This is a genomic window from Paracoccus beibuensis (genome assembly GCF_026162625.1).
GTDB classification, from domain to species: domain Bacteria; phylum Pseudomonadota; class Alphaproteobacteria; order Rhodobacterales; family Rhodobacteraceae; genus Paracoccus; species Paracoccus beibuensis.
On the sequence record NZ_JAOTBD010000010.1, the window covers coordinates 1 to 56,422 of the forward strand.

53 protein-coding genes and 1 pseudogene (1 of these 54 cut by a window edge) are annotated in these 56,422 nt (G+C 67.4%); 28 read left to right on the forward strand and 26 right to left on the reverse strand.

Translation table 11 applies throughout. The features are described from left to right. Positions 1–394: pseudogene (locus OC159_RS08680) on the forward strand (IS66 family transposase); the annotation flags it as partial. Between the two features lie 86 nt (positions 395–480). On the opposite strand, the gene OC159_RS08685 reads toward OC159_RS08680, so the two are convergent. From OC159_RS08685 to OC159_RS08715, 7 genes are all read right to left on the reverse strand, one after another. Continuing rightward, a complete protein-coding gene (locus OC159_RS08685) occupies positions 481–1,482 on the reverse strand; it encodes a polysaccharide pyruvyl transferase family protein (RefSeq protein ID WP_265500754.1) in 1,002 nt (333 codons plus the stop codon). Between the two features lie 84 nt (positions 1,483–1,566). Continuing rightward, positions 1,567–2,496, reverse strand: coding sequence for a glycosyltransferase family 8 protein (locus tag OC159_RS08690; protein ID WP_265500755.1), 930 nt, complete (start codon positions 2,494–2,496; stop codon positions 1,567–1,569). Between the two features lie 287 nt (positions 2,497–2,783). Continuing rightward, entirely contained in the window at positions 2,784–3,095 is a 312-nt protein-coding gene (locus OC159_RS08695) for a hypothetical protein (protein WP_265500756.1), read from the reverse strand. Between the two features lie 517 nt (positions 3,096–3,612). Continuing rightward, the gene (locus OC159_RS08700) at positions 3,613–4,185 is read right to left on the reverse strand and encodes an SAM-dependent methyltransferase (protein WP_265500757.1); all 573 of its coding nucleotides are present in this window, start codon (positions 4,183–4,185) and stop codon (positions 3,613–3,615) included. Then, positions 4,175–4,858 (reverse strand): PIG-L deacetylase family protein, encoded by a 684-nt coding sequence (locus OC159_RS08705; RefSeq protein WP_265500758.1) that lies wholly within the window; start codon positions 4,856–4,858, stop codon positions 4,175–4,177. Before OC159_RS08705 ends, OC159_RS08700 begins: the two co-directional genes overlap by 11 nt. Beyond that, positions 4,858–5,898, reverse strand: a complete 1,041-nt coding sequence (locus OC159_RS08710; protein WP_265500759.1) for an acyl-CoA dehydrogenase family protein — start codon at positions 5,896–5,898, stop codon at positions 4,858–4,860. Before OC159_RS08710 ends, OC159_RS08705 begins: the two co-directional genes overlap by 1 nt. Beyond that, positions 5,888–6,889 (reverse strand): glycosyltransferase, encoded by a 1,002-nt coding sequence (locus tag OC159_RS08715; protein ID WP_322626721.1) that lies wholly within the window; start codon positions 6,887–6,889, stop codon positions 5,888–5,890. The genes OC159_RS08710 and OC159_RS08715 overlap by 11 nt, the downstream gene beginning before the upstream one ends. A 398-nt stretch (positions 6,890–7,287) precedes the next feature. Here OC159_RS08715 and OC159_RS08720 point away from each other — a divergent pair, with 398 nt between their 5' ends. After that, positions 7,288–9,234 (forward strand): TonB-dependent receptor domain-containing protein, encoded by a 1,947-nt coding sequence (locus OC159_RS08720; RefSeq protein ID WP_265500760.1) that lies wholly within the window; start codon positions 7,288–7,290, stop codon positions 9,232–9,234. A 41-nt stretch (positions 9,235–9,275) separates the two neighbouring features. Here the strand turns inward: OC159_RS08720 and OC159_RS08725 are convergent, their stop codons facing one another. From OC159_RS08725 to OC159_RS08760, 8 genes are all read right to left on the reverse strand, one after another. Next, the gene (locus OC159_RS08725) at positions 9,276–10,073 is read right to left on the reverse strand and encodes a sugar phosphate isomerase/epimerase family protein (RefSeq protein WP_265500761.1); all 798 of its coding nucleotides are present in this window, start codon (positions 10,071–10,073) and stop codon (positions 9,276–9,278) included. Continuing rightward, positions 10,070–11,302, reverse strand: a complete 1,233-nt coding sequence (locus OC159_RS08730) for a DUF6005 family protein (protein ID WP_265500762.1) — start codon at positions 11,300–11,302, stop codon at positions 10,070–10,072. Before OC159_RS08730 ends, OC159_RS08725 begins: the two co-directional genes overlap by 4 nt. Continuing rightward, entirely contained in the window at positions 11,299–13,110 is a 1,812-nt protein-coding gene (locus OC159_RS08735) for an IucA/IucC family C-terminal-domain containing protein (RefSeq protein WP_265500763.1), read from the reverse strand. The genes OC159_RS08730 and OC159_RS08735 overlap by 4 nt, the downstream gene beginning before the upstream one ends. Next, the gene (locus OC159_RS08740) at positions 13,092–14,270 is read right to left on the reverse strand and encodes an IucA/IucC family protein (RefSeq protein ID WP_265500764.1); all 1,179 of its coding nucleotides are present in this window, start codon (positions 14,268–14,270) and stop codon (positions 13,092–13,094) included. The genes OC159_RS08735 and OC159_RS08740 overlap by 19 nt, the downstream gene beginning before the upstream one ends. Before the next feature lie 207 nt (positions 14,271–14,477). After that, a complete protein-coding gene (locus OC159_RS08745; protein ID WP_265500765.1) occupies positions 14,478–15,152 on the reverse strand; it encodes a GNAT family N-acetyltransferase in 675 nt (224 codons plus the stop codon). Positions 15,153–16,087: 935 nt separating this feature from the next. Next, the gene (locus tag OC159_RS08750) at positions 16,088–17,110 is read right to left on the reverse strand and encodes an ABC transporter substrate-binding protein (RefSeq protein WP_265500766.1); all 1,023 of its coding nucleotides are present in this window, start codon (positions 17,108–17,110) and stop codon (positions 16,088–16,090) included. After that, positions 17,080–18,477 carry a sensor histidine kinase gene (locus tag OC159_RS08755; RefSeq protein WP_265500767.1) on the reverse strand — a complete coding sequence of 466 codons (1,398 nt, stop codon included), beginning with the start codon at positions 18,475–18,477 and terminating at the stop codon, positions 17,080–17,082. Before OC159_RS08755 ends, OC159_RS08750 begins: the two co-directional genes overlap by 31 nt. After that, positions 18,474–19,139 carry a response regulator transcription factor gene (locus OC159_RS08760; RefSeq protein WP_265500768.1) on the reverse strand — a complete coding sequence of 222 codons (666 nt, stop codon included), beginning with the start codon at positions 19,137–19,139 and terminating at the stop codon, positions 18,474–18,476. Before OC159_RS08760 ends, OC159_RS08755 begins: the two co-directional genes overlap by 4 nt. 106 nt (positions 19,140–19,245) lie before the next feature. Here OC159_RS08760 and OC159_RS08765 point away from each other — a divergent pair, with 106 nt between their 5' ends. Genes OC159_RS08765 through OC159_RS08790 form a run of 6 tightly spaced genes read left to right on the forward strand, consistent with a single transcriptional unit; the run spans position 19,246 to position 24,847 of the window. Further along, entirely contained in the window at positions 19,246–20,205 is a 960-nt protein-coding gene (locus OC159_RS08765; RefSeq protein WP_265500769.1) for a Bug family tripartite tricarboxylate transporter substrate binding protein, read from the forward strand. Next, the gene (locus tag OC159_RS08770) at positions 20,202–20,645 is read left to right on the forward strand and encodes a tripartite tricarboxylate transporter TctB family protein (RefSeq protein ID WP_265500770.1); all 444 of its coding nucleotides are present in this window, start codon (positions 20,202–20,204) and stop codon (positions 20,643–20,645) included. Before OC159_RS08765 ends, OC159_RS08770 begins: the two co-directional genes overlap by 4 nt. Before the next feature lie 4 nt (positions 20,646–20,649). Next, the gene (locus OC159_RS08775; protein WP_265500771.1) at positions 20,650–22,176 is read left to right on the forward strand and encodes a tripartite tricarboxylate transporter permease; all 1,527 of its coding nucleotides are present in this window, start codon (positions 20,650–20,652) and stop codon (positions 22,174–22,176) included. A 1-nt stretch (position 22,177) separates the two neighbouring features. Further along, entirely contained in the window at positions 22,178–23,539 is a 1,362-nt protein-coding gene (locus OC159_RS08780) for an acyclic terpene utilization AtuA family protein (RefSeq protein ID WP_265500772.1), read from the forward strand. Then, the gene (locus OC159_RS08785; protein WP_265500773.1) at positions 23,536–23,835 is read left to right on the forward strand and encodes a DUF4387 family protein; all 300 of its coding nucleotides are present in this window, start codon (positions 23,536–23,538) and stop codon (positions 23,833–23,835) included. Before OC159_RS08780 ends, OC159_RS08785 begins: the two co-directional genes overlap by 4 nt. Next, positions 23,828–24,847 carry an AbrB family transcriptional regulator gene (locus OC159_RS08790; RefSeq protein WP_265500774.1) on the forward strand — a complete coding sequence of 340 codons (1,020 nt, stop codon included), beginning with the start codon at positions 23,828–23,830 and terminating at the stop codon, positions 24,845–24,847. Before OC159_RS08785 ends, OC159_RS08790 begins: the two co-directional genes overlap by 8 nt. A 450-nt stretch (positions 24,848–25,297) precedes the next feature. Here OC159_RS08790 and OC159_RS08795 read toward each other — a convergent pair whose 3' ends face one another. The 5 genes from OC159_RS08795 to ectA all read right to left on the reverse strand — a co-directional run bounded on the left by OC159_RS08795 (position 25,298) and on the right by ectA (position 30,610). After that, the gene (locus OC159_RS08795) at positions 25,298–26,752 is read right to left on the reverse strand and encodes a globin-coupled sensor protein (RefSeq protein ID WP_265500775.1); all 1,455 of its coding nucleotides are present in this window, start codon (positions 26,750–26,752) and stop codon (positions 25,298–25,300) included. A 151-nt stretch (positions 26,753–26,903) separates the two neighbouring features. Beyond that, entirely contained in the window at positions 26,904–28,322 is a 1,419-nt protein-coding gene (locus tag OC159_RS08800) for an aspartate kinase (protein WP_265500776.1), read from the reverse strand. Positions 28,323–28,325: 3 nt separating this feature from the next. Further along, the gene (locus OC159_RS08805) at positions 28,326–28,718 is read right to left on the reverse strand and encodes an ectoine synthase (RefSeq protein WP_265500777.1); all 393 of its coding nucleotides are present in this window, start codon (positions 28,716–28,718) and stop codon (positions 28,326–28,328) included. A gap of 5 nt (positions 28,719–28,723) precedes the next feature. Then, complete coding sequence (ectB, locus tag OC159_RS08810) at positions 28,724–30,019, reverse strand: diaminobutyrate--2-oxoglutarate transaminase (RefSeq protein ID WP_265500778.1); 1,296 nt, start codon at positions 30,017–30,019, stop codon at positions 28,724–28,726. A 54-nt stretch (positions 30,020–30,073) separates the two neighbouring features. Then, positions 30,074–30,610: a diaminobutyrate acetyltransferase gene (ectA, locus tag OC159_RS08815; RefSeq protein ID WP_265500779.1), complete on the reverse strand. Its 537-nt coding sequence runs from the start codon at positions 30,608–30,610 to the stop codon at positions 30,074–30,076. Between the two features lie 226 nt (positions 30,611–30,836). On the opposite strand from ectA, the gene OC159_RS08820 reads away from it, so the two are divergent. Next, positions 30,837–31,340, forward strand: coding sequence for a MarR family winged helix-turn-helix transcriptional regulator (locus OC159_RS08820; protein WP_265500780.1), 504 nt, complete (start codon positions 30,837–30,839; stop codon positions 31,338–31,340). A gap of 1 nt (position 31,341) precedes the next feature. On the opposite strand, the gene gndA is transcribed toward OC159_RS08820, so the two are convergent. The 3 genes from gndA to OC159_RS08835 form a co-directional block, all read right to left on the reverse strand. Continuing rightward, positions 31,342–32,745, reverse strand: a complete 1,404-nt coding sequence (gene gndA / locus OC159_RS08825) for an NADP-dependent phosphogluconate dehydrogenase (RefSeq protein ID WP_265500781.1) — start codon at positions 32,743–32,745, stop codon at positions 31,342–31,344. A 63-nt stretch (positions 32,746–32,808) separates the two neighbouring features. After that, the gene (locus OC159_RS08830; RefSeq protein ID WP_265500782.1) at positions 32,809–33,258 is read right to left on the reverse strand and encodes a PaaI family thioesterase; all 450 of its coding nucleotides are present in this window, start codon (positions 33,256–33,258) and stop codon (positions 32,809–32,811) included. Positions 33,259–33,386: 128 nt separating this feature from the next. Then, a complete protein-coding gene (locus OC159_RS08835; protein ID WP_265500783.1) occupies positions 33,387–33,932 on the reverse strand; it encodes a biotin transporter BioY in 546 nt (181 codons plus the stop codon). 346 nt (positions 33,933–34,278) lie between these two features. Here OC159_RS08835 and OC159_RS08840 point away from each other — a divergent pair, with 346 nt between their 5' ends. The 8 genes from OC159_RS08840 (at position 34,279) to rnd (ending at position 41,310) form a co-directional block, all read left to right on the forward strand. Then, positions 34,279–36,558, forward strand: coding sequence for a putative monovalent cation/H+ antiporter subunit A (locus OC159_RS08840; protein WP_265500784.1), 2,280 nt, complete (start codon positions 34,279–34,281; stop codon positions 36,556–36,558). A 1-nt stretch (position 36,559) separates the two neighbouring features. Continuing rightward, positions 36,560–36,979: a Na+/H+ antiporter subunit B gene (locus tag OC159_RS08845; RefSeq protein ID WP_265500785.1), complete on the forward strand. Its 420-nt coding sequence runs from the start codon at positions 36,560–36,562 to the stop codon at positions 36,977–36,979. A 2-nt stretch (positions 36,980–36,981) separates the two neighbouring features. Next, the gene (locus tag OC159_RS08850; protein ID WP_265500786.1) at positions 36,982–37,416 is read left to right on the forward strand and encodes a Na+/H+ antiporter subunit C; all 435 of its coding nucleotides are present in this window, start codon (positions 36,982–36,984) and stop codon (positions 37,414–37,416) included. After that, positions 37,413–38,912: a Na+/H+ antiporter subunit D gene (locus tag OC159_RS08855; protein ID WP_265500787.1), complete on the forward strand. Its 1,500-nt coding sequence runs from the start codon at positions 37,413–37,415 to the stop codon at positions 38,910–38,912. Before OC159_RS08850 ends, OC159_RS08855 begins: the two co-directional genes overlap by 4 nt. Beyond that, positions 38,909–39,385 carry a Na+/H+ antiporter subunit E gene (locus OC159_RS08860; protein ID WP_265500788.1) on the forward strand — a complete coding sequence of 159 codons (477 nt, stop codon included), beginning with the start codon at positions 38,909–38,911 and terminating at the stop codon, positions 39,383–39,385. Before OC159_RS08855 ends, OC159_RS08860 begins: the two co-directional genes overlap by 4 nt. 4 nt (positions 39,386–39,389) lie before the next feature. Then, positions 39,390–39,680 carry a monovalent cation/H+ antiporter complex subunit F gene (locus OC159_RS08865; RefSeq protein WP_265500789.1) on the forward strand — a complete coding sequence of 97 codons (291 nt, stop codon included), beginning with the start codon at positions 39,390–39,392 and terminating at the stop codon, positions 39,678–39,680. Then, complete coding sequence (mnhG, locus tag OC159_RS08870; protein WP_265500790.1) at positions 39,677–40,036, forward strand: monovalent cation/H(+) antiporter subunit G; 360 nt, start codon at positions 39,677–39,679, stop codon at positions 40,034–40,036. Before OC159_RS08865 ends, mnhG begins: the two co-directional genes overlap by 4 nt. A gap of 104 nt (positions 40,037–40,140) precedes the next feature. Then, positions 40,141–41,310 (forward strand): ribonuclease D, encoded by a 1,170-nt coding sequence (gene rnd / locus OC159_RS08875; RefSeq protein WP_265500854.1) that lies wholly within the window; start codon positions 40,141–40,143, stop codon positions 41,308–41,310. 130 nt (positions 41,311–41,440) lie between these two features. Here the strand turns inward: rnd and OC159_RS08880 are convergent, their stop codons facing one another. Further along, positions 41,441–42,208 (reverse strand): PAS domain-containing protein, encoded by a 768-nt coding sequence (locus tag OC159_RS08880; RefSeq protein WP_265500791.1) that lies wholly within the window; start codon positions 42,206–42,208, stop codon positions 41,441–41,443. Positions 42,209–42,424: 216 nt separating this feature from the next. On the opposite strand from OC159_RS08880, the gene gmk reads away from it, so the two are divergent. The 11 genes from gmk to OC159_RS08935 all read left to right on the forward strand — a co-directional run bounded on the left by gmk (position 42,425) and on the right by OC159_RS08935 (position 52,604). Further along, positions 42,425–43,054 (forward strand): guanylate kinase, encoded by a 630-nt coding sequence (gene gmk / locus OC159_RS08885; RefSeq protein WP_265500855.1) that lies wholly within the window; start codon positions 42,425–42,427, stop codon positions 43,052–43,054. Next, positions 43,054–43,575 (forward strand): gamma carbonic anhydrase family protein, encoded by a 522-nt coding sequence (locus OC159_RS08890; RefSeq protein ID WP_265500856.1) that lies wholly within the window; start codon positions 43,054–43,056, stop codon positions 43,573–43,575. Before gmk ends, OC159_RS08890 begins: the two co-directional genes overlap by 1 nt. A gap of 4 nt (positions 43,576–43,579) precedes the next feature. Then, complete coding sequence (locus tag OC159_RS08895) at positions 43,580–44,686, forward strand: sensor histidine kinase (protein ID WP_265500792.1); 1,107 nt, start codon at positions 43,580–43,582, stop codon at positions 44,684–44,686. A gap of 97 nt (positions 44,687–44,783) precedes the next feature. Next, on the forward strand, positions 44,784–45,539 hold the full coding sequence (gene rpiA, locus OC159_RS08900; protein WP_265500793.1) for a ribose-5-phosphate isomerase RpiA: 756 nt from the start codon (positions 44,784–44,786) through the stop codon (positions 45,537–45,539). Between the two features lie 4 nt (positions 45,540–45,543). After that, positions 45,544–46,923: a glutathione-disulfide reductase gene (gorA, locus tag OC159_RS08905; protein WP_265500794.1), complete on the forward strand. Its 1,380-nt coding sequence runs from the start codon at positions 45,544–45,546 to the stop codon at positions 46,921–46,923. A 114-nt stretch (positions 46,924–47,037) separates the two neighbouring features. Beyond that, a complete protein-coding gene (hflK, locus tag OC159_RS08910; RefSeq protein ID WP_265500795.1) occupies positions 47,038–48,252 on the forward strand; it encodes an FtsH protease activity modulator HflK in 1,215 nt (404 codons plus the stop codon). Then, entirely contained in the window at positions 48,252–49,469 is a 1,218-nt protein-coding gene (gene hflC / locus OC159_RS08915; protein WP_265500796.1) for a protease modulator HflC, read from the forward strand. The genes hflK and hflC overlap by 1 nt, the downstream gene beginning before the upstream one ends. Before the next feature lie 388 nt (positions 49,470–49,857). Further along, a complete protein-coding gene (locus OC159_RS08920) occupies positions 49,858–51,246 on the forward strand; it encodes a DegQ family serine endoprotease (protein ID WP_265500857.1) in 1,389 nt (462 codons plus the stop codon). Positions 51,247–51,330: 84 nt separating this feature from the next. Continuing rightward, positions 51,331–51,654 (forward strand): 2Fe-2S iron-sulfur cluster-binding protein, encoded by a 324-nt coding sequence (locus tag OC159_RS08925; protein ID WP_265500797.1) that lies wholly within the window; start codon positions 51,331–51,333, stop codon positions 51,652–51,654. Between the two features lie 118 nt (positions 51,655–51,772). Then, positions 51,773–52,024 (forward strand): hypothetical protein, encoded by a 252-nt coding sequence (locus OC159_RS08930; protein ID WP_265500798.1) that lies wholly within the window; start codon positions 51,773–51,775, stop codon positions 52,022–52,024. A 25-nt stretch (positions 52,025–52,049) separates the two neighbouring features. After that, positions 52,050–52,604 (forward strand): glutathione S-transferase family protein, encoded by a 555-nt coding sequence (locus OC159_RS08935; protein ID WP_265500799.1) that lies wholly within the window; start codon positions 52,050–52,052, stop codon positions 52,602–52,604. Positions 52,605–52,811: 207 nt separating this feature from the next. Here OC159_RS08935 and OC159_RS08940 read toward each other — a convergent pair whose 3' ends face one another. Together OC159_RS08940 and modC are read right to left on the reverse strand one after the other, a co-directional pair. Further along, positions 52,812–55,994, reverse strand: a complete 3,183-nt coding sequence (locus OC159_RS08940) for a DEAD/DEAH box helicase (RefSeq protein WP_265500800.1) — start codon at positions 55,992–55,994, stop codon at positions 52,812–52,814. 105 nt (positions 55,995–56,099) lie between these two features. Then, positions 56,100–56,422: the 3' portion of a molybdenum ABC transporter ATP-binding protein gene (gene modC, locus OC159_RS08945; RefSeq protein ID WP_265500801.1), read on the reverse strand. It continues 685 nt past the right edge of the window; 323 of the gene's 1,008 nt are visible here — the last part of the coding sequence; its start codon lies beyond the right edge, outside the window; the stop codon is at positions 56,100–56,102.

A 56,422-nucleotide genomic window follows, 5' to 3' on the forward strand; every position in this document is an offset into this window, starting at 1 on the left:
CACCGAGGGGGCTCGCGCGCATGTGCTGGTCAGCAAATACGCGGACCACCTGCCATTGTATCGCCAGAGCCAGATCCTTGCCCGTGCCGGGGTCGAGCTGCATCGCAGCACGCTGGCCGATGGGGTTAGCACCGCCGCCTTCCACCTCGGCCCCGTGGTTGATCGGCTGGCCGAAGACCTGAAGGCGTCGACCAAGCTGTTCATGGAGTTCGCAGGGGACCGTGGCCCCAGTGGAGCCGCGTAAGCCCCGGAGAACACGACTGCTCCTGTGCTGGACCGGCAAGGGGCGCACAAGGACCGGTTACCTATGGCTCTGGCGCGCGATGACCGCTCATGGGGCGGGGCAGACCCGCCCGGCGTCGCCTTCATCTATGCGCCCGACCGCGCGGGCGAATGAATGGATCTGTCGGCGTAGCAGCGCTCGAATACACTTGTGGTGAGACATTCTTTTGCGAACAAGCGTCATAGGTTCAATCACCTTCATCGCGCACGTCTGCGCCGCTTCCAGGCCTTGAACCTCTTTCGCAACTGACGGACCTTACCGACCTTCGGAATCAGGTTCTCGCGCAATCCGGGATCGGGCGGCAACTGTAGTGCCGTGGCAAATTCTTCGTCGAAACCAGCCAGTGATGCGACGGCCCTGTCCCGCACGAGATGCGCATCGGCACGTCCGGCATTCGAAAGGCAGCGGTCCAGCGCCGCCCGCAGATCCTCGTCACTTGCTTCCTCCGGATCGAAGACCTCGTTCCAGCCCAGCTTGTGTGCCTGACGCATCACCTTGTCGCCACCGGCAACCGGATCGACGGCGATCGTCGGTATGCCGTTCTTCAACGCCAGCACCATGCCATGCAGCCGCGTGGTCAGCATCGCATCAAGCCGTCCGCAAATGGATTCGAACTGCGCTGCGTTCGACAGGCCGAAGCGGTTCATGGAGGCTGGCACGGAGGTGTCCATTTCGATGAACGCAACCCCCGAGCTTTCGATCAGGCGGCGCAGCTTTCGCTCAGCCAGGTCGCCCCTGTGGCGGTCCCCATACTCGCGCTGAAAGCCGGTCAGGCACAGACCGATGACGGGAACGCGGGACGGCGCTTCGCGGAAACTCAGGTCCGCGCGCACGGTCCTGTCACTGTCCCGCTCAAGCAGGATCTCGAACGGGTTGAAGGTCGCAAGCGGCTCGACCATCGTCAGGTTCACCCCGATATGCACGCAGTGCTGGAAGCGACCGAAGATGCTCTCGTGCTGGACGGCCATCGCGGGGGTAAACGGGCCGCAGATGACGAACAGGTGCGAATAGTGCGCAGGCTCCGGGGTAAACCTGTCCAGCCAGGTGCTGTCGATCGACAGGCGGGCATCAGTATAGGGGGCAACGTCATAGGCCATTCCCACTGCCTGCAGTTGGCGTTCCGTCTGCCGCAGCACCTCCACGTCGCCGACGGTCGAGAAATGTCCGACGAGAAGCGCGCGCCGTGTGGTGCTGGTCATCGGGCTTTGGTGCTTTGGCATGTCAGGCGAACTCCCGAGGTGATCTGATCGTGCAGGACGGTGACGGGGCATCCAAGAAAGGGATCAGAGAGGCTTCAGATGCGGATGCTGCCGCACGAACCGATGCAAGGCGCGCCGATAGATCAGCGTTGCCCGACCGCGCGACGACCAGACATCCCACCGTCGGTCTCGCCACGGCTTTTTCGGTCCGTGATAGTGCAGGATGACCGGGCTGTCGGGCTTCTCTCCTTCGGTGGGCAATCTGGATCGGGTCAGCAGCCCCCTGTGCCGACGGATGCGGGCCCAGGACGCGTTCCACGCCGGATCAAGCTGCATCACGTGAGTCCCGAACAGGGCATTCAGATGATCCTGGTCGCCGTGCGTGCAGGCCGAGGCCGCCGTGACGTCCTCCATTCGTGCCATGAGGGCGGGATCCGCCCGGAGCGCATCGCAATTGAGCAGGAGAATGCCCGCGTTGAAATAGTCCTCGACGCGCGCCGGGCCCATGAACTGCCGAATTTCGGCCAGCCGCGCATCTCGCTCTGCCGTCGTTTTTTCAGGTTCGGACAGCCATTGGGTGATGTGATAGTCGCGCACCACCCCTGCATAGGTGTCGCCCAGATCGACCTGGAACAGTTTGCCGACATCGCCGGTGACCAGCGTGTCGCCATCGATGTAGAGAACATATCCGTCGATCCGCCGGGGGATGAACAGACGCCCCATCGTGGCCGCAGAAATATAGGTCGTCGGTCCGTGCGCGCCTTCCAGATATCCGCTGCCGATATCCTTGCAGAACAAGGTAACCCCTGGATGTCCGGCCGCGACCGCCTCGACATCCGCCCAGTCTTCAGGCTTGAGGCCATCGCCCCAGATGTGCAGTTCGGCGGACCCCCGCAGGTGCTGCAGCAGGCTCCAGGCGGACAAAAGCGTCGGTTTCAGGAAGTCGCGGTCCGTGACGTAGGCGATCTTGACCGTGCATGGCATGGCGGGCAAACGGCGCTCCTTTCCGTTCATTCGAAAGATGACGTGTTGGCGGCAGCCACCACGGCGAGCGGCTTCACAGCGCGTTCCAGATTTATGTGCGAACGGCGGACAGACCCAAGCAGCCAACGCACTATCGGGATCTCGCTGCAGACCTGGAGGAGCCACCGGTCCCGGCATTTGAAAGTCGAAATCATACGCGGCCCGATGCCTTGCACCGCAGAGACGGTCCGATCATCAATCACAGTTAATCAGAGAATCATCCAGCGAATAAGCGGCCGGACGAGCCACCTCCGAATTGCACCTCGTGCTTGCATCAGTCATAGAAGAAAAAAGTCCCCAAGATCAACCAGGCTCTGCGGCACACTGGGGACGGCATCATCCTGCCAGCCGTGGAAATCTGCCTGTCGGTGGTTCAAATCCGTCTCGGGGCACCCGTTCCACAAGAATTCTTCCGAGACGATGTCCGCCGCCGGGATCTTGTGCACCTGGTGCGATGCCATGGCACAGGCGGGCGGCTTTCCGCCTGGTTCGGCCGCATCGACCCCCTCTTGGGTTCGCAATGACAACTGGAGGCATCCCCAGCGGGTGATCTTGGACTGACCGCCGCTCGCCCAGTTCGGCACGCTCACCGCTGCCGCTCGGCGACGCCGTGGTGGTGCACTGCAGCATCCAACCTACGATCCGGCACGCTACGAGGTGCAGCCGCTCGTGCCAGACTCCGCCCCTGGGAAAAGCATGCTGCTGGAGGTCTCCTGCCTCTGGTGCAGGATGAACTGAATGTCCGGCAACGCGGCGCCACGGCAGCGTGGTTCGCTGCTGAAGCAGTTCGTCACGCACGCTGCGTGACAATCCGTCAGGTCGCAGGTTCGTCGTCCCCGTCGGACTTCGCTGATCCGAGATCATCCTCCTATGCTGTTTTGCGGCCTCCTCACGCGTGCGGCGCGCCCGGAGTGATCGCGTGATTCCAGCCCCTCGGATCTCGGGATTTTTCCTGCTCGACTGCCTCGCCCAGGTGCCACGCGCCACCTTGATGGCCAGCGCGAACGGGACGCCCGAGCGATCATCGTTGAGTTCTCAAAGTAACGGTTAACGGCTGGCCCGAAAGCACGGCCTGCATTACAGCTCCTGTCCGCAACGCACTCGCCGCTAATGCCGCGAGGCCGGCTTGCAGCCAAGCACATCGATTCTGTAGCGTTCATGTTCGACACTGCCGAACGTGCACGTCAGTGCCTGTTGCAGTGCTGCGATGGCGTCGTTGCCGTCGAGGCTTTCGCCGGTGTCGCCCAGCCAGTTCACGCAGACGAGGCGAGAGGTTCGAGCCTGCAGCCAGGCTGCGAGACGCCCGATGTCCGGGAGGGTGAGGAAATAGAGGACCTCTGACAAGACGACGAGGTCGAAGTGCCCGTCAGGAAGGTCGTCCGGTACGCAGGCTTCCAGGACCGTCACGTGCGGATGGGTTGCAACGGCCTGTCGTGCAAGGGCAACGGCCGCGGGGATGCAGTCCAGCCCCGTCAGGGACCGGCAGCGGGGCGCCAACCGCGCAAGAAGCGTTCCGTTGCCGCAGCCGATCTCCAGCGCATCGTGGAATGGTCCATGACCTATGGCATCCAGCGTGGCGTCGTATTTCGCCTGTTCATAAGGGCTGGTCCGGTGATCCCAGGGGTCGTCGGACTGCGAATAGAGCGATGAAAGATGGCGGAGGGTGTCTTCACGGGGCAAGGAACACCTCCGGCTCTTGCAGGAAAAGGCGCTGGTGGTCGGGCTCCATCGTGAAGCCGTCGGGGTCGTCGTGGATCAGGCGCGTCATCTGACTTTCATGGCAGCGCAGTGCGGCAGGCTTTGCGGGGTGGATCGAGGTCAGCCGCCAGCCCTGCCGGGGAAACGGCAGCGCCGGGCGCAGCCGGCCCCAGATCGGATAGGCGAGGTGACGCACGTCCGGACGCTGCCGGGCCAGGCGGCTGGCCAGTGTGGCACAGGATTGGTGATCGACATGCGGATCGCCCGCCCAAGTAGACAGGAACAGCGCCCCCTGCCGCACATGCCGCGCGAGGGCGGCCAGCGCCGGACCGTCTGTCGGCGCCTCGCAGTCGGCAAAGCCGAGATGGTGGACCTCGATCGGGCCGAGCAGTGCCGCTGCGCGTTCAAGCTCTTGCCGGCGCTGCGCGATCAGCCGCGCGGGCGGCCAAAGGCGCGAGTTCGGATGCGACCGCCGGCCGTCGGTGACGCAGATGACGCTGCAGGCGATGCCGATCGCCGACGCCTCGGCCAGAAGCGAACCGCAGCCGAGCGTCTCGTCGTCGGGATGCGGCGCCAGCACAGCCAGCGCCGTCCGTCCGTCCAGCAGGTCGGTCGCGGATACCGGCGTGAAAGCGCCGGACGGTTCGAACCGCATCACGCCCACCGCCCCGAGGCAACCATCCGCTCCATGACGCCCTGTGACAGGCCGTCGGGGTTTGCCTGCCGCAGGTAGAACGACAGGTCGCGGCGGATGCGTTCCGCCGGGTGCGTCCGCAGGAATGACGCTGCACCAAGCGCATCGTCCAGCGCGGCCAGCAGGGACTTGGCCTCGTCGGCCACGACCAGCCGCGCCAGGATGGCGGTGTCGGCGGCAGATGGCGGGGCGCCGGGCGTTTCGGTGGCGATGGCGGCGCGTTCCAGCCACAAGCGCGAGGTTTCGCACGCCGTCAGCATCCGGCGCAGCCGAAGCGACTGCAGCGGCGACGCAACTTGTTCGCGCGCCTGCAATTGCCGGGCCGCGATCCAGGTCAGCGTCTCCATCGCGCCCATCTGCACGGCCGCATAGCGCCAGACCCCACCCTGAAAGTAGGGCTCGACCAGATAGTCGCCCGGCCCGCCCAGGGGAACGGCCTGCGCCGGGTCCAGTCCGCCAACATCGCATCGGCCCGAGGCGGTCGCGGACATTCCGGTGACCGACCATTCATCGGGAAACAGCCTGCCCCCCAGTTGGTCCCGCGTGAACAGCAAAAGCTGCGGCCGGTCGCCGACGCGGACCGAGATGATGGCCCGGTCCACAACATCCGCCCCGCTGGCAAAGAGCTTCGTGCCCCGCAGCCTGTCGCCCTCCAGCCGGGCGCCATCGGAACCGTCAGCGCCCCAGATGCCAAACAAGGCACCGGCGTGGACGTCCTGGAGCAGCCGCGTCCTGTCCGGCCCCGCATAAAGGCGCACAAGCTTCACGGCATTCACGTGCCCCTCGAACAGGCGACCGGCGGAGAGGCTGATCCCCCCGACGGCCGACAGCGCCTGGAGCAGGTCAAGCGGATCGTCGGGCAGGTGTGCAAGATCGTGGCAGGCAGCCAGCAGGCCGCTGTTACGCAGCGCTGCAACAAGGGTCGCGCCCGTCGGCCCGTCGGGACCATCGGCCGGCGCCGCCTGCAGCAGCTGAACCGCGCGCCCGATCTCAGGCCGCATCGCTTCTTCCGGCCAACGATTGCGGCCGCACGACATCGCTGACGAAGGCGCGAAGCCGCGGCAACGCAGCCTCGAGGTCCGAGGCGCGGAGTCGCGGCCCGCGTGCGACGGAGCGATCGGGCCAGAGCACATCCTGCCCCGACCGTGCCAGGTCCCACAGCGCCACGATATCGGCCAGAGGCAGCATCGCCTGATCGGCCAGCGGGTCGGACGACAGCAGCCGCGCCTTCAGGCAGTCCGCCATGCCCCCATCCGCCCGCCCGTCCAGGCGGGCAGAAACGTACGTCTGCATCGCATTCGAATAGCGCACGCGCAGACCGTGCGCCTCGGCCGTGTGGACCAAAGCGCGGTCCTCGCTGCAGGTCACTGCCGGAAGACCGCCCAGGGCGTCATATGTCCGGGTCCACATTGCCAGTGCCGCGCCGGATTCGACATAGTGGGGCGGGGCGCCGGCAGCCTGTCGCCCGGTCACGCGGTCGACCGCGAACCTGACGTGGTGCAGCGCATCGGCATAGGAATGCTCGACCCGGGTGATCCGGCGGGACAAGGGCGAAGTTTGCAGCCTGGTCCTGACATCGACTGCGCCGCACACGAGGTCGGCGCAGCCGAGTTGGGCAAGCGCGGCTTGGAACCAGTCCGCGGTGACGATGGCATCCGCATCCGTCGTCATCAGGACGCCCCCGGGTGAAAGCTCGGCTGCGATTTCCATTGCCAGGCGCCGCGCGCTTCCGGCATTCGACAGAAGAGCGGGCATCGCGACTTCGTGGAGGTGGACCAGAAGCGAAAGCTCATCGGCGATCTCGCGCACCCTGTCTGTTGTGGCATCCGTCGTGTTGTTGACGATGATCACCACCGCGACCGGCATCCCGACGCGCCTTGCGGCGATCTCGAGGCTGGTGAGGGCCGACTGAATGCGGCTCTGTTCGTCCTTCACCGGAAGGGCAACAGCTATCTTGGAGGGAAAGGGCGTCTGGCAGATCGGCATGGACATCTATCGCGATGGATGTCGGGTCCAACGCAGCTTGCGTTGCCGGGTTCCCCGCCGGCCAGGCCGGTGATCACGGGGCCGTGGCGGCACAAGGGGTTCGCGGAACGTCCGGAAGTGCCACCACGTCACGGCAATCGGCAAGACGCGTCCAAGCCGGGGCCTCGGAAGCTGAGGCACCAGGCATGCCGGGTGGGGGCGGGGGGCATCTTGAATACGAAGCGGCTCATCTTGCGTCGTTTCCGATGCGCGTCTACCGCCAGGACAGTTCCCGGGCATCATTGGTCACGCGGATTGGACTTACGGCTTAACAAGCCGCCATCGTTTCGCTAGAACGCGTGCCAAGCCAGCAAAGAGGCATTCGCCATCGCCAGCCCTATCCTGCACGCGATGGAGTTGAAGCGATGAAGATTTCCCACCTGGCGGCCCTGCTGCTTGGTTCTGCCATGGTCCCGGCGCTTGCCACTGCGCAGCCGGTCAGGCTTGACCCGATAACGTTGACCACCGACGGCACCGGCCCTGCCGAAATCGCCGTCAGCGAAGAGCAGCTTGAGGATGCCCGCACCGGCACGCTGGAAGACGTGTTCCGCGCCGAGCCGAGCGTCACCGTCGGTGGCGGTATCGCCATCACCGAGCGTGTGTTCGTCAACGGCATCGACGAACAGCAGCTGGCGGTCAGCGTGGATGGCGCGGCACAGAACAACCGGATGTTCCACCATACCGGGACGAACATCATCGACCCGCTGCTGCTGAAAGCAGCGCGCGTCGATCCCGGCGTGGCTCCGGCGGATGCCGGCTTCGGCGCGCTGGCGGGCAGCATTGCGTACGAGACGAAATCGGCGCTGGACCTGCTTGAACCGGGCGACGACTTCGGCGGACAGGCGACAACCGGCTATGCCACGAACGGGGACACGGCCACCGGGGCGCTGGCGGTCTATGGTCGGCAGGGCCCGGTCGATGCGCTGGCCTATGCCAAGCGCGCGACCGGAGACGCCTACGAGGACGGCGACGGAGATGCCGTGCCCTATACCGGCGCCGACATGAACAGCTATGCCCTCAAGCTGGGCGCGCAGATGGGCGACTGGCGGGCGGAACTGGGCGCGCTGTCGTTCAAGGACGACGCGCTGCGGCCCTATCGCGCGAACCTGGGCGGCGTCATCGGCGGCCCTCCGACGCCCGAAACGCGGCGCTACCGCATCGACCAGAACAGCCAGACGCTGATCCTGCGGCGCATTGCGGCCGATGGGCTGCTGGACCCCGAACTGCGGATCGCGAAGACCGAAAGCAAGGTCGACACCTTCGACCTTGCGACGGCCGAAACGCCGGACCCCGACTTCAACACCGGCGTGGCCGATACCGTCAGCATCGTGGCGCAGAACCGCTTCCGGCTGGAGGGCGTGGAACTGACCGCCGGTGTGGACAATGCGCGCAGCCGCGGCCTCTACGACGGCGTGTTCCGTGGCATCCCCTCCACGTTCCGAGAGGATCGCACCAACACCGGCGTCTTCGTTCAGGCGCGGGGCAGCAGGGGGCCGGTCGATTTCAGCACGGGCCTGCGCTATGACTGGAACCGCTTCACGGGTGCCGGCGGGCAGGAACTGGACACCGACGGCGCCAGCTTCAATGCGGCGGCGACGTGGCACGCGACGGATGCGTTGGCGCTGAACGCCGGTTATTCGACCGTCTTCGGCGGCACGCAGCTGGCGGGCGTCTACGAGTTCACCGATTCCTATCAGCTACCGGACGCTTATGACGCGCTGGACCCCACGCGGGCCCGAAACATCGTGATGGGCGCTGAATGGACGGCCGGCGGCACGACCTTGGGCGCCGAACTGTTCCGCAGTTCGATCGACAATGTCCGCAAGGTCGTGGCAAGTGCGATCGTCGACCGCGATCTGGAAAGCGAAGGCTTCCGCCTGTCGGCCCGCCAGGACTGGACGGGCGGGTTCGCCGCCCTGCGCTATAGCGACGCCGACGTGACCCTGGATGGCGAAAGCGCGTCGAGCTTCGATCTGCGCGAATTGGGGACCGTCCCAGGGGCCATGCTGACGCTGGAGGCCCGTCACGAGGTCATGGCGGGACTGACCCTCGGCGGCGTCGTGCAGCACGCCATCGAGGAGGAGACCGAAGCGTCGGATACCGACAGCGACTGGCCCAGCTATACGGTCGTGGACGTCTTCGCCGAATACCAACCCGCCGCCTATCGGAACGTGACCCTGCGGGCCGAGGTGAACAACCTCTTCGACCGTGCCTATGTCGACCGTGCAAGCTATGGCGGCGACTTTACCGAGGTCGTGGGCCAGCAGGAGCCGGGCCGCAGCATCGCGCTGACTGCGGTGATGCGCTTCTGAAACGCGACCGGCCCAGAACGATCCGGGCCGGTCCCCTTCCCTCAGGCCGCCTGCAGTGCCAGCGCGCGGATCTGCGCCAGGTCGGCGCGCATCGTGCCGGCAGGCCGCGGCCCGAACCATTCCAGCGACCCGTCCGCCTGCGGGGGAAGCGCGCCCAGGATGCGGGCATAATCCAGCACGCCGCCGAACAGCGGACACATCCCGTCCCGTCCGCCCTTCGGATCGTGGACGTTCTGCGGCTCGAAGACAGACAGGCGATCGCGCCCGGTCACGTTCTTCAGGTGGAAGTGCAGCACATCGGGCGCCAAGCGGGTGAACGCGGCCAACGGATCGGCGCCACCCTCCCACACGTGGAGGACGTCGAAATTGATGCCGACGGCTGCATGGTCCAGCGCGGCCAGCAAGCCCTCGGTCGCCGGGACGCTGTCGGCCAGGGTGCCGGGATGCATTTCGACGGCGACCCGTAGGCCGTGATCGGCCGCCATGTCGGCCACCCGGCGCAGATCGTCCAGGATGGCGCGATGCTGCGCCGCATCGGCTTCGCGCGACCCGATGCCCCCGGCGAACAGCCGCAGGCGCGGGGCCGCCCAGGCCGCTGTCAGTTCGACCAGCGCCCGCGCCTCGGCAGGATCGAAGTCGGGCATGCCAAGGGGCAGATAGCCCGCCAGCATCGGCACGCGCGGGCGCTGGTCCAGCACCTGCCAGTGGCGCAGCAGGGCGCGGGCGTGGGGGGACCAGATCTCCAACCCGTCGAAGCCTTCGCGATCGACATAGCGGGCAAGGTCCGCGGCGGTGACGTCGAGATGCCGGAACGCGACCGAGCAGGCATTGATCCTCATGCCCGTGCCCCTGACCAGCGCACGAACCATTGCGCCAGGGTCGCCTTGATCCCACGTTCCAGCGCGGCCAGGTCGTCCAGATCCGCCAGCGCCGCCGCCAGATCCCCCGGCATGCCGGTGCGGGAGAATGACACCGCGCGCCGATGCACGCCGTTCAGGCCGCCATGCAGGGCGGCGATCCGGTCGCAGCATTCCTCGAAGGCGTCATGGTCGGCGCCCTCGATGTCGCCAAAGATGGCCAGCGCATGCTCGTAGGCGTATTTGCGGATCGCGATGACCGGCAGTTCCCGCAGCGCCGGTTCCAGGTCGGGGCGCGGCAGGCTGGTGGCATGCGCCTGCAGGATGCGGCGCATCGCGTCGATCAGCGGCACCGCCTGCGCGTCGAAGGTCGCGTCATGCATCGCGCGGATGTCGGCGTCCCGGGCCGGGTGGATGCCGGCGGTGTCAAAGGCGAAGCCGCCTGCGACGGTGTCCCGCAGGAATGCGGCGCGCAGGTCGCTGGCGGGCAGCGGACCCTCCCACCGGAAGTCGGGGTCGCGCATCAGCCAGGTGCCGGGATCGGCCGTGGGTTCGATCAGCGCGTAATGCGGGAAGGGGTCCTGCGCGAACTTGTTGTCACGCTGCGGCAGCAGGAACATGTCGATCATCGGCATGACGTATCGGCCGGGCCGCCAGTCGGCCAGAAGCGCGTGGAGGCGATCCAGGTTCGCGCCTTTTGACGCCGCGCCGTCGTACCAGGACCGGACGCGCAGCCCGAACAGGCGCTCGGCCCAGTGGCGGTAGAAGTCGTGGTCGATCCCTTTGGCGTGATAGGACAGCCGCATCCGGCCGTCGATCACGACCTGCCCGTCCCAGAGGCCCAGATACATCGGCCGGTGATCGATGCCGCCATTGTCCTTCAGCGCCTGGCAGATGCAGCTGACGACGCAGTGGACCTTGATGTCGACGGGCTCGTCATCCGCCGGCGTGACGCCTGCAAGGGCCTCGGCCAGCGCCTGGACGGTCATGCCGGGCGCGCGGTCGAAGGTGTCCTCGGCCATTGGGATGCCTGCCTCGTCCAGGTGCAGCATCAGCGTCATCAGCGCGACGGAATCAAGGCCGAGGTCATGCCCCAGCCGGGCCTGCGGACCGAAGTCGTCCATCCGCTGGCAGGCCATCGGACCCGAGAGGATGTCGCGGATGCAGGACACCGCGGCATCCGGCGTCAGGATCGGACGGGGGTCGGTCATTGGGCGGCCTCCAGCAGGATATCGGCAAGGGTGCGGCGCGCGATCTTGCCGTTCGCGCCGCGCGGCAGGCATTGCATCTGGAAGAGGCGCACGGGCCGCTGCCGGGGCGACAGGCGGGCCGCCAGGTGGGTGTCCAGGTCTGCCTCGGACACCGGACCGGCATAGGCCAGCGCCGGACGCTGATTGGCCGAGGCGTCGGGAATCGCGAATGCCACGGCGTCCGTGACGCCCGGAAGGGCCAGAGCGGCGGCCTCGATCTGGGCGGGATAGACGTTGATGCCGGCGACGTCGATCACCTCGGCCGCGCGACCTGCGAAGATCAGGTGACCCCGCGCATCGATCGTTCCAAGATCGCCGGTGTCGATGGTCGCCCCCGCATCCTCCACCCTGACCGGGGCCGGCGCATCGCGGCCTGCGGCCAGCCGGAGATGCGGCAAGGGCGCGCCCATGTCCTCGGGGATCTGCGGATCGACGGCGATGGCCAGGCACCCCGCCTCGGAGCAGCCGTATTGCTGGAACATGTGGCGCGCGCTGTGCCGGATCGCATCGAACCACGGTTGCGGCAGCACCGTCCCCGAGGACATGACCGCATGCAGTCCCTGGCCCCCCGACAGGCGCGCCAGCACGTGCAGCAGCGGCGGCGCGGCATAGACCAGCGGCTTCGCGATCCCCTCCAGCTGGCGCAGGATCGCGCGCGGGTTGGCGCTGTCCAGCACGACCGGCACGTGGCCGCGCGCCAGCCCGACCAGGACCCCCGCGATCAGGCCATAGGAATGGGTGATCGGGGCGGCGATCACCGGCGTCATCTCGGCCGCGTGGGGGAAGGCGCGCCGATAGGCATCGACCTCGGTCTGGATCGAGGCCCAGGACCGCGCGATGATCCGCGGGGCGCCCGTTGTCCCCGAACTGGTCTGGACCAGCACCCCGCCCGGTGCCAGCGGCGCGTCCTGCCTCAGAGGCGTCACGCCGCCGTCATGGACCAGCAGGTTGCAGCCCGCCCGACGCGCCAGGTCGCGCGCCTGGTCCGGCGGCGTCTCGGGGTGGATCGGATGGCAGGACGCGCCACGATCCCGCAGCCGCAGGATCAGCGCCAGGCAGGCGGCCTTGTCCGACAGGTGCAGCGCCACGCGGGTCCGCTCGGGATCGCCCGGCAGGTCGGGCAGGGCAAGATCGGCGGGATCGACCAGGCGGTCGTTCAGGCGGAAGATCTGTGGCATGGGGCGGGCCTTCAAAGGGTTCGGGACGGGATGGGTGGCCGTTGCGCCAAGAAGGCGCGCGGCAAGGCTTTCGGCGGGATATTCCGGCGCGTCGGTCGCAAAGCCCGGTGCCGGAGGAAAGGCGGCGCGCGCCAATGTCCAGAAGTCGCGCTCTGGCAGCAGGTGATGGCGGTGCAGCAGGTCGGCCAGATCGGCCAGCACATGCGTCACGAGGCAGTCCATCACCAGGTCGCGCAGGTCCATGGCCCCCGCCATCCGGTGATAGGTTCCGAACGGCGCGGTTTCTATGTCGGGCAGGATTGCGGCCAGGTCCGGCGCCAGGTCCGGGCGGGCCAGGCAATGCGGCACGTATTCCAGGCTTTCGCTGAAATCGCGCGCCACCAGCGACATCGGCCAGCCGCCGTCGTGCCGCAGCAGCAGGTTCTGGCCGTGGGCCTCGATGGCGATGCCGTGACGGGTCATCAGGTGCCATACCGGGTGCAGCACCTGCAGCAGGCGAGCGGTCCAGGCGCGGGTGCCATGGCGGCGAAGCCAGGGCGAAATCAGCGGCTGCCCGTCGGGATCGCCTAGCGTCAGGGCCGACAGCGGCACCGCATCCGGGGGGCGACGCGGTCCGCCGGATGGCGGCAAGACGGCCCCCCAGAAGGTCGGGCGCAACGATGGCGGATCCGTGCTCGGCCAGGATCTCCAGCCCCTGCAGCGTCGGGTCTGACGCCGTCACCCGGCCCAGCCAGGCCGAGAATGACCAAGCCGCCACGATCCGTCCGCCAAGGATTTTCCCGGAAGATCAGCTCCAGCCCCGACTCGGACCGGCCGGGCAGGCGCAGGGTCATCCAGTGGGGGTCGCCCACCAGCCGCATCGGGCCGAAGCGGGCCTCGACGCCCGCCAGGCGCGCCAACATGGCCGCACCGGCCAGCAGCTCGTGGTGCTTGTTCACGCGCCGGGAATTGGTGATCGTGACCGGCAGCGACGCCTTGACCTGCCAGGGGCTGTCCTGCCGCCAGAGCGTGCGCACCGACGAGGTCGCCCACCAGCCCGGACCGACCGGCCCGAGGTCGCGGATCGCGCCCCGGGTCAGCAGCGCGGCGATGGCCGGATCGCGCCGCGCGCGGTCCCAGGTCAGCGGGTGCGCCGGCAGAAGGCACCGGCCCGGCCCCGGATCAAGATCGAAGCCCGGAAGATCGCGCGCAATGTCGGGCGCGGTCGCCTCGATCAGGTCGGCCCGTACCGACAGCGCGGTCAGGCGCAGCGCGCCGCGCCAGTCGGGGGTCATCTTGCGTTCCTCGGGCACCGTCATGCCCGAAAGCGCCTTGGGACAGGGGTGCATCCAGTGCCCGAAGATCATCGCCTGCTCGGCCGCAAGAAAGCTGGGGGGCAGGGCGGGACGTTCCAGGCGGTCGGACACCATCGTCGCGATGCGGTGCCTGCTGGCGCGGACGCGTCGCGCAAGGTCGCGCCCGCGGGGGCCATGCTCATGCTCCATCCGGTCCAGCATCAGCGACAGTGCCTCGGCGACCGGGATCGCGTCCGAGCGATCAGGGCGGTGGCGCAGGATGCCGCGAATGGTGCCCAGGCCGGTCGCCATCGGTGGTGCCACGATCTCGATCCAACCATCTGCGACCGGGGCGATTGCGCTTCCTCCGTAGAGTTCGCGGCTGGTGCAGACGAACAGCGCCCGGAGGCTGGCCAGGTCGGCAATGTCTTGCGGATCACGCGGATGCGCGATGCAGTCGGTTTGGGGCAGGGACATCAGCGCCTCGGACCAAGGACTGCAGGTGCAGCCGGGTTGACGAACTGGGCTAGCGGGCGCTGGCTTTGGGAGGGATGCTATTCCTGACTAATAATGTCAATAATATGTTTCAACTGCAGGTCGTGTCGGCAGCTTGCTGCCGAAGCAGATCGAAGCTTGGAACGACCCGGACCACCCTGATCTCAGGAAGGTCCGGGTGCATCCGGATCACCCGGCGTTTGGGTTGCCTGCCCTCAGCCGCGCGATCTGCCGCCCACTGCTGTCGAAGTTGCCGGCCGAAAGCCACGCCTCATAGGCTGGTCGCAGGCGCAGCCAATCCCGGTCTGTCATCGCGAACCAGGCCGTGTCGCGGTTGGCTCCCTTGACGATCATGTGCTGCCGGAAGACCCCCTCGGGGCGGAAGCCGAAACGCAGCGCGGCCCGTTTCGAGGGCGCGTTCAGGTTGTTGCACTTCCACTCGAAGCGGCGATAGCCAAGGCCGAAGACGTGGTCGGCGAACAGGAACAGGGCTTCGGTCGCCTTGCGCGTGCGCTGCAGCGCCGGTCCCCACATGATGCTGCCGATCTCGGCGACGCCGTGGGTGCGGTCAATCCGCATCAGCGCCTGACGACCTTCGGCCCGGCCCGTGTCCTTGTCGACCACCGCGAAGAACAACGGATCATCCGAGGCCGCGGCCTGAAAGACCCACTGGTCGAAACCCGCGGGAGAGGCCGGCGGCGACTCGAACAGCCAACGGAAGCGGTCCTCGGCGCCGGGCGCCGTGGCGGCATCGAAAAGCGTGCCTGCATGCGCCGCCTGCAGCGGCTCCAGCCGAACATAACGGCCGTCCATGGGCGCGCGCGTGGGTCCGGGGCGCGGCGTCCAGGTGGTTGGATCGATCATCATGTCCCCCTCTCTCGTTCGAACCGGCGGTCCCCTTGGTGCGATACAGCTTCTGCTGATCGAGCTGTTCAGCCGCAGCTTCCGGGGCATCGAAGTCAGCATCAACCTGTCCGGCTCGGACGTCCAGATCCTGCAGATGTCGCCGTCAGCCCTAAGGCGCCCGAGGGTCTTGGGCCGGCGCGCATGAAGTCGGTCAGATGCGTCCATATTTCACGATGATTGCGGTCACGGTCACGTTGGACAAGCCCAACCTTCATGATGCGTGTCATCCGCCCGACTTGGAGGTAGCTCCGAATGTGGTTGAGCCTCGTCTTCCGACGTCCGGTTTCGCGCGACCGATCTTCCCGGACCAGTGGCAGAGAAGAAGTCGCCCTCGCAGATCATGTCGCAGCGCATGGCCCGGATAGGAAGCGTTCCGCGACCGCTGTGTCCAGCATGCCGGTCGCCACCGGTCGCGGACCTCTCGCGCCACGGCTTGTCCGGTGACGAGGGCATCGGCCTGATGTGGCACAGCTTCGGAGATGTTCTGCATCAGCTTCCATGCAGCATTGCCGTCTGTCGCCCCCAACAGCTGGCTTGCGGCAAAAGACTCTCGCGGTTTTCGCGGACGAAGACGCGCGATTCGCCTTCGGCGGTTTGAACTGCGGCGAGGTCGGCTGAAGGCAGGTGGGGTGGTGCGCGAAATTCGGCGTCGGCTGCTTTCCACGTCAGGCCGTGGCGCTTGCCGGGCGTCGATGGAGCGAAAAATTCCGCCCTCGACGTCATCACGCGATGCGACCGTTGCACGCGGGGCGGCTGACGGCAAGTGAAGTCCAAAAGCCACTTGATGAAGATTGATACGTCATTCCACTCCTTGAAGGATCGCGCCACCTCGCCGTGATATCGAACGCCTGGATTGAAAAACCTTGCGCGTGACAGCTATTCGGGCGGGGGCGCTAGGGCTGGATCATTGCCCCCTGCCATTCCGCCAGCAGTCCCGCGCGGCGCAGGCGGTCGTGATAGACCAGAAGCCCTGCGTCCAGCCGGATCGGCCGAAGATGCGGCGACGGTTCGGGCCCGGTGCCCGGTACCAGGGCCACGCCTGCGCTGGCGGCGAACTGCCGCTGCGCCGCGTCCGACAGCAGATGCGACAGCAGCAGCGTCCCGCCCTGCGGATTCGGGGCAGTGACCGGGACCAGCGCAGATCGCAGGATCGCGAAGGTGTAGTCTTCGAAGGCCAGTTGCACCAGGTCCGGATCGTCAGGCCGAAACCGCGCGGCATAGCTGGCCACGACGTTGTAGGCGACGGCGATCCGGCCCGCGCGCAGTTCCTCGATCATGGTGCCCGAACAGCAGAAGAGCCGCGCTTCCAGGCGGCCCATCACCTCGGCCAGCCGCCAGAACCCGTCCGACACCTGGTCGTCCTGCGCGACCAGGAAATAGCCGACGCCGGAAACCTGCGGGTCGTAACTGGCGACCCGACCGCGGAACCGATCGGGATTCTCTCGCAGAAGGGCGATCAGGTCGCGGCGTGTCTGCGGCAAGGGCAGGTCCCCCAGCGCCTGGCGCGAGGCCAGCGTCACCACCGGTTCCAGCGCGATGCCCCACAGCATGTCGCGCCAGCGGGCCCAGGACGGCAGCATGTCGGCCTCGGGAGAGGCCGCCAGCGCCAAGCCGTCATTGGCCAGCTTCATCTGCAGGTCCATGGCCGAGCTGATCACAAGGTCGAACCGTCCGCCCTCGTCCCGGATCGCGGCATAGATCTCGGTCGAGGAGGCCTGCAGGTAGCGCACCCTGCGGTCGGGATGTTCGCTGGCGAAATCCTGCATGACCGGCGCGATTGCGTCGATGTCGGTCGTGGACAGGACAGCGATCTCGGCACCGCCGGGTGGGCCGAAGAACTGCTCTGCCTCGATCTCCAGCGCGTTGGCCGGGGCGGTTGCGATGATCAGGCCAAGGGTAAGTGCAGCAAGGCGCATGTTCCCCCCGTGGGTCTGTTGAACAGCTTGAAGCGGCCGCGATGGGCCGAGGCGACTTCGGTGACGATGGTCAGCCCCAGGCCCGAGCCGCCGGTGTCGCCGACATTGCCGCCGCGCCGGAACCGGCCTGCCAGCGCAACCGGGTCGTCCGTCAAGCCGCGCCCGTCGTCAAGGACCGCCAGCACGACTTCGTCGCCGCTGCGGGTCAGCTCGATCTCGATCAGGCCGTCTGGTGCTGCGTATTTGACCGCGTTGTCGAGGATGTTGCGCAGCGCGATTTCCAGCATCCGCTCATCGCCTTCAATTGGGCAGGGGATGTCGGTGCCGCTCTCGACCATGCGGATGTCGCGCATGTCGGCCAGCGGGCGGACGGCGCGGATCACGGCCCGCGCCAGCGCGGCAAGGTCCAGCGACGCGGCAGCGAACTGGTCGGTGCGATAGAGGACCATCGCGTGGTCGAGGATCTGGTTGGCCGAGCGGCTGCTTTCGCCAATGGCCCGCACCATGCGGCGCAACCGGGTTCGGGTGGCGGGGTCGGTGGTTTCCGACAGCGCCAGTTCAGCCTCGGTCCGGACCAGCGACAGGGGTGTGCGGATGCGGTGCGCAGCCTCGAAGATGAAGGTCTCGGCCAGTTCCAGCGACGCGCGCAGCCGGGCGATCAGCCCGTTCAGGGCGCGCAGCAGCGGCGCAAGCTCCTTGGGCGTGTGGTGTCGGACGGGGCGCAGGTCGCGCGGTCCGCGACGCCCGACCACGTCGGCAAGGCTGCGGATCGGCGACAGCACCGCCTGCGCGGCCAGCAGCGCGACCGGCAGTGTCAGCACCAGGAAGGCCAGCGCCGCCCAAGCCGCGCTGCGGGCCGTGTCGCGCGCGATGGCGGCCTGGCCAAGCCGGGTCTGACCCAAGCTGACGACCACCTCTTCGGACCGGTTGTCGACCAGCATCTGCCGCGTGACGGCGGCCAGCCGCAGGTCGGCGCCGCGATAGTCGGCGTTCCAGAAGACCGGCTGCAGGCCGTCGGGCTGACGGGCGGGCTGCGGCAGGTCCTCGTAGCCGGTCAGCATTCGGCCGCCGACCGTAAGGACATAAAAGATCCGCTCTTCCCCCATGGCGCCCAGCATCGAGAAGGTGGCGTAGGGCAGGTCCAGCTCCAGCCCTTCGTCGACGCTGCGGATGCCCTCGGCAATGGCGGTGACGGCAGCGCCCAGAACGGCGTCCTGCGAAGCGCGCGATGCGCGGTCGGCGATCCAACCCACCGTCACGAACAGGCCCACCACCAGCAGTGCCGCCAGCACCAGGAACTGCCACACCAGCCGCCGGCGCAACGACACGGTCCGCGACGGGTCCAGCAGCCGCGCCAGCGCGCTCATTCCGGGATCAGCCGATAGCCGACGCCGCGGAGCGTCTCCAGCCGCGCGCCAGAGCCATCCAGCTTGCGGCGCAGGCGGCCGACATAGACCTCGATGGCGTTGTCGCTGACCTCCTCGTCAAAGGAAAACAGCCGGTCGATCAGGTGCGCCTTCGAATAGGCCTGACCGGGCCGCGACAGCAGGATCTCCAGCAGGCGCAGTTCCCGGGCGCGCAACTCGCGGGTCTCGTCGCCCACGGAGAGGGTGGCTGCCAGCGAATCGAAGACGAAGCCGGCGAAGTGGCGGCGGCTGTCGATGGCGCCGTCTCGGCGGCGCAGGACGGCCCGGCAGCGGGCCTGCAATTCGGCAAAGTCGAAGGGCTTGGTGATATAATCATCGGCACCCTGGTCCAGCGTGCTGACGCGGTCGCTGACCGATGCGCTGGCGGTCATCATGATGACCGGCGTGTCCCGCCGCGCCGCCCTTTCGCGGACCAGGAAGTCGCGGCCGTCGCCGTCAGGCAGGGAAATGTCCAGCAGGATCAGGTCGTAAGGCGCAGTTTCCAGAAAATGCCGCGCATCGGCCAGCGTTGGTGCATGGTCCACGCCATGACCCTCCATCGCCAGCCGCGAGGCGACGGCCCGGGCCAGCCCCTCGCTGTCCTCGACCAGGAGAAAACGCATCCGCTCAACTTTTCAGCATCTGTGACAGGTTGGTGTCAGCTTTTCATCAAAGCTTGTGAGCCGCAAGCCCGCCGCCTTTCGTGCGGGCCATGTCTGGGAGGACAGCATGAAACAATGGACCCGTGCGGCCGCTGCCGCGCTGTTGATGACCGTCGCCGTTCCCGCCACCGCTGCCGAGTGTATCGCGCCGGCCAACCCGGGCGGCGGCTGGGACTTCACCTGCCGCCAGATCGGCCGGATCATGACCGAACTGGGGCTGGTGCCGAACATGGTGCAGGTCACGAACCTTGCCGGCGCCGGCGGCGGCGTCGCCTATACGCAGGTCGTCAGCAACCGCAGCGAGGACCCCGAGGTGTTCGTCGCGGCCTCGTCCTCGACAACCACACGGCTGGCGCAGAACGCCTTTGCGGGCGCGACGGCGGACGAGGTGCGGTGGGTCGGCTCGATCGGCGGCGATCCCGGCGTCATCGTCGTGGCGCAGGACAGCCCGTACCAGAACCTGACCGACCTGGTCGAGGCGGTGAAGGCCGATCCGTCCAGCGTGGCATTTGCCGGCGGATCTGCCGTGGGCGGCTTCGATCACCTGAAGGTGCTGCGGATGCTGGACGCCTCCGGGTTCGAGGACCTGCGCCAGGTCAAGTATATCGGCCTCGACGGCGGCGCGGACGCGATCACGCAGACGGTCGGCGGCTTTGCCCAGGCCATGACCGGAGATCTTTCCGAGATCACCGGCTTCATCAAGTCGGGCGACGTGCGCCCCATTGCCGTCCTGTCGGAAGAGCGTGCCGAAGGTTTCGAGGACGTGCCGACTGCCAAGGAACAGGGTATCGACACCGTGTCGATGAACTGGCGCGGCATCTATGTCCCCAAGGACATCAGCGACGAGCGTTACCAGGAATGGGTCGACATGCTGCAGCAGGTCGGCGAATCTGAGGAATGGCAGCAGGTCATGACCGAGAACGGGCTCGAACCCTATTCCGTCTTCGGCGAGGATTTCCAGACCTTCGTCAACGAAGACATCGCCGAGACGCAGGAAATCTCGCGCGAGATCGGCCTGATCCAATGATCAAGGGCGACCGCATCTTCGGCGCGTTCATGCTGGTGGTGGCGCTGGGGTATATCCTCAGCGCTCGCGGCATCGAGACGAGCTTCATGTCCGATCCGGTCGGCCCGCGGGTCTTCCCTTACATGGTCGCGGGCGTCGTGATCCTGTGTTCGCTGGTGATGATCCTGCGGCCGGACCCGGACGAGGAATGGCCCGCCGGCCCCATGCTGCTTCAGTTGGGCATCGCGCTGGTGGCGCTGGCCGCCTATGCCGAGGCGATCACGCCCCTGGGCTTCCTGATCCCCACCGCGGTCGTGTCCGGCATCCTCAGCTGGCAGATCGGCGGCAACCCCGGCCGGTCGGTCGTGGCGGGGCTGGGGCTGGCGGTCGGCCTGTTCGTCCTCTTCCGCGTGATCCTGGGACTGGGCCTGCGCGGCCTTCCCGCAGGCTGGGGGTTCTGAACCGATGGAAACGCTTTCCAACCTGGCGATGGGCTTTTCCACGGCCCTGACATTCTACACGCTGATCCTGGCGATCATCGGCTGCTTCGTCGGCACGATCATCGGCGCGCTGCCGGGTCTTGGGCCGTCGAACGGTGTGGCGCTGCTGATCCCGATCTCGTTCTCGATGGGGCTTGATGCAATCTCGGCGCTGGTCCTGCTGACCTCGGTCTATTACGGGGCCATGTACGGCGGCCGGATCAGTTCGATCCTGCTGAACATCCCCGGCGACGAGCCTGCGATGATGACCACGCTGGACGGTTATCCCATGGCGCGCCAGGGCAAGGCGGCCGAGGCGCTGGTCGTGTCTGGCGTCGCGTCCTTCGTGGGCGCGCTGCTGGCGACCATCGGCCTGATGATCTTTGCGCCCTACCTGGCGCGCGTGGCCTACCAGTTCGGCCCCGCGGAATACTTCGCGCTCTATATGCTGGCCTTCTGCACGCTTGGCGGGATCGGGTCGTCGAACCAGGCCAAGGCGGCGATGGCCGCGGCGATCGGCCTTGGCATCGCGATGATCGGCCTGGACAAGACCACCGGCATGCCGCGCTTCACCTTCGGTGAACTGCACCTGATGGACGGGGTCGACTTCCTGGTCGCCATCGTCGGCCTGTTCGCCGTGGCCGAGGTGTTCTTCTTCATCGAGAGCCACGGCAAGGACAGCGCCATCGGCGTCAAGCTAGGCAAGATCCTGGTGCCGTGGAAGATGCTGCGCCAAACCACCGGCGCGATGCTGCGCGGCACGGGCATCGGTTTCGTCGCTGGCGTTCTGCCGGGGGCAGGGGCCTCTCTGGGGTCGTTCCTGGCCTATATGGGCGAAAAATCCATCGCCAAGGACAAGTCGACCTTCGGCAAGGGCAACCCCAAGGGCGTCGCCGCCCCCGAGGCAGGCAACAACGCCGCCGCCGGTGGCGCGCTGGTGCCGATGCTGACGCTGGGCGTGCCGGGGTCGGGCACCACGGCCGTCCTTCTGGCGCTGCTGCTGACGCTGAACATCACGCCGGGCCCGCTTCTGTTCGCCGAGCGCCCCGAGGTCGTGTGGTCGCTGATCGCCTCGCTGCTGGTCGCCAACGTCGTCCTGCTGCTAATGAACGTGCCGATGGTCAAGATCTTCGTGAAGATCCTGTCCGTTCCGGCCTGGGTGCTGCTGCCCGGCGTCACGATGATCGCCTTCGTGGGCATCTATTCGCTGACCGGGTCCAGCTTCGACATGCTGATGATGGTGGGCTTCGGGGTCCTGGGATACGTGATGCGCAAGCTGAACATCCCCACCGTTCCCGTGATCCTGGGCATCCTTCTGGGCAACGCGATGGAGGACAACCTGCGCCGCGCCATGGTGCTGTCGAACGGCGACTTCTGGTACCTGCTGTCCTCGCCCATCGCGGTGGGGTTGTGGATCGCCGCGATCCTTGGTTTTGTCGCGCCGATCTTCCTGCGCCGGCTGCTGAAGAAACCGCCGGTGCCCACGCACGATCCCAGCTTGAACGAGGATTGAGATGACGACACGCGTTCTGGTGCCTTCGGGCGTCCTTGGGCTTGGCTTCGACCGCAAGGCGCTGGCGCGCGGCGTCGCGATGTCCCCCGACATCATCTGCATCGACGGAGGGTCCACGGACAGTGGACCCTTCAGCCTCGGTGCGGGACAGTCTAAATATTCCCGCGCCGCAACGAAATCCGAATGGCGCGCCCTGATGCAGGCGCGTGCCGAGGCGGGGGTTCCCCTGGTCATCGGCACCGCCGGGACCTGCGGGACCGACAGCACGGTCGACTGGATGTACGACGTCACGGTCGAACTGGCGCGCGAACTGGGGCAGGACCTTCGCATCGCACGGCTCTATTCCAGCCAGCCGGTGACGCGCGTGGCCGAGGCGCTGGCCTCCGGCCGCGTCACGCCGCTGCCGCCCGCGCCCGAGATCCGGCTGGACGACCTGACCAACATCGTGGCCCTGGCCGGGGCGGAACAGATCCAGGCCGCGCTGGCCACCGGCGCCGACATCGTGATTGCCGGTCGCACCACCGACACGGCCACCATCGCGGCTCTGCCCCTGTCGCGCGGCGACGCGGCGGGCGGCGTGTGGCACGGCGCCAAGATCGGGGAATGCGGGGCGCTGTGTTCCACGAACCCGACCTCGGGCGTGATCATGGTCGACTTCGACGACACCGGCTTCACGGTCGAGCCCTTGGCCGAGGGCGCGCGCTGCACGCCCCATTCGGTCAGCGCCCACATGCTCTATGAAAACTCGGACCCGTTCCGCCTGTATGAGCCGGGCGGCTACCTGGACGTGACGGGCGCGCGCTATACGGCGCTGGACGACCGCCGCGTGCGGGTCGAGGGGTCGGCCTGGGTGCCCGGTCCCTATACCGTCAAGCTGGAGGGGGCGCGCATCGCCGGCTATCAGACGACCATCCTGGCGATCCTGCGCAACGCGCACTACGCACGGAACGCTCAAGCCTGGGTGGATCGCCTGACCAGCTTCCTGCAGTCCGAGATCCTGACCCGGATGGAGCTTGCGCCAGAAGATTACGGGCTGGAATTCCGGCTGATCGGCGTGAACGGCGCGCTTGGCGTGCTGGAGACCCGAAGCGGCGACCCGGTCGAGGTCGGCGTGCTGGGCATCATCACCGCGAAAACCCAGGCCGAGGCCGCCGAGATCGGCAAGCTGATCAATCCCTTCGTCCTGCACTATCCGCTGACCGACGACGAGGAACTGCCGACCTTCGCCTTCCCCTATTCCCCCGCCACCACCGACCGCGGCGCGCTGTACGAATTCGCGCTGAACCACGTGATGGCGCTGGACGACCCGATGTCCGCCTTCCGCATCGAGACCACCCACATCCGCAGCGAGGTGCCCGCATGACCATTGGCGATCTTGTCCTGAAGGTACGGTCGAAGAACGCGGGGCCGTTCTGGGTAACCATCGACGTCTTCTGCGACCGTCCGGACGTGTTCCAACGGCTGTCGCAGGGGCTGGCGACGGAACGCGTGGCCGTGCTTTTCCAGGTCGCGCCGGACCAGCTGAAGCGCTTCGACATCGCGGATCTGCGGGTGATCAAGTTCAGCCTGCCGCGTCCGGTGGTGCAGGGCTCGGCCGCCGATCGTGACATGCACGGGGCGCAATACGCGGCATTGCTGGAAGAACTAACGATTGACTAAGGCACGGCTGACGACCTTCGGCACCGCCCTTGTCGGAGCGGTGATCTTCCTGTGGCTGGGCCTGCCATTGCCCTGGCTTCTGGGGCCGATGCTGGCCTGCCTGACCATCGCGCTCGGGGGCGCGCGCATGCAGGGGGCCGGGCAGTTCGGTGTCTTCATGCGCACCTTCCTTGGCGTCGCCGTGGGCGCGTCGATCACGCCCGGCGTGCTGGCGGGTCTGCCCGACATTGCCGCGTCGCTGGCCATCGTCCCGGTCTTCATCGGCGTCATCGCGTTGATCGGCTATCCGCTGTTCCGCCGCGTCTTCGGCTTCGACCACCCGACGGCCTGGTACGCGGCAATGCCCGGCGGCCTTCAGGACATGCTGGTCTTCGGAGAGGAAGCCGGCGGCGACATCCGCGCGCTGTCGCTGATCCACGCCACGCGCATCCTGGTCATCGTGACCGTGGCGCCGCTGATCATGACGCTTTACTGGCAGGTGGACCTGTCGCAGCCGCCCGGCGCGCCGCTGACCTCGATCGCCTGGTCGCAGATTGCGCTGATGGTCGCGGCGGGGTTCCTGGGCTGGAAGATCGGTGAACGCGTCGGTCTCTTCGGCGCCTCGATCCTCGGGCCGATGATCCTGACTGCCGCCTTGTCGTTGGCTGGCATCGTCCAGACGCGCCCCCCGGCCGAGATCATCCAGGCCGCGCAGTTCTTTATCGGCATCGCGGTTGGCGCGAAATATGCGGGCATCACCGCGCGAGAGCTGCGGATCGACGTGACGGCGGGCGTTGTCTATTCGGTGATCCTGGCGGTCATCAGCCTCATCTTCCTCGAGCTGATCTACATGCTTGGCCTCGCACCCGCGCTCGACGCCTTTCTGGCGTTTCTTCCGGGGGGCCAGGCCGAGATGGTCGTCATCGCCATCATCGCCGGAGCCGACCTGGCCTATGTCGTCAGCCACCACATCCTGCGGATCGTGATCGTGATTGTCCTGGCGCCTATCGTCTCGCGACTGATTGGGCGGTAGGGGATATCCAGGAAGCGAAACCGCACGCCCCCGGGCATGCACCTGCGCTGACCGCCCCGCCGCGCCGATCAAGCTTCGTTTTCAACGGTTCCTCATCGGCAAAGTCCCGGCAACGTTTTCACGGAACCCACTGTTTCCAGACTTTGACAAGCCATGCCTCAGGTGGCAGCACGCATCCGTGCGGTATCGAACCAGCGCCCCACGGGTCGCTGGTTCTTTCCGTTTTGGAAACCAACGCGGAGGCTGCGCAGTCTCGCAGACAGATCAGAGGCCACACAGCTTCTGAAACGGGATGAGCGCCATCGCGAAGCTTGATCTGGATGCGCGGCGCGTGCAGGTTGCGGCTGAACGTAGACGGATCAGCGCCACCGCTCGTCCTTCTTCTTACCGGCGTCCTGGGCATTATCCGCCGGTTGGCGGATGCTGCCCAGGACGCCGACGTTGTGACGATCATACCGCTTGCCGCCACTGGGTGGACGATGGAGCGGCAAGATGGAAGCGGCTGACAAGGCTGCCGAGCGATTCGGCTTCGGTGTTGAGCAGAGCGCTTGTGGCGCTGGCTTCCTCGACCATGGCGGCGTTCTGCTGCGTCACATCGTCAAGGTAGCTGACCGCGCTGTTGATCTCGGAGATGCTGAGCGCCTGGCGCTGCGCAGTGGCCGCCATTTCGGTGACGCTGGCTTCGATGTCGCGAAAGACCGAGATGATGTCGCTCAGCGCGGCGTGGGTCGCCGTGACCAGTTCAGCGCCATGCGCCGTCTGCCTGACGCTGCGGTCGATCAGCTTCTGGATCGTGCGGACGGCATCCGCCGAGCGTTGCGCAAGGGCGCGAACCTCGGCCGCGACGACGGCGAAGCCCCGGCCCGCGTCGCCCGCGCGCGCAGCCTCGACCCCGGCGTTGAGTGCCAGCAGGTTCGTCTGGAACGCGATCTCGCTGATCACGGCGATGATCTGCTCCATCTCATTGGCGCTGGCCGACACGTCGGCCATCGCGGTTCGGGTGTCGTCCATGATGCGACTGCCGTTGGCGGCGACCTCACGGGCCTTGGCGGCCATCTCCTCGGCGGCGCGGCTGCGTTGGGCGGAATCCTGAACCGCCGCGGTCATCTCATTCAACGCCGCGGCCGTCTCTTCAAGGCTTGCGGCCTGCTGCTCGGTCCGCCGGGCCAGGTCGTCGGAAGCTGCCGCGATCTCTCGGGTCCCGGTGCCGATCTGCTCGGCGCCTTGCCGGACCGAGGACATGATCGCGGCCAGCCGTTCCACCGTGTCGTTGAAACGCGTCTTTTGTGACAGCGCCGGATCGACCCGGGCCGTCAGGTCTCCGTCGGACAGGCGACCGAGCGCGTCGGCCAGAGTGTCGAACGCCTCATGATGTGCATCCTCGATCTTGCGCCGGCGGTCGTCCACCTGCTCCAGGTAGGTCGAGATTGACAGGTCGATGTCCAGAAGGGCGGCGCGGATGACGGCGGACAGGTCCTCGGCCAGGCGGTCGCGGCCCGCAGAGGTCAGCGTGCGGCGGTCATTCACCAATCCCTTGATGATGTGGTGCAACACCTGTCCATATCCGCCGATGTACCACCGCGGCTCCAGCCCTATCCGGGCATGCACCGCACCGATACGGCGGACGGACTGGGCATAATCGTCGCCGAATTCGGCAGAGAGAATGCGGTCCCAATGCTGTTGCTGGCTGTTCTTGGCGCGCTTGCCGTGGGTCTCATCGGCAAAGTGGCGGTCCAGGTGGGGGATTGTGGCGATGCGCGCATAGAGCTCTGTCAGTGCGGTTCCGACGCTTTTCTGAAGACCACCCGTCATTGTCCGCAGCCGCGCCTGCGCATCCACGTCAAGCTTCAGGAAATCAAGGCGCGCCTCAAGTTCAACCGACGAGGCACAGTTCTGATTGGTCACCGCAGGATCCTTTCGCATGACAAAAGCGGACGGGATCTGCGTAGTCCTAAATATTTAAGGCCTGCTGAACGGCGGGCGCGAATTCTTCATGTACGAAGGGGCCGACCACAGACGCGGTCAGCCCCTTCGTGCTTCCCGGCACTCGGTCCGGTCAGGCAGCCTTGGGCAACACTGCCTTGCGATCCTCGACCAGGGCCCGGTGCAGCGCCTTGATCGATGCGGACAGCGCGTCGCGTTCGACGATGAACTGCACGTCGACGGGGCGAGGGCCCTGCGTTGCGCCGATGGCCGACACGTCGGCCTCTGCCAACGCGTTCAGACCGCGGCTGAGCACCGCCAGCCCGTCCAGATCGCGCCCCACGGCCGAGGCCATGGCCACCGCCCGCGACGACACGCAGGCCGAAGGGTAACGGTCCGTCAGGTCCTTCTCGACCCGACGCAGCACTTTCAAACTGCTGTCAACGTAATGCGTGATCGTGTTGGCGTTCGACACCTTGCTGACGATGCGCACCTTGTGCCGCGTCAGCACCTCGAGGAGCGTGGCGTCATAGCCCTTGGCGCCGACCATGTCTTGTTCGAACAGCTCCAGCGCAAAAAGATCCAGGCCGGTCACGATTTCGACCGCCGGTTCCGTCGCGGGCTGATCGTCGATCAGCGTGCCGGGATCGTGCGGCTCGAACGCATTGGTGACGCGCAGGGGCACCCCCGACTGGCGCAGCGTCTTGGCGGCCTTGGGGTGGATTGCCTCCATCCCAAGGTTCGACAACTGGTCAGCAACGTCATAATTCGTGCGCCCCAGCTTGCGGACAGCGTCCTGCCCCACCAGTTTGGGATCGGCCGAGGACAGGTGGAACTCCTTGTGGATGATCGCCTCGCGCGCGCCCGTCAGGGCGGCCAGGCGCGAAAATGTCACTTCGGAGTAGCCCCGGTCGAATTCACGCATCAGACCCTCGCGGCACTGGGCATAGCCGGTGACGATCGGCATCTCGGTCTGCGGATCGACACCCTCCATCGCATCCAGGATGCGCTGGTCGAGGTTCACCTCGCCCTCGTCGCGCCAGCCAGACAGATCGACGAAGCGGGCCGAGATCCCGGCGCGCTGCAGCATCAGGGTCGTGACGAAGGCGGAATGCGCCTCGCCAAGGCCCGACAGAAGTTCGCGCGTGTGCAGCAGGTGTTCCGACAAACGGAAATGGCCATAGGAGCAGAGGCGCTGCAGGTCGATCAGGCAGTTCTTCGCCCCCAGCAGCCGGTCGCGCACGAAGGCATCGGCCCGTTCGACATCGCCCGGATGGTCCAGTACCACGCGGTGCGCTTCCAGCATCGCCTCGCTGGCGCGGTCGAGCGCGGCCAGCCAGCCATGGTCGTCCTCTCCGCTGGCGAAGGCGGCATAGACGCCCTGTTCGCCGGACTTCTTGTGCTCCAGCAGCAGGTTGGTGATGCCCCCGAAGGCCGAGACCACGAAGACGCGGCCATAGGGGTTCTGGCGGTCGCCGATCAGCACCGTGTCGCGAAGCTCGTGGACCCGCGACATCGAGGTGCCGCCGATCTTTTCGACGGTATGGGTCATGGTCTAGGCCGTTTCGGCAGCCGGGGCATAGCTGCCGTCCTCTCGGTGAACCTCCGTGCCAGTCACGGGCGGATTGAAGCAGCAGGCCATGACCAGCGTTTCCTCGGCCCGCACGGTGTGGTGGTCGTGCAGGTTCAACGCATACATCGTGCCGGGCACGATCTGGTGCGTCTCTCCGGTGGCAAGATCCGTGATCGAGCCCTTGCCCGACATGCAGTAGACGCTTTCGAAGTGGTTCTTGTAATGGAACGTGTGTTCCGAACCCGCCTCCAGCGTGGTGATGTGGAAGGAAAACCCCATCCCGTCATCAGCCAGCAGCATCCGGACCGAGTTCCAGCGGGCGTCCGACACCGAGCGGTCGGTGTCCTTGAGGTCGTGGAAATTGCGAACGATCATGTCGATTACTCCGCTGCGATCTTGGTGGTGGCAAGGACGTCACGGGCCGCATCCAGCAGGATGTCGAAGCCTTTTTCAAGCACGTCCTCGGGCGTGGTCAGCGGCGCCAGGACCTTGACCACCTGATCCTCGTTCCCCGAGGTCTCGATGATCAGCCCGCCGTCGAAGGCGCGCTTGCAAATGGCGCCAGCCAGCTCTCCGCTGCCGACATCGACGCCGCGCATCAGGCCGCGGCCCTTGAGGAAGGCGCCGGGAACCATGTCGCGCAGCTGGGTCAGCCGCGTCTCGATGATCTTCGACTTCTCGGCAAGTTCAGCCTCGAAGGCCTTGTCGGCCCAGAACTTTTCGATGGCGACGCGGGCGGTCACGAAGGCATGGGTGTTGCCGCGGAAGGTGCCGTTGTGTTCGGCCGGGCCGAAGACGTCATGGTCCGGGCGCACCAGCACCATGGCCAGCGGCAGGCCGAAGCCGGATACGGATTTCGCCATCGGCACCAGGTCGGGGACGACGCCCATGTCCTCGAACGAGAAGAACTTGCCGGTGCGGCCGCAGCCCGCCTGGATGTCGTCCAGGATCAGAAGCGCGCCGTGGCGCTTGGCAATGTCGGCCACCGCACGAACAAAGTCTACCGATGCGGCGTTCAGGCCGCCTTCGCCCTGCACCGTTTCCAGCATGATCGCGGCGGGCGCGTCGATGCCGCCCGAGGCGTCCGACAGCATCTGATCCAGCAGCGCGGCACTGTCCAGGCCTTCGGCATAACCGTCGAAGGGCACGCGGGTGACGCCCTGCGTCTCCATCCCCGCGCCGCCACGGTGATAGCCGTTGCCGGTCGCGGCCAGCGCGCCCATGGTCACGCCATGGAAGCCGTTGGTGAAGGCGATGACGTTGGTGCGGCCGGTCGACTTCCGCGCGATCTTCATGGCGGCTTCCACCGCATTGGCACCGGTGGGGCCTGTGAACATCACGCGGTGATCCATGTCGCGCGGCGCCAGGATGTGGCGCTCGAACGCGTCGAGGAACGCGGCCTTGGCGGTGGTGTGCAGATCAAGACCATGGGCGATGCCGTCGCTGCCGATATGCTCGATCAGCGCGGCCTTCATGTCCGGGTCGTTGTGACCATAGTTCAGCGAGGAACAGCCGGCCAGAAAGTCGATATGTTCGCGACCGTCGGCGGCTCGCATGATAGAGCCGCTGGCCGAGGTGAAGACCGAGGGGATTCCCCGGCAATAGGATCGCGCCTCGCTTTCGCGGCGCTCGAAAATGGCGGTGTCATTGGTCATGTTCGTCATGTCCTTGGGCATGGAACGTCCTTTCGCACGGAGTGCGTTGTCTGGAATGCTTCGAGGGCTGAAGGATCAGGCCGCGCGGGCCCGCATCGCCGCACGGGGCAGGGTGATCGTCACCATGTGCTCTGTCGCGTGGCGCCCGTCGAAATGGTCGTGGCGGGTGTAGTGGGGATCGTCCGACAGCTCTCCGCCGACATGGCGGGCCAGGCTGCGGAACAGCGCCCAAGAGGCGTCGTTGTCGCGCGTGATCGTCGTGTTCAGACGGCAGGCATCGGCGCATTCATCGCGATTGATGAGGTCCATCAACATCTTGCGGCCCAGACCTAGTCCCCGCGCCTTGGCGCTGACAGCCACCTGCCACACGAAAAGCGCGTCCTCGTTAGGGATCATGTGGCCGGAAATCCAGCCGACGATCTCGCCGTCAAGTTCGGCCACGACGCAGGTGTCGCGGAAGTGTTCGGCCTGCACGATGTTGCAGTACATGGAGTTCTCGTCCAGCGGCTTGCACTCGCGCACCAACTCCCACACTGCCGACCCGTCGGTGGGATCGGGCTTGCGCAGCGTCAGCTGGCGGGGGCGTTCGATGTCTTGCACGTCTCTGGGCATGGGCTCCCGATCCTCAGTTGCTTCGGCCATCAAACTAGTCAACCGCGCCTTCGGTTGCAACAGTTTTGACCGAAAAACGCCAGTTTTCAGCTAAGTGACCGCGATCAAAGGCCTTATTTCGGATGATGCGCACGGACGCGTGACCGCCACGGTTCGCCGGACGAAATGTTTTTGGACCTAAGCGAAGGCCGTTGCCCTTCCGACCCCAAGGCTGGCATAATGGGGCATGACCACGCCCGCCGCCATTCCACGCACCGATGCCGCCCTGATCGCGCTGCGGCGCATCCTGCGCGCGACCGAACAGTACGAACGCGACCTGGCGCAGGCGGCCCGGCTGACGCCCGCCAAGCTGCGGGTGCTGCAGATCCTGGCGGGGCGGGACGAACGTTCGGCGACGCCGACGCAGCTGTCGGCGCAGATGGGCGTCAGCCAGGCGACGGTGACGGCGCTGGTGGATCAGCTGGATAAACTGGGGTTGACCCAGCGCCAGCGGTCCAGCACCGACCGGCGGCAGTTGCACGTCATCATGACCGAGGCCGGGGCCACCGCGCTGCGCGATGCGCCCGACGCCCTGCAGCAGCATTTCGTCACCGGCTTCGAGGCGCTGCACGACTGGGAGCAGGCGATGCTGGTCGCCTCGCTCGAACGGGTGGCGGCGATGCTGAACGCCCATGGCATCGATGCCTCGCCGGTCCTGACCCTTGGTGAAATCGGGCGCATGCGCCGCTGAGTCAGCTTCCCCAGGGGCCGTGCGGGTCGTCGATGCCGTCCAGACGCTCGAACCCGTGGGCCCCGAAGAAGTCGCGCTGCGCCTGGATCATGTTCGCCGTTCCGCGCGACGTGCGCATCATGTCGAACCACATCAGCCCCGATGCCAACGCTGGCAGGGCGTGGCCAGCCCCGATCCCCTGCGACACGACCTGGCGCAGGGACGGCATCGCCCGCTCCAGCAGGTCCGCGAAGAAGGGCGCCATGATCAGGTTGCGGGCCGGATCCTCGGCCAACGCGTCGGCCATGTCGTTCAGCATGGCCGAGCGGATGATGCAGCCTGCACGCCAGACACGCGCGATGCCGGGCAGGTCCAGCGTCCAGCCGAACCGCTGCGAGGCCCCGTCGATCATCGTGAAGCCCTGAGCATAGCAGAGGATCTTCCCGGCGATTAGCGCCTGTTCCAGCACCGCCGCATCAAGCGGGCAGGGGCCGGGGGCGGCACCGAAGCGCGCCTCGCCCGCCTTGCGCTCTTCCAGGCGGGCCGAGACGTTGCGCGCCATGACTGCGGCCTCGATCACGGGGATGGGGGCGGCCAGATGCTGCGCCTCGATGGCGGTCCAGCGGCCGGTGCCCTTCTGTCCCGCGCGATCCAGGATCACGTCGGGCATGGCGGCGCCCGTATGCGGATCGCGCGCGGCGGTGACCTTGGCTGAAATCTCGATCAGATAGCTGGACAGCACACCCTTGTTCCAGCCCGCGAAGATGTCCGACATCGCGGCCGCGTCCAGGTCCAGCCCGTCGCGCATCAGGCCATAGACCTCTGCGATCATCTGCATGTCGGCATATTCGATGCCGTTATGGACCATCTTGACGAAGTGGCCCGCGCCGCCGTCGCCCATGCGGGCCGCGCAGGGCGTGCCGTCGTCGGCCTTGGCCGAGATGGCCGTCATCACCGGCGAGACCAGGTCCCAGTCGGCCTGCGTGCCGCCACCCATGATCGCCGGGCCGTGCCGCGCGCCGTCCTCGCCGCCGGACACGCCCATGCCCAGGAAGCGGAACGGCAGGTCGGCCTGATCGCGGCGGGTGGTGTCGTGGAAATCGGCATTGCCCGCGTCGATCACCAGGTCATCGGGCGCCAACAGCGGCGCAAGCGATTCCAGCTGCGCATCGACGGCAACGCCGGCCGGGACCATCAGGATGATCGCGCGGGGCGGCGCGATCGCCGCGACCAGTTCGGCCAGCGTTTCGGCCGGCACGATCCGCTGCGCCAGGTCGCCCGCATCGTCGTGGAATCGCTGCGCCACACCGGAAGTTCGATTCCAGACCGCGATGGGAAAGCCCTTCTCCGCGATGTTCAGCGCCAGCGCCGCGCCCATCGTGCCAAGGCCGATCAGCCCGATCCGCGGTTGGTTGCTGTCCGTCATGCCCATGTCTCCACCCTTGGTCGCAAATGTCGTCAAGCTGGTTACGCTAACGGCGCGGCGGTGTCACGTCGCGACGGTGCGCGGCTTGATGCAGATCAGCGTCTGGAGGCCGGTGGCGACATGGGTGCGCCGTGTGGCGGTTACGCCCCAGACATCCAGCTGGCAGATGGTCAGCGTTCGGCCTGGCTTCACGACGCGGCCCACGGCCTCCAGCCAGTCGCCTTGCGCGGGGTTCAGCAGGTTCAGCTTGAACTCGGTCGTCAGCACCTCGTGCCCCGGAGGGAACAGGGTGAAGGCCGCGTAACCGCCCGCCGAATCCGCCAGGGCCGCCGTGCCGCCCGCGTGGAAATAGCCATGCTGCTGGGTCAGCTCGCGCCGGAAGGGCAGGCGCAGGGTCACCAGGCCCGGCGCCACGTCGACGATGCTGGCCCCCAGATGCGCCATCAGGCCCTGCGCATCGAAGCTGGCCCGCAGCCGGTCGATCGTCTGGGGCGGAAGTTCCGGCTGTGACATGGTTTCTCCTCCTCTGGCGGTCAGGGCAGTGTGGCGTGGCCCCGCGGAGTGCGGAAGCCCGTTCGGGGGGGTGCGGGCATGAAAAGGGGCCCCGAAGGGCCCCCGTTTCGGTCGCATCTCCGGTCGGCTCAGCGGCGCAGGCGCTGGCCGGCCTCGATCAGCGCGGCGCCGAGGCCGATCTTGACGATGTCGCCCAACAGGAAGGGCAGGATACCCACGGCCAGCAGGCGATCCGCCGGCACGAAGGCCGACAGCCACAGCAGGCCCGGAACATAGATGGCGATGGTGCCCGCCAGCATTGCCAGCGCGCGCATGCCTATGCCGCGGCCCTGCGCCAGCGCGCCGGTCACGACCATCGACAGCGCCATGCCGATCAGGAAGCCGGTGGTCGGACCTGCCAGATACGCCAGCCCCAGCCCGCGCTCGGGCGAGCCTGCGAAGACCGGCAGGCCGGCAAGACCTGCGGCCATGTAGGTGCCCATCGCCGCCAGCCCCAGGCGGGGACCGAGCGCCGCCGCGATGACCAGCACGGCCAGCGTCTGCAGCGTCATCGGCACCGGCCAGAACGGCACCTGCGCCTTGGCGCCAAGCGCGATCAGGGCGGCCGCGCCGATGGTCAGGCCGATGGTGGCGCCAAGGCCGAATGTCGTGCGGTTGTCTCGTGCAAGAAGCATGGCGAGGTTCCCTTTCTGGTTGTTCGCGAATCGCGGGCGGCCGGGCCGCCCCTGTCTGCCCGCATCCTGTCCCGAAGCGCCCGGCTCGCACAAGACCCGGCTGCGGAGGCCGTGCGCTACGCGAAGGTTGCGACCAACCGTCGCAACTCCGCAGGGTGTCGGCCGGCGTGCCGCGAAGGGGCGCACTCCTTTACACGCGCGAGGGGCCGCTTTCCGCAACCGGGATGCAAATCAGGCGAATCGCAGAACTTTTTTAGCCCGCCCCGCCGTCCGGGGCGTCTGTTTTCCGCCGAAAAAGGGTGCTAAGACCCTGCGCCAACTGCATGCCGCGACAGAGGTTCGAGACATGGCTGACGACTATCCCAAGGTGGACCGCGTGATGGGGGGGCCTGCCGGCTGGATCTCCATCGCCTTTCCGGCGGTCCTGTTTCTGTATTTCCTGGGGCTTCTGCCGCAGATCGTGACGGGACCGCAGGTGCACGGCATTGACTGGGTGCCCTCGCTGGGGATCCGGCTCTCGGTGCTGCTGGACGGTCTCAGCATGACCTTCGCGCTGCTGATCACCGGGATCGGCACGGCGGTGACGCTCTATTCCGCGCGCTACCTTGGGCAGCATCCGGACTATCCGCGCTTCGTCTGCTATCTGCTGATGTTCATGGTCGGCATGCTGGGGCTGGTCCTGGCCGATAACATGATCTCTCTCTTCGTCTTCTGGGAGGTGACGACCATCGCCTCCTACCTGCTGATCGGCTTCAACGCCGACAGCGCCAAGTCGCGCCGCTCGGCGTTGCAGGCGCTGCTGCTGACGGGCACGGGCGGCCTGGTCATGCTGGGTGGCATGATCATCCTGGGCAACGTCGCCGGCACGTTCGAACTGTCGCAGATCCTGGAGATGGGCGACATGGTCCGCGCGCATCCGTGGTACATGGGTATCCTGCTGCTGTTCCTGGCGGGCGCCTTCACGAAGTCGGCGCAGGTGCCGTTCCATTTCTGGCTGCCGAACGCGATGGCCGCGCCGACGCCGGTGTCCGCCTACCTGCACAGCGCCACGATGGTGAAGGCCGGCGTCTACCTGATGGCGCGGATGAACCCGGCGCTCGGCAGCACCGAGGCGTGGTTCTGGATCCTGACGATCTTCGGCGGCATCACGGCGGTCCTCGCCTCGGTCATGGCGCTGCGCCAGACCGACATCAAGCAGACGCTGGCCTACACGACGCTGATGGCGCTGGGGTCGCTGACCATGTTCATCGGCGCGGGCACCCATTACGCCATCGTCGCGGCGATGACTTTCCTGGTGGTGCATTCGCTCTACAAGGCGGCGCTGTTCCTGATGATCGGTATCGTCGATCACGCCACCGGAACGCGCGACGCCACCATGCTGCGCGGGTTGCGCAAGGCGATGCCGCTGACGGGGCTGGCCGCCGCCTTGGCCGCCGTCAGCATGGCCGGCATCCCGCCCATGGTCGGCTTCGTCGGGAAAGAGTTCATGTACAAGGCGGGCCTTGGCCTGGACGGTTTCGGCGCCATCTGGGTCACCGCAATGATCTTCGCGGCTTCGGCCATGATGTTCGTGACCGGCGGCATCGTGGCGCTGAAGCCCTTCGCGGGCGATTTGGCGGAAACCCCCACGCCCGCGCATGAAGGCCCCTGGCCCATGCTGGCCGGGCCGCTTGTGCTGGGCGGGCTGTCGCTGTTCTTCGGCCTGGTGCCGGGCGTCCTGGGCCACTACCTGGTCGGTCCCGCCACCCATGCGGTCGAGGGCGAGGTGCACGAGGTTCACCTGTACCTCTGGGGCGGCGTCAACACGGCGCTGATCCTGTCGCTGCTGACTTTCCTGGCGGGCTGGCTGCTCTATCGCAGCCACGAATCCATCCGCGCCCGGCTGATCGCGTTCGAGGCGCGCAGCCCCATCGACTTCGACGCCGGCTGGGATCGCCTGCTGGACGGCTTCAAGGCCGTCGCGGGCTGGCAGACGCGCCTGATCCAGACGGGCAGTCTGCAGCGATACATGGCCGTCACCTTTGCCAGCTTCGTCGTGCTGGTCGGCGGCACCTACCTGGTCAAGGGCGCCTTCGGCGCTGGCCTTGGGCTGACCACGGCCTCGGTTCATCCGGTCCAGTGGACGGTGCTGGCGCTGATCGCAGTGGGGTCGATCCTGGTCGTCTGGACGCATAGCCGAATGACGGCCGTGGCTGCGATGGGCGTGGTGGGGATCGGCGTGTCGCTGATCTTCATCATGTTCAGCGCGCCCGACGTCGCCATCACGCAGCTGCTGGTCGAGGTCCTGGTCGTCGTGCTGGTCAGCCTGGCCATGCTGCGGCTGCCCTATCTGCCGCGCCGGTCCAAGGCGTCCTTCCGCCCCGGCCACGCCCTGATCGCGGGGGGCGTCGGCGTCGTCACGACCTTCCTGACCATCTCGGTCCTGGGCAGTCCGTTCGATCGCCGCCTGACCACCTTCTTCGAAGCCGCGTCCTATCCCGAAGCGCATGGCCGCAACATCGTCAACGTGATCCTGGTGGACTTCCGGGCGCTGGACACCTTCGGTGAGATCACCGTCGTCGCCATGGCCGCGCTGGCCGCGCTGGCACTGCTGCGTGGAACCGCCCCCCGGAAAGAGGAGAACTGACATGCAGTCGTTGATCCTGACCACGACAACGCGGCTGCTGGCGGCGCTGCTGCTGATGTTTTCCGTCTATGCGCTGCTGCGCGGGCACAACCTGCCGGGCGGCGGCTTCATCGGCGGGCTGATCGGGGCAACGGCCTTCATCCTCTATACCATCGCCACGTCCGAGATCGAGGCGCGCCGGGCGCTGCGCGTCGGTCCGTCGAACATCGCGGTCGTAGGGCTCGGCATCGCCGGACTTGCTGGCCTCTCGGCTGGCTTGGCCGGAGAGCCATTCTTTACCGGCCAGTGGCTGTTCCTGTTCGCCGAGGACGGCGGCAAGGGGCTGCCGCTGTCCACGGTCCTCGTGTTCGACATCGGTGTCTATCTGGCAGTCTTCGGCGGCATCCTGACGCTGGTCTTCGCCCTGGAAGAGGAGATCTGAGCTTGGAACTGCTGCTTGCCATCACCATCGGCATCGTCGTGGCGACCTCCGTCTACCTGATGCTGGACCGCAACGCGCTGCGCTTCCTCTTCGGGCTGGTGCTGCTGTCGAACGCGGTCAACCTGATCATCTTCGCCGGCGGCCGGCTGACCGTTGGCGCGCCGCCGCTGATCCCCGACGGGGCATATGCGCCCGTGGGCGTGGTCGCCAATGCGCTGCCGCAGGCGCTGGTGCTGACCGCCATCGTCATCGGCTTCGGCCTTCTGGCCTTCACGCTGGCGCTGGTCTACCGGACCTTCATGACCCTCGGCACCGTCAACAGCGACGAGATGCGCATCGCCGAACCCCGCGACAAGCGCGAGCTTGACACCGGCAGGCTGGGCATGGGCAAGGCCGATCCCGAACATCCCGCGACCGGGCAGGAGGCCGGCATATGAGCTGGCTTCTGGTCTATCCCATCGTCATCCCGCTGATGACGGCGGTCTTGTCCTACCTGTTCCGCAATACCCCAGCCGGGCGCTGGATTGCCGTCGCGGGCACCGCTGCGCTGCTGCTGGCCAGCCTGCTGCTGATGGCGGACGTGCTGGAGCACGGCGTCGTCGTCGCGCAGATGTCCAACTGGGAGGCGCCCTTCGGCATCACCCTGGCCGCAGACCTTCTGGGCGCGGTCATGGTCGTGATCACGGCCATCACCGGTATGGCCACCGTGGTCTACAGCCTGTCGGACATTCCCGTCCGGCTGGAGAGGATGGGCTATTACGCGCTGTTGCAGATCCTTCTGATGGGCGTCTGCGGGGCCTTCCTGACGGGCGACCTCTTCAACCTCTATGTGTGGTTCGAGGTGATGCTGATCGCCAGCTTCGGCCTTCTGGTCCTGGGCGGCAACCGAGAGCAACTTGACGGCGGCATCAAGTACGTGATGCTGAACCTCGTCTCGACCATCATGTTCCTGACGGGCATCGGGCTCCTTTACGGCATCACCGGCACGCTGAACATGGCGGACCTTCACCTTGCGGTGCGAGAGGTCCAGAACCAGGGGCTGCTGACCACCATCGCGGTGATGTTCATGGTCGCCTTCGGCGTGAAGGCGGCGCTGTTCCCGCTGTTCTTCTGGCTTCCTGCGTCCTATCACACGCCCCCCGTGGCAGTTTCGGCGATCTTTGCGGGCCTTCTGACCAAGGTCGGTGTCTATTCGCTGATCCGCTGCTTCACGCTGATCTTCGACCAGGACGTCGGCTTCACGCACACGCTGCTTCTGTGGCTGGCAGTGATCACCATGGTCACGGGCGTCCTTGGCGCGGCAGCGATGAACGACTTCCGCCGCATCCTGTCCTTCCACATCATCAGCCAGATCGGATACATGGTGCTGGGCCTGGCGATCTTCACGCCGCTGGGGTTGATGGGCGCGGTCTTCTACCTGGTCCACCACATCATCGTAAAGGCCAACCTGTTCTTCGTGGCGGGCGTGGCCAAGCGCATCGGCGGGTCCACCGACCTGTCGCGGCTTGGCGGGCTTTACGCCCATGCGCCGCTGCTGGCCTTCCTGTTTCTGATCCCGGCGTTTTCGCTTGCGGGCTTCCCGCCGCTGTCGGGGTTCTGGGCGAAATACGTGGTCGTCAAGGCGGCGCTGGACCTGGAGATGTGGATCGTGGCCGGCATCTCGCTGGTGGTGGGACTCTTGACCATCTTCTCGATGACCAAGATCTGGGGCGCGGCCTTCTGGCCCGCCCATCCCGACGGCATCAAGCCGCGCCTGTCCGACCTGCCCATGGGCGACCGGCTGGCGCTGATGCTGCCGATCATCTGCCTGGCGGCGCTGACCTGCATCATCGGGCTGTTCCCCGAGCCCTTCGTGCAGTTCGCCGAACGCTCGGCCACGCAGCTGCTTGATCCAACCGAATACATCACGACCGTTTTGGGGGTGCAGCCATGAACCTCTTTGCCATCAACATCGTGCTGGCCTTCGCCTGGGTGGCGCTGACGGGCGGGCTGACGCTTGGCGGGTTGACCACGGGCTTTCTGGTGGGCCTTGGGGCGATGTGGCTTGTCCGCCCGCTGTTCCCGCATACCGGCCACTATTTCCTGCGCCTCTACTACTGGGCGCGGCTGGTGGTGATGTTCGTCTACGAACTGGTCGTCAGTTCCCTGCCGGTGACCAAGGACGTGCTGACGCCGGGACAGTTTTCCAGGCCCGCGCTGATCGCGGTGCCGCTGAACGTGACGACCGACCTGCAGATCACACTTCTGGCGAACTTCATCTCTCTGACGCCCGGAACGTTGACCCTGGACGTGTCGGAAGACCGCAAGACGCTCTATATTCACGCGATGTTCGGGGACGAGCCAGACGCGATCCGGGCGCAGATCCGCGACCGGTTCGAGGTCTGGGTCCGCGAGGCGACGGAGTAGAACAATGACCATGATGGATTACGCAATCTTGCTTGGCTTCGCGCTGGTCATCCTGGGGGTGACGCTGGCCGCCGCCCGGCTGGTCATCGGGCCGACGCTGGCCGACCGGATCGTCGCGCTGGACATGATGACGGTGCAACTGGTGGCTTTCGGCGGACTTGCGGCGCTGCAATCGCGCAGCGCGGCTTTCCTGGACGTTGCGGTGGTGCTGGCGCTGGTGGGGTTCCTGGCCACCGTCTGCCTGGCACGTTACCTGGAGCGCCGCATCCTGCTGAAATCGGAGGAGCTGAAATGATCGCCGAACTGATCGTGTCATTCCTGATCGTCGCGGGGGGCGTGTTCTGCCTGTCCGCAGGCCTTGGCGTCCTGCGCCTGCCGGACGTCCTTACGCGGATGCATGCCTCGACCAAGGCGGGCACGTTGGGGTCGGGCCTGATCCTGATCGCCGTTGCCGTGGTTTTCGCCGAAGGCACGGTCATCGCGCGCGCCGTGGCGGCGATCCTGTTCCTGCTGCTGACGGCACCGGTTGCCGCGCACCTGATCGGACGGGCGGCGTTCCGGACCGGCGTGCCGATGATCAAGTCCACGGCCTGCGAACCGGGCGTTGCCGAGGCGCTGCGCGGTCCCAACCCGCCCCAGCCGCCGCGCTGAAGGGCAGGCGCATCAACAGGGCTTTTCAAACTGGTCGCTTGGGCGTAGTTCTTTCCGATTGGCGGACGAACCGCCTGATTTGAAAGAGCTGAATGAGCCAGGACATCCCCACGATCACCCGCACCGAAGAGCTTGCGCACTTCTGCGAGGCTGCGAAATCCGCCCCCTATGTCACCGTCGACACCGAGTTCCTGCGCGAGCGGACCTATTGGTCGAAGCTGTGCCTGATCCAGCTTGCGCTGCCCCCGGCCTCGACCGGCGGCAACCCCGGCGGAGAGGCCGTGCTGGTCGATCCGCTGGCCGAAGGCCTGTCGCTGGAGCCGCTCTATGACCTTTTCCGTCACAAGGACACGGTCAAGGTCTTTCACGCAGCGCGCCAGGATCTGGAGATCTTCTTCCACGACGCGCAGCTGTTCCCCGAGCCCCTGTTCGACACGCAGGTCGCTGCGATGGTCTGCGGCTTCGGCGAGCAGGTCGGCTATGAGACTCTGGTGCGCAAGATCGCCAAGGCGAACCTCGACAAGTCGTCGCGCTTCACCGACTGGTCGAGGCGCCCGCTGACCGACGCGCAAAAGGCTTATGCGCTGGCCGACGTGACGCATCTGCGGGTGATCTACGAATTCCTGTCCGCCGAGCTGAAGAAGACCGGGCGGGAGGCCTGGCTGGGCGAAGAGATCGCCGTCCTGGAGGACCCCGAGACCTACATCACCCGCCCCGAAGAGGCGTGGATGAAGGTCCGCACGCGCACGAATTCCCCTCGCTTCCTGGCGATCCTGCGCGAACTGGCGCAGTTCCGCGAGGCCTATGCGCAGGAACGCGACATTCCGCGCAGCCGCGTCTTCAAGGATGACGCGATGATCGAGGTTGCCTCGACCAAGCCCGGGACCGAGGCCGACCTGGCGCGTTCCCGGCTGCTGCTGCGCGAAGCCCGGAAGGGAGAGATCGCCAACGGCATCCTGGCCGCCGTCAAGGCGGGGCAAGAGGCCAAGGACCTGCCGCAACCCCGTGCCGAGGAGCCCGGCAAGCCCGGCAACGCCGCGCTGTCGGACCTGCTGCGGGTCCTGCTGAAGGCCAAGGCCGATGCCGCCGGCGTCGCGCCCAAGCTGATCGCGTCCTCGTCCGACCTCGACGCCATCGCCACGGGCGATCGCAACCTGCCGGCGCTTCACGGCTGGCGCCACGAGGTATTCGGTCAGGACGCCCTGCGTCTGGCCGCCGGAGAGATTGCGCTGTCGGCACAAGGCGGCGCGGTGAAGGTCGTGCCCGCCCGCTGATCGGGTTGGCGCCACGTTGTTCAACGCGCCCAAAGCCAGGCCTCCGAAAGCTCGTGCTGTTTCGGCAGACTGGGTCACGGGAAGCCTGCCCGCGCCGCTGATCGGGCAGCCTCGACCTGTCGCTGCGCGATCAGTCGTCGTCGTTTTCCAGCGGCTTGGGCTGGACCACGCGGAACAGTGACCGGCGTTCCTCGGGCGTCTCGGGGCGGGGGACGCCGCGGGCAAGGTCGCGTGGCGGTTCGGCTGGACGGCGCGGGGAGAAATCCTGCGCTTCCTCTGCAAAGCCGATGGCCGAGGGCGAGGGAGACACCGTTCTGCCGCCTTCGATGATCGGCAACACCTCGTCCTGGACCAGGTCGAACCGGCGGGGCGCGACCCCGGTGTCGCCCTCGGCGACAAGGCAGCCAAGCGCGCGGGTCACGTCGCCCAGGTCCGACTTCAGCGGCAGCAGCAGCATCTGCGCCTTCAGCTCCGGCCGGGCATAGTCGGCGCGCCCGTGCAGGGACATCCGCGCGATCTGCGGACCCTTGAAGACGCTTTCCAGGACGTCCGAGAAGCGCCCCCGAGAACTGGTGTTCAGGAAGGCGCAGAGCGGCATGCCGCGAACCTCCATTCCCATCAGGTCGATCAGGTGCCGCCCCGCCAGTCGCAGGCGCCCCGCACCCGGCGCGATCCGCTCGATGATGAAGGCATAATCCAGCGCCCGAGAGATCCCGCGCGGGTCGACGTCGCTGCGCATCGGGACCGCGCGGCCCTTGCGGATCGACGTCCAATAGTCGCGCAATTCCCGCAGCACCTTGTCGGGGCGGCACGCTTCGTAATCCTGAAAGCGCACGACGCGTGCCGGCCCGTCCGGGGGCTGCACGCTCTTGCACATGTCGTCGTCGCGTTCCGACACGTCTTACCCCTAAACCATGACAGCGCGGACCCCGCAGGTCCGCCATATTGTTCGCCCCTCATGATAGCGCCATGGCCGGGGCAGAGCCGAGTCAATTTCTGAACGAATGGTTAAGATGTGACCGCCCGTGTTCTCGGCCGCCGGGGACTTGACCCACGCCGCCTGCCGGGGCATCCCACGGGCACGTCTGGGGCAAGGCAAGGATCGACCGGAATGATGAACCGCACCGGCCTGATGGTCATCTTGTCATCGCCTTCGGGGGCAGGAAAGTCGACGCTGGCGCGTCGGCTGATGGACTGGGACCCGTCGCTGCGGTTTTCCGTCTCGGCCACGACGCGCGCGCCTCGGGCAGGGGAAACCGACGGCGTTCATTACTATTTCACCTCGGCCGACGATTTTCGCCGCATGGTCCAGCAGGACCAGATGCTGGAACATGCCGAAGTCTTCGGAAACCTCTACGGCAGTCCCCGCGCGCCGGTCGAGGCCGCCATGCGCGACGGGCGCGACACGCTGTTCGACGTCGACTGGCAGGGCGGCCAGCAGATCCGGGCCTCGGCCCTTGGCGGGCATGTCGTGTCGATCTTCGTGCTGCCCCCGTCGCTGCCCGAGCTGGAGCGTCGACTGCGCGCCCGCGGCCAGGACAGCGAGGCGGTGATCGCCGGGCGGATGCTGAAAAGCCGGTCCGAGATCAGCCACTGGGCCGAATACGACTATGTGCTGGTGAACGACGACCTGGACGAGACCGAGGCACGCCTGCGCGCCATCCTGACGGCCGAGCGGCTGCGCCGCGAACGGCAGGGGGGGCTGGGCGCCTTCGTGAAGCAACTGATGACCGAGGACGCATGATGATCTGGTCGCTGGACGATGTCACCCCGCAGCTGGCCGACGACGCCTGGGTGGCGCCCGACGCGCAGCTGATGGGGCGCGTGGTGATCGAGGCAGAGGCCTCGGTCTGGTTCGGCGCCGTGCTGCGCGGCGACAACGAGGAGATCAGGGTCGGCGCCGGCAGCAACGTTCAGGACCTCTGCTGCCTGCACACCGATCCAGGCCACCCGCTGATGATCGGCGCCGACTGCACCATCGGCCACCGGGCGATCCTGCACGGCTGCCGGATCGGTGACGGGGCGCTGATCGGCATGGGTGCGACGATCCTGAACGGCGCTGTCATCGGCGCGGGGGCCTTGATCGGTGCCGGGGCGCTCATCGCCGAAGGAAAAGAGATCCCGCCCGGCGCGCTGGTCATGGGCGCCCCCGGCAAGGTCGTGCGGATGCTGGACGACGATGCCGTCGCCGGGTTGCGGGCGTCGGCCGCGCGCTATCGCGCCAATGCCGCGCGCTATCGCGCCGGCCTGACCGCGGCGGGCTGATCCGATGCGCGACGCCAGCCGCCGCGTGGACGGCTTTCTGGACGGCGTGCCGCTGCCGATGCTGGCCGTCGACCGCCACGCGCGCGTCATTGCCGCGAACCCGCCGGCGATGACGATGCTTGGCGCGGACATCCTGAACCGGCCCTTCGTGACCGTCCTGCGCCATCCCTCGATCGTGCAGGCGGTGGACTGGGTGCTGGACCCGACCGGCACGCCCGCCCCCGCGACCGATCCTGCATTGCGCCCCCCGACCGAGCATGCCGTCACGCTTCGTGCGCAGTTCGCGGTCGAAGGCCGGGACATCCTGGCCGAGGTGACCGTGGCGCCACTGCCGATCGGGCTTGGCCGCGGCGCCTCGATCGCCCTTGTCGACCGTTCGGTGGCCGAGGAGGGTGAGCTGATGCGGCGCGATTTCGTCGCAAATGTCAGCCACGAGCTGAAGACGCCGCTGACCGCGATGATCGGCTTCATCGAGACGCTGCGCGGTCCCGCCCGCGACGATGAGCGCGCACGCGACCGCTTCCTGGACATCATGGAGCGCGAGGCCAGTCGCATGAACCGGCTGATCAGCGAACTCCTGTCGCTGAGCCGGGTCCAGGCCGAGGAACGCCGCCGTCCGTCGGGCCAGATCGACCTGCCGGGGCTCTTGAACTCTGTGCTGGCAACGCTGTCGCCGCGTGCCGAGGCCGCCGGCGTGGTCGTGTGGACCGAGGGGCTGGACCAGGCGGTGCGCCTGCCGGGCGACGCCGACCAGTTGACGCAGGTGTTCCAGAACCTGATCGAGAACGCGCTGAAATACGGCGGCTCTGGTGGTTCGCTGCGGGTCGGTCTGGCGCATGTCCCCCACGAGGCGGTGCTGCGCGGACCGGGATGGGCGGTGTCCATCGAGGACAAGGGCGAGGGCATCGAGGAACAGCACCTGCCGCGCCTGACCGAGCGGTTCTATCGCGTCGACCCCCACCGGTCGCGCGAACAGGGCGGGACGGGCCTGGGGCTGGCCATCGTCAAGCATATCGTGAGCCGCCACCGCGGCCGCCTGCGGATCGAGAGCCGGCGCGGCGAGGGCAGCCGCTTCACGGTCATCCTGCCGGAAAAGCTGACGCGGGCCTGATCCGGGGCAGGCGTCCGGAAGATGCGGGCGCGGCCCTCTCGCCCTTGGCGCGCGGTTGGCCTATAAGCGCGCCAGGTCTTGAGGAAGGAATACCGTCATGTCGCAATCGTCCGGGGTCGATCCGGCCAAGCTGGCTGCCGCAAGGGCGGCCGTCGCGCTGGTCGAGGACGGGATGAAGCTGGGGCTGGGCACAGGCTCGACCGCGGCGATCATGGTGCGCGAGCTTGCCGCGCGCGTCACGGCCGAGGGGTTGACGCTGCGCTGTGCCGCCACGTCCCAGGCAACCGCCGACCTGGCCCAAAGCCTCGGTCTGAAGGTCGAGAGCCTGGACGAGATCGGCTGGCTGGACATGACCATCGACGGCGCCGACGAGGTCGATCCCGACCTGCACCTGATCAAGGGCGGCGGGGCCGCGCATCTGCGCGAGAAGATCGTCGCCGCCGCCAGCGACCGCATGGTGGTCGTCGCCGATCCCGGCAAGGTCGTGGAAACGCTGGGGGCCTTCCCGCTGCCGGTCGAGGTCCTGGGCTTCGGGTTCGAAACCACGCGCAAACTGATCCGCCGTGCCCTGGGCGAGCTGGAGCTGGGCGGCCACGACGTGATGCAGCGCCTGAAGGGCAGCGACCCGGTCATCACCGACGAAGGCAACCTGATCCTGGACCTGCACCTGGGCTGCATCCCCGACGCGCCCGCCCTGGCGCGCGCGCTGGCGGCGATTCCCGGCGTGGTCGAACATGGCCTGTTCCTGGGCATGTGCGACCTGGCAATCATCGGGCGCAAGGACGGCACCGTTGTTGAACTGGCACGCGATGCCGACATCGACGCCGACCTGCTGGCCAACGAAGGAGAGTGAAGCTGTGACTTTCGACTATGACCTGTTCGTGATCGGCGGCGGCTCGGGCGGTGTGCGCGCGGCGCGGATCGCGGCGGGCGAACATGGCGCCAAGGTGGGCCTGGCCGAAGAAAGCCGCATGGGCGGCACCTGCGTGATCCGCGGCTGTGTGCCGAAGAAGCTGATGATCTTCGCGTCCCAGGCGGGGCTGATGGCCGAGGAGATGCGCGGCTATGGCTGGGCCGACGCGCAGACCGGCCCCTTCAGCTGGGAGATCTTCCGCGAAAAGCTGGACGCCGAGCTGTCCCGGCTGGAGCTGATCTATCGCGCCGGGCTCGAGCGGGCAGGGGTGGAGGTCCACGACCAGCGCGCGACCCTTGTAGGCCACCACGAGGTGGAACTGGCCGACGGCACCAGAAAGACCGCGCGTCATATCCTGATCGCCGCCGGCGGCCGTCCGGCCAAGATCGGCATCCCGGGCGAGGAACTGGGGATGGTGTCCGACGACCTGTTCCTGATGGACAAGCTGCCGGGGCGTGTGCTGCTGATCGGCGGCGGCTTCATCGCCTGCGAATTCTCGACCATCCTGGCGGGGCTGGGGGTCGACGCTGTGCAGGTCTATCGCGGCGACGCGGTGCTGCGCGGCTTCGACCGCGAAGCGCGCGACCTGGCGACCCTGCAGCTGAGCGCGGTGGGCGTCGACCTGCGCCTAGGCTTGACGCCCACGCGGCTGGACAAGGTGGGTGACGGCATCGAGGTCGCCTTCGACGACGGCAGCAGCGACCGCTTCGACGCGGTGCTGTTCGCGACCGGGCGCACGCCCTATACCGGCGGCCTGGGGCTCGAGAATACCGAAGTCCGCCTGAAGCCGAACGGCGCCATCGAGGTGGATGAGTGGTCGCAGACCTGCGTGCCCTCGATCTTCGCGGTGGGCGACGTGACCGACCGGGTGAACCTGACGCCCGTCGCGATCCGCGAGGGTCACAGCTTTGCCGACACGATGTTCGGGTCGAAGCCGCGCAAGGTCGATCATTCGGTCGTGGCCAGCGCCGTCTATCTGCGCCCGCACGAACTGGGCACCGTCGGCCTGACCGAGGAAGAGGCGAAGGTCCGCGGGCCGGTCGATGTCTATTCCACCGTCTTCCGTCCCATGCGGTCGATGTTCGCGGGCAGCGACGCCCGCGTGATGATGAAGCTGCTGGTCGATCCGGCGACCGACAGGGTGCTGGGCTGTCACATCTTCGGCCCCGAAGCCGGAGAGATGATCCAGCTGGCCGCCATCCCCATCGGCATGGGCGCGACCAAGGCGCAGTTCGACGCGACCATCGCCGTGCATCCTACCGCGGCCGAGGAACTTGTCACGATGCGTGCGCCGTCGCGCCGGCACGGCGACCTGCACGGCTGACAAAACCGTGGGCGCGGCCGCAGGTCGCAGCTGACGGGCCGGGGCAGGGTTGACATTTCAGCCCTGCGCCCCAGTTTTCAACTAACGGAATTTCCAGCGAAAGAAGGACCATCGATGGCAAATCAGGGCCCCTGGGGCGGAGGCGGCGGAGGCAATGGCGGCCGGGATGACGGAGATCGGGACAAGCGCCCGGCAGGCCGTCCCTGGGACGACCAGCAGCCGCCGAACGGATCGCGGCGTCCGGGGCCCGGCGACTCTCAGCGTCCCGAGATCGAGGACCTGATGAAGAAGGGCCAGGAACGACTGCGCGTCCTGATGGGGGGCCGCGGATCGGGCGGCACCGGCGGCGGCGGTGGCCGCGGGCCGGGCGGTCCGAACTTTGGGCTGAACCGCTCCACCGTGGCCATTGCGGGCCTGGCTGCGGTGGCGCTCTGGGCGTTTTCCAGCTTTTACCGCGTGCAGACGAACGAACAGTCGGTCGAGTTCCTGTTCGGCCGCGCCGTCGCCGTCGGAACCGAGGGCCTCAACTTTGCCCCCTGGCCATTCGTCACCGCCGAGGTCGTGCCGGTCACCAACGAACGCGTGACCGAGATCGGCACCGGGCGCGGCGGAGAGATGGACAGCGGCCTGATGCTGACCCGTGATCAGAACATCGTGGACATGGAATACCAGGTCGTCTGGAACATCTCGGATCCCGAGAAGTACCTGTTCAACCTGGCCGATCCCGCCGACACCATGCGCGCCGTGGCCGAATCCGCCATGCGCGACATCATCGCGCGGTCGGAACTTGCTCCGATCCTGAACCGCGACCGGGGCGCCATCGCGTCCGACCTGCAGGAATCGGTGCAGTCGACGCTGGACGCCTATCAGTCCGGGATCAACGTGATCCGGGTCAACCTGGACCGCGCCGACCCGCCAGAGGAGGTGATCGACAGCTTCCGTGCCGTCCAGGCCGCCCAGCAGGAACGCGACCGGCTTGAGAAGGAGGCCGATGCCTATGCCAACCGCGTCCTGGCCCAGGCCCGCGGCGACGCGGCGCAGGCGCTGGAGCAGGCCGAGGGCTATCGCGCCGAGGCGGTGAACACCGCCGCCGGTGAAGCCGCGCGCTTCAACTCGATCTACGAGGAATACGTGAACGCCCCCGAAGTGACCCGCCGCCGGATGTATCTGGAAACGATGGAGCAGGTGCTGGGCGACGTGAACAAGATCATCATCGGCGAAGGCGTCAGCCAGGGCTCGGGCATCGTGCCATACCTGCCGCTCGACCAGCTGCGCGGAGGTGCATCCGCACCCGCCGCAATCAACACGACCAGCGGAGGGACGAACTGATGGCCCGCAACAGGATAGCAGGCGCCTTGGCGATCCCGCTGCTGATCGTCGTCGCGGTCGTGGCCGCGACCGCGATGTTCATCGTCGACGAACGTGAAAAGGCACTCGTGCTGCGCCTTGGCCGCGTGGTCGATGTGCAGGAAGCGCCGGGACTGAACTTCAAGATCCCGCTGATCGACAACGTGGTGAAATATGATGGGCGCATCCTGGGACTGCCGACCAGCCCGCTGGAAGTGACGCCGCTGGATGACCGCCGCCTGGTGGTCGACGCCTTCGCCCGCTGGCGGATCACCGATCCGGTCCGCTTCCGCCAGGCTGTCGGCACCGCTGGCGTGCAGGGCGCCCAGATGCGGCTGGAGCCGATCGTCAGGAACGCCATCCGCGAGGTGTTGGGCACCGTGCCGTCGACTCAGGTCCTGTCGGACGACCGCACGACGCTGATGAACCAGATCCGCGACGAGGCGCGCAGCAACTCGGGCGGTCTCGGAGTCGAGATCATCGACGTGCGCCTGACGCGCACCGACCTGCCCGAGCAGAACCTGACCGCGACCTATGCCCGGATGCGTGCCGAACGTGAACGCGAGGCCGCCGACGAGATCGCCCGCGGTGGCGAGGCCGCGCAGCGGGTCCGCGCGGCGGCAGACCGGACCGTGGTCGAGCTGACATCCGAGGCGCAGCGCCGCGCCGAGATCGTCCGTGGCGAGGCCGATGCGCAGCGCAACGCGATCTATGCCGACGCCTATGGCCGCGACCCCGAGTTCTTCGCCTTCACCCGGTCGCTGACCTCATACCAGCGGGCCTTGCGCGGCGAGAACAGCTCGATCGTCCTGCAGCCGGACAGCGAGTTCTTCACCTACCTGTCCAACGACGGGTCGGCGAATGCCAACCCGGCACCGACGCCCGTGCCGCCGGGCGATTCCTCGGCGGCAGTGACCGCACCGGCGACCACCGAAGACGACGAGGAACTGGTCACGCCAGAGGTGACAGACCGCGAAGGCAACCGGTTGGGTGAATCCGCAGGCGTCCGCCTGACTCCGGTCCCGGAAAGCCTGGTCACCCCGCCGCAGCAGGACGGCGAGATCCTGATGCCCGACGCCACCATCGGCGAGAACGGGGCCCCTCAGCCCGATCCCGCCGCCGAGGCCCCGGAAGCGGCGCCCGAAGCGGCCCCGGAAGAGGCTCCGGAAGCCGCGCCGGAAGAGGTTCCGGCGAACTGAAACGGAAGAACGGGCAGAGGGCGACCTCTGCCCGTTCTTCATTCACGACTTGCAACAAAAGTCACAATGAGTTCACGTTCCGCGAGCGTGGTTTATTTGCAACTCTGACCTACATTGCGTTCATAGGCACCGCAGCGCAGGCCGTGCAACGACGACCGGGCTGCCCAGAAAGATGAGGACACCCAGCATGAAATCGCTTCTTCCTCGCCATCTCGTGACCGCTTCGGCGCTGGCCCTCGTGGTCGGCCTTGGCCATGCGGGCGCCCAGCAGGTGGTCGAGCCCGCCAACGACGACGTTTCTCCCGAGGTCAGCCAGAAGGCGCAAGAGGCCGCCGACGCCAACCAGCCGCTTGGTGCCGCAGCCGAGCCGACCGAATCTGCTCAGGTCATGCCGGGCAGCTTTGCCGACCTTGCCGAGCAGGTGTCGCCGGCGGTCGTGAACATCACGACGACCTCGGTCGTGTCGCAGCCGACCGGCGGACCCGGCGGCCCGGTCCTTCCCGAAGGCAGCCCGTTTTCCGACCTGTTCCGGGACTTCGGCTTTCCCGGCGTACCTGGCGGCCCCGAAGGGATGCCACAGCAGCGCCAGATGCCGCAGCGGTCGAACGCGCTGGGGTCGGGCTTCGTGATCTCGGCCGACGGCTATGTCGTCACGAACAACCACGTGATCGAGGGCGCCGACCAGATCGAGGTCGAGTTCTATTCCGGCGAAACGCTGCCGGCCGAGGTCGTCGGCACTGACCCGAACACGGACGTGGCGCTTCTGAAGGTCGAGAGCGAGGAGGCCATCCCGTTCGTCCGCTTCGGCAACAGCGACGACGCGCGCGTTGGCGACTGGGTGCTGGCGCTGGGGAACCCGCTGGGGCAGGGCTTTTCGGCCAGCTCGGGCATTGTGTCGGCCCGCAACCGCGAACTGTCCGGCACCTATGACGACTATCTGCAGACCGACGCGGCGATCAACCGCGGCAACTCTGGCGGGCCGCTGTTCAACCTGGACGGCGAAGTTGTCGGTGTGAACACGGCAATCCTGTCGCCCAACGGCGGCTCGATCGGCATCGGCTTCTCGATGGCGTCGAACGTCGTCTCGCAGGTCGTCGACCAGCTTCGCGAATTCGGTGAGACCCGTCGCGGCTGGTTGGGCGTGATGATCCAGGACGTCACCCCGGAAATGGCCGAGGCGCTTGGTCTCGAACAGGCGGGCGGCGCGATGATCACGGACGTTCCCGAAGGCCCGGCGCGCGATGCCGGCCTGCAGATGGGCGATGTGATCACCAGCTTCGACGGTGCCGAGGTCGAGGATACGCGTGGCCTTGTCCGCCGGGTTGCCGAAGCGCCCGCGGGCGAGACGGTGCAGGTCCTTGTCCAGCGCGACGGCGAAAGCGAGACGCTGGACGTGACCTTGGGCCGCCGAGAGACCGCGCAGGGTGTCGCCGAGGCAGAGACGCCGGACGAGCCGACTGAATCGGATGTGCTGGGCATGACCGTGATCCCGCTGACGCCCGAAATGGCGGCAGAGTTGGGTGCGTCGGGCGACAGCCAGGGGCTGGTCATCACCGGCGTCGACGCCGAAAGCGCGGCGGCCGAAAAGGGCCTGGCCGCAGGCGACGTCATCACCGAGGTGAACCAGCAGCCCGTCGCGTCGGTCGCCGACCTCGAGGCGCAGATCCAGGAAGCCCGCGACGCCGGCCGCCGATCCGTGCTGATGTTGATCCGCCGCGGCGGTGAGCCGCTGTTTTTGGCGCTGCCGCTGGCCGAAGAAGAGGCCACGGCCGAGTGAACGACCAGAGGGGCGGCCTGATCGGCTGCCCCTTTTCAAATGGGGGGTGATCGCCTAACTCGGTCTGGACAGAAGGGAACGAGCATGGCGAAGATTACCTATATCGAACACAACGGCACCCGTCACGACGTCGAGGTCCGCCCCGGCATGACCGTGATGGAGGGTGCGCGCGACAACGGCATTCCCGGCATCGACGCCGATTGCGGCGGCGCCTGCGCCTGTTCGACCTGCCATGTCTATGTCGACCCCGCATGGCTGGACAAGCTGCCTCCGCGCGACCCGATGGAGGAGGACATGCTGGACTTCGCCTATCAGCCCGACGCCGAGCGGTCCCGCCTGACCTGCCAGATCAAGGTGACCGAGGACCTGGACGGGCTTGTGGTCACCATGCCCGAACGGCAGATCTGACGGTATCCGGCGGCCGTTGGATCCCGGCCGCCCCGGCCTGCGTTGGACCTTGCGATTGCGGCGGCTGCCATGACGACATGGCCCGCCTGACAAGGTCCAAATACGCAGGAGGATGACCATGACCACGGCCAAGCTGACCTTCGAGGGCGTACCGCCGATGGAAGGCACTGTCGAGGCGGGCGGCGATTACGTCCGCTTCCACACCACGTCCGTACCCGACGCGGACGCGCTTGCTGAACCCCGGGACGGCATGATCGACTTCGACGGCCATTGCGAGAAGGTGCTGCTGGAAAGCGCGCAGCCCAGCAAGGACGATAGCAACAGCGGCGGGTACGAGCTTGTGCTGCGCCGCTACCAGCCCTCGGCCTGACGGTGGCGCCGGCACGGGGTCGCCCATGACGGGCCTGGTCCTGTGGCATGTTCCGTTTTCCCGGTCGGTCCGCATCCTGTGGCTGCTGGACGAAGTCGGCTGCCCCTATCGGCTGGAGATCCTGCCAGCGCCCGCCGATCTGGACGCGGCGCTGCATCCCGAACGGTCCCCCGCGCTGCGCGACGGCGACGTCAAGATGCACGAGACCGGCGCCATGACCGAGTGGCTCTGCGAGACGCGCGCGCCGCAGTTCTGGCGCGCGCCCGGTGCTTCGGGGCGGATCGGCTGGCTGGACTGGCTGCACTTCGCCGAGACCCTGCTGCACCTTGTCGCCGCCCGCAACACCCCCGGCGGTGCCGGGCGGCTGGCCTCGTCACTTGATCTTCTTGCGGATCGGCTGGACGGGTCGGAGTGGCTGCTCAGCCATTTCAGCGGCGCGGATTGCCAGATGGGCTATGCCGTCTGGATTGCCGCGCAGCTCGGGCCGCTGGAAGACAGACCTGCGCTAAGGGCCTACCTCGACCGCTGCCTGACGCGCCCGGCCTTCCGTGCCGCGACGACGGGAGCTCCGTGGCTCTAGCGGGCGGGGTGGCCGCGTAAGCCCGGTCGCTGAATGACGATCCTGCGCCTGCTTTCGATTTGGCCGCTGTCTGGCGCGCCCTATCTTCCTCCCGCGACGAGAGGGGGACCCGGCTTTTCTTCACATGTGCAAAAACCGGCGGTCCTGGCAGCCAACGGCATCCAGCGTGCACACGTCGCCGCCACAGCCACTTGCTGCGTGCGGGCATCACGTCAGCCGCTCCAGCAGGTCGATCGCCGTCAACAGCCGTTCGTCATCGTCATCAAACTCTCGGCGCAGCAGCAGCCGGTGCCTGGAGGGACTCTCCAGGTCCAGCTTTCCTGCTGCCGCTTCGAACTCGGCCAGGTCCGCCCCCTTATGAAAGTCTAGTGCGATGCCATCTGGTCCCATGGTCACCTTCTCGACCCCCAGCGTCCCTGCAAGGCTGCGCAGCACGGCGGCCTTCAACAGCATGGTCAGCGGCGGGGGCGGCGGGCCGAAGCGGTCGGCGATCTCGGCGTCCAGCGCCTCGACCTCTTCCGGCAGGGTGGCGCGCGCGAGGCGGTGATAGAGGTCGATCCGCGTCTCGGGTTCCGCAACGTGATCCTGCGGGATCAGGCCGGGCGCGCCGACGATCTGCGGCGCGGGGGGCGGGGTATCCTCGCCCCGCGCATGGCGGAGCGCTGCGGCAAGCATCTCCTGATAGAGACCCAGCCCCACACGCTCGACGTGGCCCGCCTGCCGGTCGCCCAGCAGGTCGCCGGCCCCGCGCCGGTCCAGGTCGGCCGCGCTGATCGCCATGCCCGCGCCCAGCCTGTCCAGGGCCTGCAGCGTACCAAGCCGCTTCAACGCGTCTTCCGACAGTTCCTCATCCTCGCGATTCAGCAGATAGCAATACGCCTGCACCGCGCCGCGTCCGACCCGCCCGCGCAACTGGTGCAGCTGCGCCAGCCCAAACAGCGCCGGGCGGATCACCAGCATCGTGTTCGCGCGCGACACGTCCAGCCCGCTTTCGATGATGGCGGTGGCCAGCAGGATGTCACCGTCGCCTTGCGCGAAGGCGACCATGGTCGCGTCGATCTGCTTCGCCGGCAGCTCGCCATGGGCGATTCGCAGCGCGAAGTCCGGCAGCAGCTGGCGCAGGCGGTCCGCGACCGGCTCTATATCCTCGATCCGGGGAACGACGACGAAGCTCTGCCCGCCGCGGCGGCGCTCTCGTCGCAGGGCCTGGCGGAGGGTCGCGTCATCATCGCCGCCGATGAGCGTGCGGATCGGGCGGCGCCGTGCCGGCGGCGTCCGGATCACGCTGAGGTCCTGCAGACCGACCAGCGCCCCCTGAAGCGTTCGCGGGATGGGCGTCGCGGTCATCGACAGCACATGGCAGCCGGAGCCGAGGGCGCGCAGCTTCTGCTTCTGCGCCGTGCCGAACCGCTGCTCTTCGTCGATGACCAGCAGGCCCAGGTCCGCGAAGGCGACGCCCTTGCCGACGAGGGCATGGGTGCCGACCACGATGCGGATCGAGCCGTCGGCAAGGCCTGCCTTCACCTCGGCCGCCGCTTTTCCGGTGACCAGCCGCGACAGGTGACCGACCTGGATGCCGAAGGGGGCGAAACGCTTGCGGAATGTCTCGACATGCTGCCGCGCCAGAACCGTGGTGGGCGCGGCGATCGCGACCTGCCGGCCTGCCAAGGCAGCGGCCGCAGCTGCGCGGAGCGCAATTTCGGTCTTGCCGAAGCCGACGTCGCCCACGACCAGCCGGTCCATCGGATGGCCCGACGCCATGTCCCCAAGCGCCTCTCGCGTGGCCGCAAGTTGGTCAGGTGTGGCGGGGAAGGGAAAGCGGGCGACGAATCGTTCGAAGTCGCGCCCCGGCGGAACCAGCTTCGGCGCGCTGGCCTGCGATCGTTCACGCGCCAGCGCAACAAGCTGTTCCGCGAGCTGGTCCAGAGCCTTGCGGGTCGCGTCGCGCCGCTTGCGCCAGGCCGTGCCCCGGAGCCGGTCCAGCGTGACGCCCGCATCGGCCGAGCCATAGCGCCAGATCCCGCCCGCCTCGTGCGCGGGGACCAGCAGGCGTTCGTCATTGGCAAAGACCAGCCGGATCGCCTCGTCGCCGTCCAGCGACTCGATCCCGTCCAGCCGCGCAAGCCCGTGATCCTCGTGCACAACGACATCGCCGATCTGTATCCCGGTGGCCTGGACCTGCCAGGGGGACTGGAACACCGACAGGTCGTCGGGCTGCTGGGCGCGGCTGCCCAGAAGATCGGCGGCGGTGACGACCGCAAGATCGCCGGTGACGAAGCCGCGTCCCAGGTCGGCGACCAGGAGGGCGCTGCCGCTTTCCCTCGCCTCCGACCAACTGGCGAGGGGCGCCGGCTCTGCCCCGCCGGCCTGGCGCAGCATCCGCTGCAGCCGCTTTCCTTCGGCAGGTGAATGCGCCGTGAAGAGCAGGCGCCGTTTGGCCCCGGCCTGATCGTCCAGAAAGCGCGAAAGGCGGTTTCGGGGCCGGCGTTCCGCGGCAAAGGCGGGCACGGGCTGCCCCTCCGGTTCGGGCAGCAGCGTTGCGCCATCCACCAGCGCCGCCCACGCGTCGCGGTCCAGATAAAGCGCGTCGGCCGCCAGTGGTTCGGCGCCCCCTTCGGCGGCGTCGGCCTGCGCCTCGGCGATGCGGTCCAGCAGGACGCGACCCGCAGCGGGGACCGAGGGCGCCATGGACAGATGCGCGCCGGGCAGGTGGTCCGCGACCGTCGTCAGGCGGGGGTAGTGGCGGGGCAGGCGATGTTCGGCCCCTCGGTCGCGGGTCTCGACATCGGGGGGAAGTTCGGTCACCGGGAACAGGTCAAGGACCTCGACCTCGCTCAACGAGCGTTGCGTGACGGGATCGAAGCGGCGGATCGCCGTGACGCCCTGGTCCGACAGCTCGATCCGGCAGGGCAGCCTGTCGCCGCCGGGAAAGATCTCGACGGTGGTGCCGTGGAAGGCGACCTCTCCGGGTTCGTCGATGCGCTCGTCCTCCTCGTATCCCGCGCCACTGCAGAAGTCCCGAAGCGCGGGCAGGTCGAGGGGCTGCCCGGCGCGGATGGGGAAGCTGCGGATGGCGGATTCGGGGGGCAGGCGTTGCAGCAGGCTCTGCACCGTCATGACGGCGACGGTGCCCGGTGCGGCATCCTTCATGCGGTGCAGGACGGCCATGCGCCGCCCCATCGCGGCCGGCGTGGGCGAGGCGCTGTCGAAGGGCAGGCAGTCCCAGGGCGGCAGGCACAGCACCTGCCGGTCGGGCAGAACGGCGGCCAGAAAACGCGCAAGCTCCTCGGCGCGCCGCTCTCCGTCGGTGACGTGCAGGGTGGGCGTGTCGGGATTAAGCCGGTCAAGCAGGCCAACGGCCTCGGCGGCGATCGGGTCGTGGTCGTCCATGGATACCTCTGGTCCGGGGCAGGCCAGGGCATCTGCCGACTGGGGCCTTTCGCCCAAAATTCCCCGGCCGCCGCTTTTGTTCCAGCGGCCCCGCCCGCAGGGGCGTCAGTCCGCAAGGACGCGCGGCGGCACCGTCAGGACGGCATGAACGGGCGTGCCGGGGGCGGGCAGGGGACCCGGCGGCCGTCGCGCCAGCAGCAGGGCGTGCCCTGCCCGCAGGTGCAGCAGGTCGCCCCGCACGTCCTCCAGCATGGCGGGCAGGACCGTGGCCCCCAGCAGCCCTTGCGGCGATGTCGTAGCGATCAGCACCGTGTCCGCGCCGATCCGCAGGCGCATTGTCCGCGGCAGTGACGCGGCCGGCAGCGACAGCGGCCCCGCAGGCGTGTCCAGCAGCGCAACGCCGCCGCAACAGTCGCGGAGCGTCGCGG

What these genes read in the sequence shown, in the direction of transcription:
- gndA (WP_265500781.1), bottom strand. Translation starts at nt 32,745, where the DNA reads ATGACGGACAGCAACCAACCGCGGATCGGGCTGATCGGCCTTGGCACG.
- OC159_RS08725 (WP_265500761.1), bottom strand. Translation starts at nt 10,073, where the DNA reads ATGAGGATCAATGCCTGCTCGGTCGCGTTCCGGCATCTCGACGTCACC.
- OC159_RS08755 (WP_265500767.1), bottom strand. Translation starts at nt 18,477, where the DNA reads ATGAGCGCGCTGGCGCGGCTGCTGGACCCGTCGCGGACCGTGTCGTTG.
- OC159_RS08840 (WP_265500784.1), top strand. Translation starts at nt 34,279, where the DNA reads ATGGCTGACGACTATCCCAAGGTGGACCGCGTGATGGGGGGGCCTGCC.
- OC159_RS08890 (WP_265500856.1), top strand. Translation starts at nt 43,054, where the DNA reads ATGATCTGGTCGCTGGACGATGTCACCCCGCAGCTGGCCGACGACGCC.
- ectB (WP_265500778.1), bottom strand. Translation starts at nt 30,019, where the DNA reads ATGCCCAAGGACATGACGAACATGACCAATGACACCGCCATTTTCGAG.
- OC159_RS08920 (WP_265500857.1), top strand. Translation starts at nt 49,858, where the DNA reads ATGCCGGGCAGCTTTGCCGACCTTGCCGAGCAGGTGTCGCCGGCGGTC.
- OC159_RS08865 (WP_265500789.1), top strand. Translation starts at nt 39,390, where the DNA reads ATGACCATGATGGATTACGCAATCTTGCTTGGCTTCGCGCTGGTCATC.
- OC159_RS08925 (WP_265500797.1), top strand. Translation starts at nt 51,331, where the DNA reads ATGGCGAAGATTACCTATATCGAACACAACGGCACCCGTCACGACGTC.
- OC159_RS08845 (WP_265500785.1), top strand. Translation starts at nt 36,560, where the DNA reads ATGCAGTCGTTGATCCTGACCACGACAACGCGGCTGCTGGCGGCGCTG.
- OC159_RS08830 (WP_265500782.1), bottom strand. Translation starts at nt 33,258, where the DNA reads ATGTCACAGCCGGAACTTCCGCCCCAGACGATCGACCGGCTGCGGGCC.
- OC159_RS08770 (WP_265500770.1), top strand. Translation starts at nt 20,202, where the DNA reads ATGATCAAGGGCGACCGCATCTTCGGCGCGTTCATGCTGGTGGTGGCG.
- OC159_RS08835 (WP_265500783.1), bottom strand. Translation starts at nt 33,932, where the DNA reads ATGCTTCTTGCACGAGACAACCGCACGACATTCGGCCTTGGCGCCACC.
- rpiA (WP_265500793.1), top strand. Translation starts at nt 44,784, where the DNA reads ATGTCGCAATCGTCCGGGGTCGATCCGGCCAAGCTGGCTGCCGCAAGG.
- hflK (WP_265500795.1), top strand. Translation starts at nt 47,038, where the DNA reads ATGGCAAATCAGGGCCCCTGGGGCGGAGGCGGCGGAGGCAATGGCGGC.
- OC159_RS08710 (WP_265500759.1), bottom strand. Translation starts at nt 5,898, where the DNA reads ATGCGGCCTGAGATCGGGCGCGCGGTTCAGCTGCTGCAGGCGGCGCCG.
- gmk (WP_265500855.1), top strand. Translation starts at nt 42,425, where the DNA reads ATGAACCGCACCGGCCTGATGGTCATCTTGTCATCGCCTTCGGGGGCA.
- OC159_RS08715 (WP_322626721.1), bottom strand. Translation starts at nt 6,889, where the DNA reads ATGTCCATGCCGATCTGCCAGACGCCCTTTCCCTCCAAGATAGCTGTT.
- OC159_RS08730 (WP_265500762.1), bottom strand. Translation starts at nt 11,302, where the DNA reads ATGACCGACCCCCGTCCGATCCTGACGCCGGATGCCGCGGTGTCCTGC.
- OC159_RS08785 (WP_265500773.1), top strand. Translation starts at nt 23,536, where the DNA reads ATGACCATTGGCGATCTTGTCCTGAAGGTACGGTCGAAGAACGCGGGG.
- OC159_RS08935 (WP_265500799.1), top strand. Translation starts at nt 52,050, where the DNA reads ATGACGGGCCTGGTCCTGTGGCATGTTCCGTTTTCCCGGTCGGTCCGC.
- OC159_RS08745 (WP_265500765.1), bottom strand. Translation starts at nt 15,152, where the DNA reads ATGATCGATCCAACCACCTGGACGCCGCGCCCCGGACCCACGCGCGCG.
- OC159_RS08800 (WP_265500776.1), bottom strand. Translation starts at nt 28,322, where the DNA reads ATGACCCATACCGTCGAAAAGATCGGCGGCACCTCGATGTCGCGGGTC.
- OC159_RS08930 (WP_265500798.1), top strand. Translation starts at nt 51,773, where the DNA reads ATGACCACGGCCAAGCTGACCTTCGAGGGCGTACCGCCGATGGAAGGC.
- OC159_RS08855 (WP_265500787.1), top strand. Translation starts at nt 37,413, where the DNA reads ATGAGCTGGCTTCTGGTCTATCCCATCGTCATCCCGCTGATGACGGCG.
- OC159_RS08775 (WP_265500771.1), top strand. Translation starts at nt 20,650, where the DNA reads ATGGAAACGCTTTCCAACCTGGCGATGGGCTTTTCCACGGCCCTGACA.
- OC159_RS08780 (WP_265500772.1), top strand. Translation starts at nt 22,178, where the DNA reads ATGACGACACGCGTTCTGGTGCCTTCGGGCGTCCTTGGGCTTGGCTTC.
- OC159_RS08740 (WP_265500764.1), bottom strand. Translation starts at nt 14,270, where the DNA reads ATGTCCCTGCCCCAAACCGACTGCATCGCGCATCCGCGTGATCCGCAA.
- OC159_RS08720 (WP_265500760.1), top strand. Translation starts at nt 7,288, where the DNA reads ATGAAGATTTCCCACCTGGCGGCCCTGCTGCTTGGTTCTGCCATGGTC.
- ectA (WP_265500779.1), bottom strand. Translation starts at nt 30,610, where the DNA reads ATGCCCAGAGACGTGCAAGACATCGAACGCCCCCGCCAGCTGACGCTG.
- OC159_RS08685 (WP_265500754.1), bottom strand. Translation starts at nt 1,482, where the DNA reads ATGACCAGCACCACACGGCGCGCGCTTCTCGTCGGACATTTCTCGACC.
- OC159_RS08895 (WP_265500792.1), top strand. Translation starts at nt 43,580, where the DNA reads ATGCGCGACGCCAGCCGCCGCGTGGACGGCTTTCTGGACGGCGTGCCG.
- OC159_RS08940 (WP_265500800.1), bottom strand. Translation starts at nt 55,994, where the DNA reads ATGGACGACCACGACCCGATCGCCGCCGAGGCCGTTGGCCTGCTTGAC.
- OC159_RS08750 (WP_265500766.1), bottom strand. Translation starts at nt 17,110, where the DNA reads ATGCGCCTTGCTGCACTTACCCTTGGCCTGATCATCGCAACCGCCCCG.
- OC159_RS08765 (WP_265500769.1), top strand. Translation starts at nt 19,246, where the DNA reads ATGAAACAATGGACCCGTGCGGCCGCTGCCGCGCTGTTGATGACCGTC.
- OC159_RS08805 (WP_265500777.1), bottom strand. Translation starts at nt 28,718, where the DNA reads ATGATCGTTCGCAATTTCCACGACCTCAAGGACACCGACCGCTCGGTG.
- OC159_RS08690 (WP_265500755.1), bottom strand. Translation starts at nt 2,496, where the DNA reads ATGAACGGAAAGGAGCGCCGTTTGCCCGCCATGCCATGCACGGTCAAG.
- OC159_RS08820 (WP_265500780.1), top strand. Translation starts at nt 30,837, where the DNA reads ATGACCACGCCCGCCGCCATTCCACGCACCGATGCCGCCCTGATCGCG.
- mnhG (WP_265500790.1), top strand. Translation starts at nt 39,677, where the DNA reads ATGATCGCCGAACTGATCGTGTCATTCCTGATCGTCGCGGGGGGCGTG.
- OC159_RS08860 (WP_265500788.1), top strand. Translation starts at nt 38,909, where the DNA reads ATGAACCTCTTTGCCATCAACATCGTGCTGGCCTTCGCCTGGGTGGCG.
- hflC (WP_265500796.1), top strand. Translation starts at nt 48,252, where the DNA reads ATGGCCCGCAACAGGATAGCAGGCGCCTTGGCGATCCCGCTGCTGATC.
- OC159_RS08760 (WP_265500768.1), bottom strand. Translation starts at nt 19,139, where the DNA reads ATGCGTTTTCTCCTGGTCGAGGACAGCGAGGGGCTGGCCCGGGCCGTC.
- OC159_RS08705 (WP_265500758.1), bottom strand. Translation starts at nt 4,858, where the DNA reads ATGCGGTTCGAACCGTCCGGCGCTTTCACGCCGGTATCCGCGACCGAC.